This window comes from Kocuria sp. WRN011, from assembly GCF_002295155.1.
Classification (GTDB): domain Bacteria; phylum Actinomycetota; class Actinomycetes; order Actinomycetales; family Micrococcaceae; genus Kocuria; species Kocuria carniphila.
On record NZ_NSGI01000006.1, the window covers coordinates 1 to 57,671 of the forward strand.

Consider the following 57,671-nt stretch of genomic DNA (forward strand, 5'->3'; position numbering starts at 1 on the left):
GAGCCAACCCCACGTACTCAAACACCAGATCACGAACTTCATCATCGGTATACCCAGCAGAAATCGGCATCTCAACCCCCTCACCGGTCATGACCACCATGACTCACAACCAGTCTGACAATGAGGGCTACAAGGGTTTTAGAAGCGATCCTCTGCCAGAAATGTTCATCGGCGCTGAAGTTCTTGAGCGTGCCCCGTAACAGGTGGCGATGGAGCCCTCATGGACACGTCAGGTGGAGTCAGAACCTGCGCCGAAATGGTCAGGAACTCTGACGCCAGTCGGTGTTGGAAGGGGTGCGGACATTCCAGGCACGGCTTCGCGGCGGTGACATTTTTGGCAGACGTTCGCAGAGCTACAAGGGTTTTAGAAGCGATCCTCTGCCAGAAATGTCTACCCACGCCTCAGGTGCCGCCGGAACCGATGATGACATCTGACGGGCCGGTAGAGCCCTTCTGAGCCACTGGAGGGGTTCTACCGGCCCGTCAGGTGTAGCGGTGGGTTCTCCCGGCACCTGAGGCGCGTTAGAGGTGAACATGACGTGGAAACGGGAGAGGGCCTGTCTACGCTTCAGGTGCAGTGGAGGGTTCTAGCTCCGACCAAGGTGCGCGGGTGCAGCGCGGGAGCATGAGGAAGAGCGGTCCCTTAGCCCTCGGGGTCCTGGGGGAGACCGGGGAGGGCGTCTTCGGTGACGAGCAGCAGAGTTTCCTCGGTTCCGCGGACGGCGCTGCCGGGGGCGGCGCTGCCGGGGGCGGACTGGGGGGTGGCCTCGGGGTCACGGATGGCCGCGAGGGCTTCGGCCTTGGCGCTGCCGGCCACCAACAACCACACTCGTTCCGCCGAATTGATCGCGGGAAGAGTCATGGTCACTCGTGTGGGGGGTGGTTTGGGGGAGTCATGCACCGCCATCACAGGGGTGCTGGTCACGGTGACCTCTTCTCGGCCCGGGAACAAGGATGCCACGTGAGTGTCCGGACCCAGGCTGAGCAGCATGAGGTCGAAGTACGGGAGTCCGCTATCCGACCCTTCCTGCTCGGCCGCGGTGGCGAGTTCCTCGCGGTAATCGGCGGCGGCTTCCTCGGCAGTCGACATCTCGTCGGAGGCGGCGATGGGGTGAATCCGGTCCCATTCGAGATCCAACTGGCCCTGGGCGGCGTCGGCGGCCTGGACCCCGTTGCGTTCGGAGTCGGCGCCGGGCACGAACCGTTCGTCGGACCACCAGACGTTGACGCGCGACCAGTCCACCAGGGCGGAGTCCGGGTCGTTGGCTATCGCCTGGATCACCTTGTTGCCCATGCTGCCGCCGGTGAGGACCAGTGTGGCCTCGCCGCGCTCATCCTGGGCTTGCTCGAGCACGGTGATCACGCGTCGTGAGGTCTCCTGAGCGAGCTGCTCCTGACTGCCGTGAGGGACAATGCGGGCGTGGTTCACTGGGACTCTTCTCCATCCATTGCGTCTTCGACGGCCTCTTCCAACTCTGCACTGACCATGGCCTTGGTGATCACGTCTCCGTAGACCTCGTCCGGATCCAACCGACGCAGTTCTTCGGCCAAGCACACGTTGAGGTCGCGGACCGGCATGGCGATCTGCTGATCGGGCTGACCGGGCTGCTTGAGAACCGCCACCGTATTGCCGGGTCTGTGCAGTTCGATGGGGCCATCGTCCGTGACCAGGGTGACCCGGTCCATCCCGGGCCGTTCGGTCTGGGTGATGAACTTCGCTTCGCAACCCAGGGCATTGGCCAGCCACACGCCCATGAGAACGACGGACGGGGAGCGCTCGGCACCCTCGACAATGACCTCGCGGACCGGCACGGCACCGATCTGATCGAAGACCGCCGCGAGCTGGATCCGCCAGCTCGTGATGCGGGTCCACGCCAGGTCCGTGTCACCCGGGCGGTACTGCTGGGACAGCTGCTGCAGTGACTTGAACGGGTCATCCGCCCGGGCGGAATCGGTAATGCGGCGGTGGGCGATCTTACCGATGGACGAGTCGCCGGGGGAGTCCGGGAAGTCATGGGGCCACCACGCCACAATGGGCGCGTCCGGCAGCAGCAATGCCGAAATCAAGGTCTCGGTGGGCTCGGCCAGTTCACCGTAGCCGTGCAGGATGATCACTTCGGAGGCACCGGCGTCCCCGCCCATGCGCAGCTGGGCGTCCAAGCGGGTGGCCTCATTCGCGGAATGCGCCACGTGCACGATGATCCGGCAGGGGTGCTCGTGGCTCGCGAAGTTCGCGGCCTCGATCGCCATTTCCGAGTGGCCCGCGCGGGCCAGGATCACCAGCGTGAGCACGCGGCCCAGCGTAACCACACCGTTTTCGTCCCGCAGCGAGTGCAGCTTCTTCTCGATGGTCGATGTGGTGGTGTTTTCCATTTGTACGATCACGGTCGCCTCCAGACACGTCCGTCGCGAGCCATGAGCTGATCCGCGGTTTCGGGGCCCCAGGACCCCGGTGCGTAAGCGTCAGGCCTGATGTGGTGCTCGGCCCAGTAGTCCTCGAAGGGATCAAGGATCTTCCAGGACAGCTCGACCTCGGAATGGTCCGGGAACAGCGGCGGCTCGCCCAACAGGACATCCAGAATCAGCCGCTCGTATGCTTCCGGGCTGGACTCGGTGAAGGCATGGCCGTAGCCGAAGTCCATGGTCACGTCGCGGATCTCGGACTGGGTGCCGGGAACCTTGGAGCCGAAACGAATGGTCACGCCTTCATCCGGCTGAATGCGGATCACAATGGCGTTCTGACCGAAGTCGTCCTTGTCCGGGGAACGGAACAACAGGTTGGGCGATTTCTTGAATACCACGGCGATTTCCGTCACCCGGCGGCCCAGCCGCTTACCCGCGCGCAGGTAGAACGGGACGCCCGACCAGCGGCGGTTGTTGATCTCCAGCCGCAGGGCCGCATAGGTCTCGGTGCGGGAATCCGCAGGGATGTCCTGTTCCTGATGGAACCCCTTGACCTCGGCACCACCCTGCAGTCCAGCCGTGTACTGGCCCAGCGCCGAATACGCGCCGAGATCCTCGGGCAGGATCACCGACTCCAGGACCTTCGCCTTTTCGCGGCGCAAGTGGTGCGCGGAGAACGCCGGCGGCTCCTCCATCGCGGTGAACGCGAGCAATTGCAGCAGGTGATTCTGAATCACGTCGCGGGCAGCACCCACGCCGTCGTAGTAGCCAGCGCGCGACCCGATGCCGATGTCCTCGGCCATGGTGATCTGCACGTGATCCACGTAGCGGGCATCCCACAGCGGCTCGAACATCTGGTTGGCAAAGCGCAGCGCCAGAATGTTCTGCACCGTCTCCTTGCCCAGGTAGTGGTCGATGCGGAAGACGCTGTCCGCTGGGAAAACGCGCTCCACAATGGCGTTGAGTTCGCGCGCGGATTCGAGGTCGTGGCCGAACGGCTTCTCGATGACCACGCGACGCCAGCCCTCGCTGCCGTTGCTGTCGGCCAGATCGTGGTCGGCCAGCTTCTGACACACCACATCGAAGGCCTTGGGCGGAATCGATAGGTAGAACGCGTGGTTGCCCCGCGTACCACGGGACTCGTCGAGTTCGGTGAGGGTCTCGGCGAGACGTTCGTAGGCGGCGTCGTCGTCGAAATTACCGTGCACGAAACGCAAGCCGGACGCGAACTGCTCCCACATGGCCTCGTTGAACGGGGTGCGGGCGTTGTCCGCGATCGATTCCTTGACGTACTCGGCGAACTGCGCGTCGTCCCATTCGCGGCGGCCGAAACCCACCAGCGAGAACGACGGCGGCAGCAAACCGCGGTTGGCCAGGTCGTACATGGCCGGCAGCAGCTTCTTTTTGGCAAGGTCGCCGGTCACGCCGAAAAGCACCAAGGACGACGGCGCCGCGACTCGCGTCAGGCGCCGGTCCCGGGGATCCCGGAGCGGATTGCTGGTGTTGTGGTGAGGCACAATGCTCCCTGACTCATCCGGACCAACGGACCGGGGCATTACGACGATTGCGTAATGCCCCGGTCCGCGGCGACCGGAAAACTATGAATGGTAACGATCTTAGAGCTCGGCTGCGGCCTTCAGGAGCTGCTCGACGCCGGGCGAACGGTCGGTCAGACGCAAGCGCAAGACCGGGCGGTGGTGATCCGTGAGGACCTTGGCGTCACCGTCGGCCTGGGCGGAAATCAGCTCGCCGAAGGAGAACGGGATCTCGGGGATGTCCACGTCCGTGTCGGTGGCGGCCGTGATCTGCAGGTAGACGCCCTGGGCCGGTCCGCCCTTGTGGTATTGACCGGTCGAGTGCAGGAACCGGGGTCCCCAGCCGAAGGTGACGGGGCGACCGGTCTTCTCGGCCAACACCGGCCGGATCTTCTCAAGTTCCGCCCAGCCCAAACGGTCGAAGTAGGCCTGCACGCTGACGTAACCGTCCTCGGGCAACTGATCCAGAAGGGCCTTGAGAGCCTCGGGAACCGTGGTGGCGCCCTGGAGAACCTGCTCGGAACCGCGGATCTCGATGGAGCCGTCCGTCGCTTCTGCGGGGGTCGGCTCGGGGGACGAGGCCAGCAGTTCACGGGTGGCGTTCTTGGCGGATTCCACGTCCGGCTGGTTGTAGGGATCGATGCCCAACAACTGACCGGCCACGGCGGTGGCCACCTCGAAGGCCATCATCATGGCGGCCAAGGAACCGGAAATGGCCACGGCGTCGCCGTTGTCCACGGGCTCGGCGTCCTCCGAGACGAGGGATACCACAAGAATGTCGGCTGCGCCGCTGGACAGCTCCGGCGCGCCTTCGGACACGACCACGGGGAGCACGCCGGTACCGGACTTGCCGGTCGACTCGGCGATCAGCTGCTCGGCCCAATCCGCGAAACCAACTACTGGAGCGCCGTCGTTGACGATCACGATCTTGTCGCGCAACGGTTTGGTGCCGCCCAAGGCAGCGCCCAGGCGAAGGCCGATGTTGTCCTCGTCGTCATCGCTGAGGAATTCTGCGGCTTCCTCGGCGTCGTCCAGGAGCTGCTCGATGTCTGCCCCGGCCAAGCCGGAGGGAACCAGACCGAACGCGGTGAGCGCGGAGAAACGGCCACCCACGTTGGGGTCGGCATTGAAGACCTTGCGGTAGCCGGCCTCCCGTGCGGAACCGTCCATGGGCGACCCCGGATCGGTCACGACCACGATCCGCTGCCGCGCCTCAATGCCGGCCTTCTCGAAAGCGGCGACGAACGCACGCCGCGCCGAATCGGTCTCCACGGTGGAACCGGACTTGGACGACACCACCAGGGCGGTCTTGTCCAGGTCCTGCAACGCCAACTGCACCATTTCGGGATCGGTGGAGTCCAGCACGAACAGCTCAACCCCCTCGGAGCGGGTGATGACCTCGGGCGCCAGGGAGGAACCGCCCATGCCCGCCAGTACGAATCGCGTGACCCCCTCGGATGCGAAATCATCGCGCAACTGCAGGATCTCGGCCACGAGGGGACGAGACACCGTTGCGGCCTCGGTCCAGCCCAGGCGAATCTTGGCCTCCTCTTCGGCCGCGGGCCCCCACAGGGTGGGGTCCTTGTCGAAGAGCTTGGACGCAAACTGTTCCTCGACCAAGCCTGGAACCTTGGATTCGATGGCCTGACGCGCGGCGCCTGCCGCAGACAATGACAGTGAGCTCATGAAGAGCCTCCTCGTGGGTGCGATGCGTGCTGGTGGGTTGGCGGTCAGTGAATCAGCGGGCGTTGTCCAGGGCGGTACGCACCGTCTCCAGCAGCTCGTCCCAGGACTTGTCGAACTTGTCCAGGCCCTCGGTCTCGAGCTGATCCACCACGTCCTGGTAGGAGATGCCCTGTTCGGCGATCGCATCCAGGAGCTCGTTGGACTCCTGGTAGGTGCCGGTGACGGTGTCCCCTGTGACCTCACCGTGGTCGAAGGTCGCGTCCAGGGTCTTCTCCGGCATGGTGTTCACCGTGTTGGGAGCCACGAGCTCGGTCACGTACAGGGTGTCCGGCAGGGTCGGGTCCTTGACGCCGGTGGAGGCCCACAGCGGACGCTGCGCATTGGCACCCGCGGTTTCCAGACGCTTCCAACGTTCGGTGGTGAACTGCTCTTCGTAGATCTGGTAGGCGAGGCGGGCGTTGGCCAAGCCGGCCTTGCCCTTGAGCGCCTTGGCCTCGTTGGTGCCGACGGCGTCCAGTCGCTTGTCGATCTCGCTGTCCACGCGGGACACGAAGAACGAGGCCACGGAGTGGATGGTGGACAGGTCCTTGCCGTTGTCGAGGGCCTCTTCCAAGCCCAGCATGTACGCGTTGATCACCGCGCGGTAGCGTTCCAGCGAGAAGATCAGGGTCACATTCACCGAGATGCCCTCCGCGATGGTTGCCGTGATCGACGGCAGGCCTGCTTCGGTCGCGGGGATCTTGATGAGCGCGTTGGGGCGGTCGATCGTCTGGGACAGGCGCTGTGCCATGGCTGCGGTGGCGTCGGCGTCCTGGGCGAGTCGGGGATCCACCTCGATGGATACGCGGCCGTCCACGCCCTGGGTGGCTTCGGCGATCGGAGCGAAGACGTCGCACGCGTCGCGGACGTCGTCGGTGGTGATCGTGAAGACGGCCTCGTCCACGTCCGCGCCGGACTGGGCGAGCTCGGAGACCTGCTCCGCGTAGGACTCACCGTTGGCCAGAGCCGAGGCGAAAATCGTGGGGTTGGTCGTGACACCCACAACGTTCTTGGTGTCGATCAGTTCCTGCAGGTTTCCGCTGGTCAACCGCTGACGGGACAGGTCATCGAGCCAGATGGAAACGCCTGCGTCGGACAACTTCTTGGTGGGAGTGCTCACTGTGACTTCCTAACTCATTGCTGGAAATTCTGGTGGTGCCGTGCGGGCGCGGCCGGTCGTGCCAGCCGCACACGCACGGCAAGGGGGAGAATCAGCGCGCGGCGGCGATGGACTCCTGAGCCTTGCTGACCACGTCCTCGGCGGTGATGCCGAACTCGCGGTACAGGGTCTTGTAGTCGGCGGACTCACCGAAGTGCTCGAGGGACACGGCGCGTCCGGCGTCGCCCAGGATGTCGTTCCAGGACATCTTGACGCCGGCTTCCACGCTCACGCGGGCCTTGACGTCCGAGGGGATCACGGATTCGCGGTAGTCCTCGTCCTGGGCGTCGAACCATTCGCGGCACGGCATGGAGACCACGCGAGCGGCTACACCCTGTTCGGCCAGCTGCTGACGTGCGGCGACGGCCAACTCGACCTCGGAACCGGTGGCGATCAGCACAACGTCCGGGGTGGACTCGGTGTCGGCCATCACGTACGCACCGCGGGCCACGCCCTCGGCGGAGGCGAACTTCTCGCCCTCGGCGTCCGGGTGGAGATCCACACGGGCGAAGGTCGGCAGGTTCTGACGGGTCAGCGCGATACCGGCGGGGCGGTCGTGGTGCTCGAGCATGGTGCGCCACGCGACAGCGGTTTCGTTGGCATCCGCCGGGCGCACGACGTCCAGGCCCGGAATGGCACGCAGCGCGGACAACTGCTCAACCGGTTGGTGTGTGGGGCCGTCCTCGCCCAGACCGATCGAGTCGTGGGTCCACACATAGATGGACGGCACCTTCATGAGCGCGCCCAGGCGAACCGCGGGGCGCTGGTAGTCCGAGAAGATCAGGAACGTACCGGAGAACGCACGGGTCTGCGTGCTCATCACAATGCCGTTGACAATTGCTGCCGCGGCGTGCTCGCGGATACCGAAGTGCAGCACACGACCGTACGGGGATCCGTCCCACATGTCGGTGGAGCGGTTGGCCGGGATAAAGGACTTGGCGTTGTCGATCGTGGTGTTGTTGGAGCCGGCGAGGTCTGCCGAACCGCCCCACAGCTCGGGGAACGTGTCGGCAATGGCGTTGATGACCTGGCCGGAAGCCTTACGCGTGGCCACGTCCTTGCCCGCCTCGAAGGTCGGGAAGGCGGCAGCGTAATTCTCGGGCAGCTGCTCCTCACGGATGCGGTCGTACAGGGCGGCCTTGTCCGGGTTGGCCTCACGCCACGCGGCGAAGGACTTCTCCCACTCGGCGCGTTCTTCCTTGCCGCGCTCGGCCACGGAGCGCACGTGCTTGAAGATCTCGGGCTCGATCACGAAGGACTCGGCGGTGTCGAAACCGAGGATCTCCTTGACGGCCGCGACCTCCTCTTCACCCAAGGCGGAGCCGTGGATGGCGCCGGTGTTCTGCTTCTTGGGCGCGGGCCAACCGATGATGGTGTTCAGCGCGATGATGGACGGCTTGTCCTTGACCTTGGTGGCCGAGACGATGGCGTTGTATAGCGAGTCGAGGTCTTCCTTGTACTCGCCGCCGTTGCGCCAATCAACACGGGCCACGTCCCAGCCGTAGGCCTCGTAACGGCCCAGGACGTCCTCGTTGAACGCCACGTTGGTGTCGTCCTCGATGGAAATGTTGTTGTCGTCGTAGATCACGACCAGGTTGCCCAACTCCTGGGTGCCAGCCAGTGACGATGCCTCGGAGGTGATGCCCTCCTGCAAGTCACCGTCCGAGGCGATCACAAAGATGTTGTGGTCGAACGGCGAGGTGCCGGGAGCGGCGTCGGCGTCGAACAAGCCGCGCGTGTAGCGCTGGCCGTAGGCGAAGCCCACCGAGGAGGCCAGGCCCTGGCCGAGCGGGCCGGTGGTGATCTCCACGCCGGTGGTGTGGCGGTATTCGGGGTGACCGGGGACCTTGGAGCCCCAGGTGCGCAAGGACTTGATGTCGTCCATTTCCAGGCCGTAACCGGAGAAGAACAGCTGCAGGTACAGCGTCAGTGACGTGTGGCCGGGGGAGAGGATGAACCGGTCGCGGCCCGTCCAGCGGTCGTCACTGGGATCGTGACGCATGATCTTCTGGAACAGCATGTAAGCAACGGGCGCCAGGGACATGGCGGTGCCGGGGTGACCGTTGCCCACCTTCTGCACGGCGTCGGCGGCGAGTACACGCGCGGTGTCCACGGCGCGGGCGTCCTGTTCGGTCCAGTTCAGCGGTTGCTCAAGGTTCGGCACGGTGGCAAGTCCCTTTCATCGGTGCGGTACTCCACTGCGGCCTGGGGCTCGACGACGTCGCGTCGGCCAGACCACACGGGTTTCAGCGTTAACCTTAGTCCCGCAGCCGAGGCGGCGTCAGTGTCTTGTGCTATCGGTGAATCACGTGCCCGGACGTGCTGTTGATCACCCGGAAATTACGCATTATGACGGCTATACTTCTGTGTGGGTATAGGTACGCGTTCGGAAGGCGGTATCTGCCCCGTACGGCTCGAAATACCACGGCGCCGGATTCGATTAGTTGGAGCATTGATTCTGTGAACCCCCTTGATACCGCGGCACAGTCGGGTCGAAGCGCATCGCAGGCCTCTCACGGCCACGGTGCCACCGGCTCTTCCATCGGCACGGTAGCGCCGGTGGGGTACGAGGGGCCCATGACCGCGGGGCGCAAGATCAAGGCTTACGTGGCGCTCACCAAGCCCCGCATCATCGAACTTCTGCTGGTCGCCACCGTACCGACCATGATTTTCGCCCAGCAGGGCATGCCCAATTTCTGGCTGATCCTGAACACGCTGATCGGCGGCAGCCTTGCGGCCGGCGCGGCCGGAGCGTTCAACTGCTACATCGACCGCAACGAAGACCGCCTGATGAAGCGCACCGCGCGGCGTCCGCTGGTCACCGGTGAAGTGGGTGATCGTGAAGCCCTGATCTTCGCCTGGGTGCTGTCCGCGGTGGCGGTCGCGTGGCTGACCATTGGCGTCAGCGTGCTGTGTGGCGTGCTCGGTGTCATCGCCATTGCGCTGTACGCCGTGTTCTACTCCATCATCTTGAAGCGCCGCACCGCGCAGAACATTGTGTGGGGCGGCATTGCGGGTTGCATGCCGGTGCTCATCGGTTGGGCCGCTGTCCGCGACACCATTGAGTGGCCGGCCCTGGTGCTGTTCATGTTCATCTTCCTGTGGACCCCGCCGCACTACTGGCCGCTGTCCATGAAATATGCCGAGGACTACTCCCGCGCCGGTGTCCCCATGCTGGGCGCCGTGGATACCGCCCGATCGGTGGGCGCTCAGGTCGTGCTCTACGCCTGGGCCACCGTCATCTGCTCGCTGCTGCTGGTTCCCGTGGGTGGCGCCGGTTGGGTGTACGCACTCATCGCTCTGGCCTCCGGCGGCTGGTTCCTGTACCACTGCCACAAACTGCACTCCATGGCGCAGAGCGGCAAGCCGACCCTCAAGCAGGCGATGTTCGTGTTCCACGGTTCCATCGCTTACATCACCTTCGTGTTCGTGGGCGTGGCTCTCGACCCGTTCATCGGCGGCCCGATTCTCTGATCCTCGGTTCCTGACCCGCCGCCACCAACTGGCCGGGCGCGGACTGACGGTACCCGCTGCGCGGACTTCCTGACTCGCGGGCGTCGTTCCTTGTCACGGAATCCGTGTAAGGCTCACCTAAACTAGCTCCATGCAGTCCATGACTTTTTCCGGTGTCATTGCCTACCCCATCACGCCCTTCTTGCCGGGCGGCGGTTTGGACCTGGAGTCATTGGAGCTCAGCGTGGCCAAGTTGGCGCGCAGCGGCGTGGACGGCGTGGTGGTCCTGGGAACCTCCGGCAGCTTCGCGTACTTGAGCGCCGAAGAACGTGCCCAGGTCGTCAAGGTGGCCGTTGACGCGGCGTCGGGCTCGGAAACACCCGTGGGGGTCGGAATCTCCGCGATGACCACCCGCGAGGTCATGACCATGGCCTACGCGGCGGAGAACAACGGCGCGGACGGGCTGGTGCTCAACCCCCTCAGCTACATTCCGCTGGTTTCGCAGGAGATTGCGGATCAGGTCGAGACGGTTGCGTCCTCACTGTCGCTGCCGCTGTGCCTGTACAACAACCCGGAGACCACGGGCTTCAACTACCCTGTGGAGCTGGCCGCGGAATTGTCCTGGCTGGACAACGTGGTGGCCTTCAAGGACACCGTGGCCACGGGTCGGCTCTTCCACTCGCGGCAGCTGCTCTACTCCCAACGAGCGGATCCCACCACGGTCCACGGGGTGAGTGGCGACCAGATCATTGTGTCCGACTACCCGATGGCCCCGTGGCACACCGGCATGGCGGCGCTGCTGGCTCCCGAGTTCGTGGCCTTCCACCGCGCGGTCATCCACCATCGCGCCAACGAGGCCGCGTTGTGGAGCGCCACGTTGGCGCCACTCATGCAGCTCATGGGTTACGAACGCCCACTGTCCGCGCTTTACGCCCTGGCCGAAGTGTGCGGAGTCCGCACCGGCGCACCTCGTCGCCCCCTGCTGCCGATTCCCACCCGCAGCAAGCGCCTCCTCGCCGACGCCGTGGAACAACTGCGCTCCGCCGCCCCACACATCGCGGACTGACCACTTTCGATCGACGACGCCGCTCGGTCGCCTCGCGCCGCTCGGTACCGGGTACGTGGCCCGACATATGAGGGGTCCTTAGAACCCTTCATGACACCTGAGGAGCCGTTGCGACCTTTCTGCCGCCCCTGGAGGGTTCCTCTGGCACCTCAGGTGTAAGCGGCGGTTCTTCCAACACCTGAGAAATGATCCGCGGGACAGGGGTTCTGAGCATTTGATGTGTCGTTAAGACTTCGCCAAACACTAGAGGTGCCGTTATGACCTCTCTGCTTGCGCGGAAAGGCTCTAACGGCACCTCAGGTGATTGCTGGCTGAATTAGAGGACCGGCTCCGTGACGTCGCTGTCGCGGGCGAGGGCGCGATCGGCGTTGGCCTCGGTGGGATCCTTGGTGACCTGGAAACTGATGGAGCACACGCGAGTGGCTGCCCAGATCATGATGGCCGAAAGCACCATGTGGATGGCCACGGACAAAATCGGCACGTTGTTGAGGTACTGGTAGTAACCGACCAGGGCCTGCAGCACCAGGACACCGGCCAGCAGCATGTACGCGCGGACGAGGACCTTGGGCCAGTTCTGCTTCATGCCCAGGATCAGGGCGACGATCACAGCGGCGACGATCAAGTACACGGGAACCACGTGAGTGAAGGTGATCAGACGGGGTTCGAAGGCGAGACGGGCGGAGTCCTCATCGCCGGCGTGGGGGCCGGTGCCGGTGACCAGGGTGCCCACGTAGAGGATCATTGCGGACAGCACACCCACGGCCGTGGCGAGAATGCGGACGGTCTTCTCTCGTCCGGGGAGCTGACCGGGGCGTTGCGCGTAGGCCACGGTGGCCAGGCTTGCTCTGCGCGTATCGAGAACCAGGAGCGTGGCCAGCGAGATCATGATGGCCGAGACGATGTAGTGCACACCCACCACCAAGGGGTGCAGCTGTACCAGCACGGTGATGCCACCGATCAGCGCCTGCACGGGAATGCCGATGCCCAGGAGCAAGGCGAAGAGAAACATCCGGGGGAACTCGTGACGCAGGCGCAATACGGCGATGAACGTCAGGACGGCGACAACCGCCAGCACGAACGTGAGCAAGCGGTTACCGAACTCAATGAGTCCGTGGATGCCCATTTCCGGGGTATTGGTCCAAGAATCGTCGGTGCAGCGGGGCCATGTGGGGCAACCGAGCCCGGAGCCGGTGAGCCGGACCAGACCACCGGTGAGGATCAGGAGGCTGTTGGCCACCAGGGACGCGATGGCCAGCGCGCGGACCCAGGGGGTCACGGTGGAAGGCCACCAGAAGTTGTCGGTGGCGGACGGGGAGACGGTGGCAGACATGGCGGTGCTTCCAGATGCTGGTGGATGAGGTAGGGAAAGTCTAGCGGCCGAGCCGGGGAATCAGCTCAACGGATCGAGCGTCGATTCGGGTGTCAGCCTGGGCCTCGAAGCACGCAACGGAGCGCACAGCGGTTTGAACAGCAGGGTGGGCCTAGACCCACTTGAACCACTTGACGGTCGCGGCCCAGCTGAGCACAGCCCAGACGGCCAGAATCAGAGCGGGCAGTAGGGCGAATTGGCCTGCCAGGAAACAGCTGCGGAGCAACTCACCCGCAGCAGCGGAGGGCAGCAGATCGACCAGCCAGGAGATCCAACCCGGCAACGCGGAGGTGGGGAACAGCACGCCTCCACCGGCGGCAAGCGCGACCCACACAAGATTGAGGATCGCAAGGGTGGCCTCGGCGCGCAGCGTGCCCGCGATCAGCATGCCCACTCCGGTGAACGCGACGGCCACGAGGAGAAGCAACGGGATGGAGCCGAGTACGGCCATCGGATTCGGCCGCCATCCCATGAACACGGCCGTTCCGCCGATCAGCAGATACTGCAGGGCGAGCACCACGATGATTGCCAGGAGCTTCCCGGCGATCAGCCCGCCGCGGCCCAGGGGAGTGGTGGATAGATACCGCAGCACTCCGTAGCGACGGTCGAAACCGGTCTGAATGCCCTGTCCCGAGAACGCGCTGGAGATCACGCACAGCACCAGGACGCCGGGGACGGCAACGTCCAGGCGGGTGGCGCCGTCGGGCCGGAACGAATCGAGCAGGTCCGTGACCGTGAGACCGATCAGTGCCAGGATCGGCAGGATGATGAGCAGCAGGAACTGCTCCCCGTTGCGCACCATGGTGACGGTCTCGTAGCGGGCCTGTGCCGCGACCCGGGTGGGTAGGCTCGCGGCGCGAGTGGACTGTTGAGCGGCTGGGGCCAGAGTGCTCATCGGGGATCACTTCCTGAGACTTCCAAGAACACGTCCTCCAAGGAACGGGGCTGCACGCAGAGGGCTTCGGGAACGGAATCATCCAGGGTGGCCCATTCCGTGATGTCGCGAATCTGGGGTGCCGTAAGTTCACCCGTGAGTGTCACGGTGCGGTCCTTAACGGTCCATTCAATGTCGCGGAAGGACTCTGCCTGCCACGGTGGGCGCTCGCGCAAGTCCCTAGCACGGGCCTCGGGCAACGTCACGGTCATGACCACGGGCGCGTGCTGTTCCGCGCTGACCAGGTCCGCCACCGTTCCCTGCGCGGCGACCGAGCCGTGATGAACGATGTAGACGTAGTCGGCCAGCCGAGCGGCGTCGTCCATGAGGTGGGTGGTCAAAATGATGCAGGTGCCGGCATCGCGTAACTGGGTAATCAGGTCGAACACGATCTGACGCGACTGGGGATCAAGACCCGCGGAGGGCTCGTCCAGGAAGAGGACGTCGGGGCGGCCGATGAGCGCGGCGGCCAGTCCCACGCGCTGGCGCTGGCCACCGGACAGGCGCCGGATCGAGGTGGTGGCGAACGGCTCGATACCCAATAAATCGACCAATTCGTTCACCGGCCGGGGTTCCTTGTACAGCCGGCTCACATGGCGCAGTAATTCCATGGGGCGCACGGCCTGGGGGAGTCCACCGTCCTGCAGCATGACGCCCACGCGAGCACGCAGTTCTGGCGAGGCCTGCCACGGGTTTTCGTCCAGCAGCCGTACGGTGCCCGACGACGGGCGCAACAGACCCTGAGCGCACTGCAATGTGGTGGTTTTGCCGGCGCCGTTGGCTCCCAGGAGTGCAGTGACCTGCCCGCGGTGGGCCGCCATGCTGAGCCCGCGCACCGCGTGCACCTGCCGACCCCTGCGCTCGAACTTTTTGGACAGATCCGTGATGTGGAGAGCCGGAACCTGGGAACCGGCGTCGAAATCCGGTGCAGACTGTGTGGGAGCAGGGTGGTTCAGCACCACGACAGTCTATGCGGTGACACCCGAACCTCTCGTGTGAGACGGCTCCCATTCGCGGATCGGAGGGCCGTGTTGGATTGGGAATGGATTAGCGCATATCCTTGTTGTGTATTGCAGATCCGCCCAGGTGTGGATCGTGACCAGAGGCCGAGCATCGACAAGGCCCGCAACGCAATCAATCCTGAGGATGTCCCACACAGTATGAGTTCCCAAGCAACGGAACACGCCACTCCGGTGCGCGCAGACCACGACGAGACCACTCGTTCGCGGGTGCTGTCTCTGGTGCTTGCTCACGGTCCCGTCTCCGCGGCGCAGATTGCCAAGGATCTGGGGCTCACTCCGGCTGCTGTGCGCCGACACTTGGACGCCCTCGAGGCCGAACAGATCATTGAAGTGTCATTGGTCCGCACCACCCAGGGCGGTGCCGGTCGTCCCGCGCGCCGCTACGTGGTGGCCGCGGAAGGCCACGACCAACTCGGTAACGACTACCTCAGCCTGGCCCGCAAGGCCATGCACACCCTTGAGGAGACCGGCGGCGAAGAACTGGTCCACGAATTCGTGGCCGAACGCATCCAGGAGATGTCGGAAAGGTACCGTCCCGTGATCAACGCGGCCGGGCCCGACGTCGAAGATCGCCTCAACGCCTTGACCGCCGAAATGAGCCGTGATGGCTTTGCCGCCTCCCACACCGTGGTGACCCCCCGAGGTCCCAAGGGCGTGAGCATGCGCTCGGCCCAGCTGTGCCAGGGCCACTGCCCCGTGCGTGAAATCGCCACGGAATACCCCGATTTTTGCGAACTGGAAACGTCCATGATCGCCCAGTTGCTGGGCGTGGACGTGCGCAGGCTGTCGACCATGGCCGCCGGTGCGCATGTTTGCACCACACACGTACCGTTGCAGCGCCGCTCAACGGCATCGACCACCACAACTAACCAACAACCGCACGAAAAGGAGGGTTGTCATGACTGAGCGCACCGTTCCCGCAGACACCGCGGGTAACAAGCCAGAAGACACCGTGATCTCCGAGATCCTGGAAATGAACCCGGAGCTCGAGGGGATCGGCCAGTACCAGTACGGCTGGGCAGACAAGAATGACGCCGGTGCCTCGGCACGCCGCGGCGTTGACGCCGATGTGGTCCGTGATATCTCGGGCAAGAAGAGCGAACCCGAGTGGATGCTCAACCTGCGCCTGAAGGGCCTGAAGTTCTTCGACCGCAAGCCCATGCCCACGTGGGGCGCGGACCTGTCCGGCATCGATTTCGACAACATCAAGTACTTCGTGCGTTCCACCGAGCAGCAGGCCGGTTCGTGGGAAGAGTTGCCCGAGGACATCCGCAACACGTACGAGAAGCTGGGCATCCCCGAGGCCGAGCGTAACCGCTTGGTTGCCGGTGTGGCCGCTCAGTACGAGTCCGAGGTGGTCTACCACCAGATCCGTGAGGACCTGGAGCGCCAGGGCGTCATCTTCATGGACACCGACACCGCGCTGAAGGAGCACCCGGAGTTCTTCGAGGAGTACTTCGGCACCGTGATCCCGGTGGGCGACAACAAGTTCGCCGCGCTGAACACGGCCGTATGGTCCGGCGGTTCATTCGTGTATGTGCCCAAGGGTGTTCACGTGGACATCCCGCTGCAGGCTTACTTCCGTATCAACACGGAGAACATGGGCCAGTTCGAGCGCACCCTGATCATTGCCGATGAGGACTCCTACGTTCACTACATCGAGGGTTGCACCGCGCCGATCTACAAGACGGACTCCCTGCACTCCGCCGTGGTGGAGATCATCTGCAAGAAGAACGCTCGCGTTCGCTACACGACCATCCAGAACTGGTCCAACAACGTGTACAACCTGGTGACCAAGCGCGCCATTGCACACGAGGGTGCCACCATGGAGTGGGTCGACGGCAACATCGGCTCCAAGGTCACCCAGAAGTACCCGGCCGTCTACATGACCGGTGAACACGCTCGCGGTGAGACCCTGTCCATCGCGTTCGCCGGCGAGGGCCAGCACCAGGACACCGGTTCCAAGATGGTGCACATTGCTCCGAACACCTCATCCTCCATCGTCTCCAAGTCGGTGGCTCGTAACGGTGGCCGTTCCGCGTACCGCGGTCTGGTCCAGGTGCGTGAGGGTGCCAAGCACTCCAAGTCCAACGTGGTGTGTGACGCCTTGCTGGTGGACACCATTTCCCGTTCGGACACCTACCCGTACGTGGACATCCGCGAGGACGACGTCACCATGGGCCATGAGGCCACGGTCTCCCGTGTGTCCGAGGAGCAGCTGTTCTACCTCATGCAGCGCGGTATGGCCGAAGAAGAGGCCATGGCCATGATCGTGCGCGGCTTCGTGGAGCCGATCGCCCGCGAGCTGCCCATGGAGTACGCCCTTGAACTCAACCGCTTGATCGAATTGCAGATGGAAGGATCCGTTGGCTGATATGTCCACAACCGACCAGACCGTACGACACGGTAAAGAAGCCGCCGACAAGGTGGACGGTGTCCCCACGGGTGAGGATCGCGTTGCCATTCCGGGCATGAGCCAGGAAGGTGAGGTCCTCCAGGAGGGCCGCAACCAGGCCGGTGAGCCGGAGATCAAGCACACCAAGCACGGTGACATCTCCGGTGTCCCGGACTCCTCCCGCGCGGGCCGTTTCTCCTCTTACAAGGTGGAAGAATTCCCCAAGCTGACCTCCAAGCTCGAGGACTGGCGGTTCACTCCGCTCAAGCGCCTCAAGGGCCTGGACGAGACTGAGCTGACCGGTGCGGCACCCGCCGTCGAGGTCGTCTCGGGCGAGGGCCAAGTCACCGTGACCACCGTGGGGCGCGACGACGCTCGCATCGGTAAGGCAGGCATCCCGGAGGATCGTGTTTCCGCCAACGCGTGGAGCGCCTTCTCCGAGGCCACCGTCATCTCCGTCCCGGCCAACGTCGAGGCCGATCAGCCGCTGCTGGTCGACATCAACGGTTCGTCGATGGACCCGGCGGCTCAGCACATCGTGATCGAGACCGGTGCCAACTCCAGCGCCCTGGTGGTGCTGCGGCACCGCGGCCAGGCCGTGCTGTCCCAGAACGTCGAGTTCCAGGTGGGCGAGGGCTCCAAGCTGACCGTCGTGTCGATCCAGGAATGGGACGACAACTCGGTGCACGCGTCCGCTCAGCAGGCGAAGATCCAGCGTGACGGTTCCCTGAAGCACGTGCTGATCTCACTCGGTGGAGATCTGGTGCGCGTCACGCCGTCTACCCGCTTTGCCGCCCAGGGTGGCAACGTGGAAATGTACGGCCTGACCTTCGTGGACGAGGGCCAGCACCTCGAGTCGCGTTTGTTCGTGGACCACTCGCAGCCGCGCTGCCGCTCCCGCGTGACCTACAAGTCCGCGCTGCAGGGCGAGAACGCGCACGGCGTGTGGGTGGGCGACGTCCTGATCCGCGCCGAGGCCGAGGGCACCGACACCTACGAGCTCAACCGCAACCTGATCCTGAACGACGGTCCCCGCATGGATTCCGTTCCCAACCTGGAGATCGAAACCGGCCTGATCGCCGGCGCTGGTCACGCATCCACCACTGGTCAGCTGGACGATGAGCACCTCTACTACCTGATGTCTCGCGGTATCCCGGAGGAAGACGCCCGCCGCCTGGTGGTTCGTGGCTTCCTGTTCGAGATCATCCAGCAGATCGGCGTGGAGTCCATCGAGGAACAGCTGCGTAACAGCGTTGAAGAAGAGCTCGCGCGTCACGAGAACTGACTCGTAGACCGCCCACTAAAACTTTTACCCAAGGAGAATCACCGCATGTCTGTATTGGAGATCAAGGACCTCCACGCGTCCGTCATCCTGGACGACGAGACCACCAAGCCCATCCTCAAGGGCGTGAACCTCACCATCAATTCCGGTGAAGTGCACGCGATCATGGGCCCCAACGGTTCCGGTAAATCCACTCTGGCTTCCACCATTGCCGGTCACCCCAAGTTCCAGGTCGATTCCGGGTCCGTGACCCTGGACGGCCAGAACGTCCTGGAGATGTCCGTGGACGAGCGCGCCCGCGCCGGTCTGTTCCTGGCGATGCAGTACCCGGTCGAGATCCCCGGCGTGACGACCTCGAACTTCCTGCGTTCGGCCAAGACCGCCATCGACGGCGAGGCTCCCTCGCTGCGCACCTGGACCAAGGACATGAAGGCTTCCATGGAGAAGCTGAAGATCGATCCGGCCATGATCCAGCGCAACGTCAACGAAGGCTTCTCCGGCGGCGAGAAGAAGCGCCACGAGATCCTCCAGCTGGAGCTGCTGCGCCCGAAGATCGCTCTGCTGGACGAGACCGACTCCGGTCTTGACGTGGATGCTCTCAAGGTCGTCTCCGAAGGCGTGAACCGTGCGCTCACCGAGCAGAACACCGGCATCATGCTGATCACCCACTACACCCGCATCCTGCGCTACATCAAGCCGCAGTTCGTGCACGTCTTCGCGGACGGCCGCATTGTGGACGAGGGTGGCCCCGAGTTGGCCGATCGCCTTGAAGAAGAAGGCTACGACCGCTACATGAGCGTGGCCAAGTAACCAGCTTTCCACCACTTCGCTTGAGGAGGGTTCCATATGAGCGAAACCACCGAGACAGTCACCACTGAGGCCCCGGGCCCCAACGGTCAGCCGTCCCTGGCCGAGGTCAAGACCGCGTTGGAAAACGTGATCGACCCCGAGCTGGGTGTCAACATTGTTGACCTGGGCCTGCTGTACGGCCTGGTCTACCAGGACGACAATTCGTTGCGCCTGGACATGACCCTGACCACGGCAGCGTGCCCGCTGCAGGACGTGATCGAGGAACAGGTTTCGCAGAACCTGGGAACCATCATTGACGAGTGGCACGTGAACTGGGTCTGGATGCCGCCGTGGGGTCCCGAGCGGATCACCGAGGACGGGCGCGATCAGATGCGCGCCCTGGGCTTCAACATCTAGTCCGGTTCTCAGCAGCGCGAGGGCGCGGGGTCTTTGACCTCGTGCCCTTTCGCGTGCCCGGGCTTTTGGTTCTTTCGACGACGACGCCGCTCGCTTCCTTTCCTGCCTCCCGGTACCTCCGGTGTTAGGTTCGGATTCAAAGACGTGATCTACGAGAGGATGTGGCCGTGGAACGACGACTGCCCCAAATTTCCGAACTCAAGCCGCTCATGCAGTTCGGCAAGTTCAATCCTGACCGCAGGGCCGCTCGGCTCGCGAAGGCTGCCGATATCGAGGCACTCAGGGCGATTGCGCGGCGTCGTACCCCCAAGCCCGCGTTCGACTACGTGGACGGCGCGGCCGGCCTGGAACTGACGTACAAGCGCAGCCGCGAGGCCTTCGAGTCCGTGGAGCTGCTGCCCAGAATCCTGCACGGCACCGCTGAGGCGGACCTCTCGACGGAGATCGCCGGGTACCGCAGCGCCCTGCCGTTCGGGATCGCGCCCACCGGCTTCACCCGCTTCATGCACAGCGAGGGTGAGATCGGGGGAATGAAGGCGGCTGCCGAGGCCGGGATCCCGTTCTCGCTCTCGACGATGGGTACCCGTTCGATCGAAGAAGTCCGCGACGCCGCCCCCGATGCCGCCCGCTGGTTTCAGTTGTACCTGTGGCGCGATCACGAGGCCTCACGCGAACTGATCGTGCGGGCCAAGGCCGCCGGGTACACGAACCTGATCGTCACCGTGGACACTCCCGTGCCCGGAAATCGGCTGCGCGATGACCGCAACGGCATGAGCATCCCGCCCAAGCTGACACCCAAGACCGTCCTAGATGCTTCCTACCGGCCCGAGTGGTGGTTCAACTTCCTCACGACCGACTCTCTGAAGTTCGCGTCCTTGGCGGACACATCCCACATGGTGGCGGAGCTGATCGGCAAGATGTTCGATCCGAGCCTGTCTCTGGAGGACCTCGCGTGGATCCGCGAGGAGTGGGACGGGCAGTTGTTCGTCAAAGGCATCCTGACCGCCGAGGATGCTCGCCGCGCCATGAGCGTGGGCGCCGACGGGTTGATCGTGTCCAACCATGGCGGCCGCCAGCTGGATCGGGCGCCCGTGACGCTGACGAGCTTGCCGGAGATCCGCGCGGAAGTCGGTCCGGCTGTGCCGCTGATTCTGGATTCGGGCATCATGTCCGGCACCGATGTTGTGGCGGCCCTGTGTGCGGGTGCGGACTTCGTGCTGATCGGGCGGGCCTACCTCTACGGCCTGATGGCAGGTGGACAGCAGGGTGTGACCCGGGCGATCGAGCTGCTGGAGAAGCAGATCCGCACCAACATGCTGCTCATGGGCGCCGGTTCCATCGCGGACCTCGGCCCCGACTGCATGCGAGCGCCGTGGCTGAACACCTCCCGAGATGAGCGAGCCCTCCTGGACTGACCTCGGCTGACTGGTTCGACTGAGATTGCCGTCTTCTGAGCCTCCATTCTGAGGATTCAGGGCTGACAGAGTGAGGCTTGAGCAGAGGCCTTGGAGTGCGGAGTCTCAGGGGAGGAAAACGTAGCTGCGAAGCGTGAGGTGAGGAACCTGCACAGATTCGGCGAGGATTCGACGTTTGCCTCCCCTGAGACTGCTCCACTGCATTTCCCTCACATTGGATTTGTTGCATTGGCGGATCCGACAAAACAGTCGTCCGGTTTGGCCGGACCGACATGCCGACGGGGGCCCTGGGAGGCCCCCGTGCGACGTCGTAGTGAATGTCGGTTTCGAACTGGACGGGCTGTTCTCGCGCTCACGCTTGCTACTAGGCGCGAACGACGTCGCGGTCCGGACTGGCCGACAGAGTCGAGGTGGTTGCTTGGGTCACCGCCGGCCTGGTGCGGGGCCAGGTCCAGGCGTACCGCAGGACGAGGATGAGAAGGATGACTTCCAGTGCGACTCCAAGGCTGTAGAAGTACATCCAGGACCCGCCGAACTCGCCCACCGCGTTGAAAGCGGCGAAGGGGATTTGTACCGAGGCGGCAATCAAGTTGGCGATGCGACTGGCCCGGGCGGGCAGGATTGTCGACAGGACGACCATCAAGATCGGGATCGCCAAGAGAGACAGCGCCGTGATGGCCCAGGTCTGGGTGATGTCGAGTCGCCAGACGGTGCCCGCCAGGATGTCAGTGACCACTCCGGGCTTGTAGAACGCGAGAATGTCCACGTAGACGTACAGGAACATGAAGCTGGTCCACGCTGCAGCGAGCTTGAATCTGACCGGGACGCGCTGCTCGTCCAAGGCGGTGGTGGGGTGATGTGTTCTCATGACGGGCTCCGTTGTGGTGGTGTGGATCGGTAGTTCCAGAGTCGCTGAGTCCGTCGGCGGGCACATCGGCCCGGAGGTCGGAGTTGGCCCGGCCGATGGCACGGCGAGGCCCTCGTACTTTCGGCCGATCCGCCCCTGCCGCGTTGTCTCTAGACTGGATGAATGGTGACCAAGGCGCTGCACGCGTTGTGGGCCGAGCCTCGACAGGCGAACCCTCCTCAGAGGGTGTGGCGGGACTGGGCACTCTTCGCGGTGTTCGTCGCGTGGACTGTGGTGGAGGTGGTGCTCCGCCAGGACCTTCTCCCGCTCCCGCTGGTGCTCCCCGCCATGTTCGTAATCCTCACGCCCCTGTGGTGGCGCCGCACTCACCCACTGGCGACAGTTGCTATTTCTTTCGGAACGCTGATCGCCTTCGACGTCGCGAGGATCCTCACCGGCGAGGCGGCCTATCTGCCGGGGAGCATCTCGGGCGTGCTCGTCTTGGCCTACGCGTTGTTCCGCTGGGGATCCGGCCGCGAGGCGACGATCGGACTGGGGGTCATCCTGGTCTGGTTGGGTATCACCAGGGTCGCTGACGCGACCAGTACGCCGGATGCGGTGGCTGCCTTCGCCTTCTTCCTGTTCGCCGCAGCCCTGGGCGCTGCCATTCGCTACTACGCGTATACGCGTGCCCGGGACATCGACCAGGCCAAAGCTCGGGAGCGCGAACAGCTGGCGCGGGATCTCCACGACACGGTCGCCCACCACGTCTCCGGGATCGTCATCCAAGCCCAGGCCGGCCGGGCCGTCGCCACGTCCCACCCCGAGCGTGCCACCGAGGTCCTTACCGTCATCGAAGAGGCCGCCTCGCGAACCCTGACCGAGTTGCGCAGCATGGTCGGTGTCCTGCGCACCACTGAGGGCGCGGACTTGGCGCCACGCCGGGGCGTGGCGGACCTGGGGCAGCTCACGGGTGAAACTGACGGAGGGCCACAGATCGACATCGAGCTGTCCGGTGATCTCGACGATCTCAGCCCGGCGGTCGGGGCGGCGCTTTACCGCTTGACCGAGGAGTCCGTCACGAACGCGAGACGGCACGCACGCTATGCGACGCGGGTGGCCGTGCGCGTCGTCGGCGACGCCGAGCATGTGCAGTTAACGGTAGATAACGACGGCGCTCTGGGCACGGTCGGCGGCAACCCATCCGGTTACGGCCTGGTCGGCATGCGCGAACGCGTCAAGCTGCTGGGTGGCACGTTCGACGCCGGCCCCAACGCGAGCGGTGGCTGGCGAGTCGAAGCGACGCTGCCCAAGAAGGGTGTTTCCCCATGACCATTCGGGTACTCATTGCCGACGATCAGGACATCGTGCGCACCGGCCTGACCATGCTGCTCAACGCCCAGCCGGACATCGAGGTCGTGGGCGCAGCCAGCGATGGGCGACAGGCGGTTCGTCTAGCGCGTGAGCTGCGCCCGGACGTGTGCCTGTTCGACATCCGCATGCCACTCATGGACGGAATCGAAGCCACGCGCCAGCTCGCCGGACCGGAGGTCGCCGACCCCCTGCCGATTGTCGTGATCACCACTTTCGACCTGGACGAGTACGTCCATGGCGCGTTGAGGGCCGGTGCTCGAGGGTTCCTACTCAAGGATGCAGGTCCCGTGCTGCTGTCCCAGGCGATTCACGCGGCAGCAGACGGTGATGCTCTGATTGCTCCGAGCGTCACGGTCCGCCTCCTCGCCACGTTTGCACGGTCGCATCAGGAGTCGCCCGCGCAACCGATAGAGCCGCTCACCTCGCGTGAGGAGCAAGTGCTCCTCACGGTGGCGCACGGCCGAACCAACAGCGAGATCGCGGACGAGCTCCACATCAGTCCCAGCACCGTGAAGACCCATTTGGCCAGCCTCATGCGCAAGCCTGACGCACGTAATCGGGTCGAACTCGCGATGTGGGCTCATGAGACCGGCCGCACGTGAGGATCGCAACGACTAGCTCTGCAACCCCGCCGGGCGGTCCAGGTTGCGGGCGCGGAAGGTGTCGCACTGCTTGATGTCACCGGTTTGGTAGCCGGTCAGGAACCACGCCTGGCGCTGCGCGGAGGAGCCGTGGGTGAAGGACTCGGGGTTGGCGCGCCCCTGGGTGGTCTCCTGGATCCGGTCGTCGCCGATGGCCTCTGCAGCGTTGAGCGCGTCGGCCAGCTGTTCCTTGGTGATGGGTTCCAAGCTCACGCTGCCACCGGGTTGGGATGCGTGGTGGGCCCACATGCCGGCGTAGCAGTCGGCCTGCAGTTCTACGCGCACGGCTCCGGAGTCTGCACCTTGCGGGTCCTGCTGGGCGATACCCAGGTTGCCCTGCAGGTTCTGGATATGGTGGCCGACCTCGTGCGCCATCACGTACTCCTGCGCCAGGGCATTGGCACTTGCGCCAAAGCTCTCACGCATCTGGTCGAAGAATCCCACGTCCAGGTACACGGAGGTATCGGCCGGGCAGTAGAAGGGACCCACAGCAGCCGATGCCTGGCCGCAACCGGACTGCTCCACACCTTCGTAGAGCATCACGCCGGGGCGCTGGTAACGCTCCCCGGTGGCCTCGGGGTAGTAGGAGCCCCAGAATTCGTTGAGGGAATTGACGGTGGCGATCTGACGGCAGTCGTCGTAGCGATCGGCGTCCGCACCGGTCTGGCAGCGTTCGGCCAGCTCCCGGTCCTGTTCCTCCACGCTGGTGATCGAGCCCTGCTGCTGTTGCTGCTGGCCACCACCGGTCACCATGTCGATGCCGTCCTGGCCGAACAGCAAACCCGCCACGACCAGCAGGATGATGCCGCCCAGTCCACCACCGACCGCCACGCCACGGCCACCGCGCCCGCCGCCGGACCCTACCTGCGACGTATCGAGTCGCGAGTTGTCATTGAAACTCATGAGGGAAGCATAAGTCGCAGTCGTGCGTTTCCGGTCGTGTCGCGCGTTGGAAATTTACGACGCCGCTCGGTCACGGTTCCGAGCATGGGCGAGACAACGAGGCGACCACCCGCGTCTAGAACCATGTGGTCCGGTGTTCTGACGAAAATGGGCTTGATATTGGTGAGAGCACCGGATGAAATGGTGCGCCGCGCGCTCCTCGGGTTAATCCAACCCGCGGGCCGCGAGCGCCTCACCGGTCTGATGCGCGTAGTTCACGGTCGCAATGGTTGCGGGGGTGACCAGGCGGACGGGGTTGGCCCGGATGGTGCGGGCGGTGGCGGCGTCGCGCAGTTCGCCCAGGCAACCGAACAGCCAGGGGACCGAGCGGATCATGAGTGATACCGCCAAACCGATGCGCTCGGTGTTGACCCCGAACCACGACAGCGGGGTGCACAGCCACACCAGGCCGTCGATGAGTCGGGGGAGCGGCGTGGTGCTGATGAGTAATCGCGAGAGACTGACGACCGCGAGTAAAGACAGCACGATGGACGCCGCCCGAGCCGGCCCGTTGAAAATCAGGTGGTAACCGCCCAGCAGAATCACCAGGAACAGCAGCGGACGCAACGACGCCGCCCAGCGGTGCAGTCCCAGCCCGCTCACCACGGACGCAAGCCCGGTGAGCGCCAAAACCGCGAGCGAGAACTGCCAGTCACGGATCAGCATCACCGTGATACACAGCCCCAGGATCAGCACGGCCTTCAGGGCCAGGGGGCAGCGATGCAACAGGGAGCGCCCGGGGACGTAGGTTCCCAGGAGGTCGTCGCGACGCACCTTTCGTCTCATAAAGATTGCCAATCCGCGAAGCCGTTGGCGCACCAGTTCTTGTACTGGGGAATCATCTCGGCCGGCGGCCCCTGAGCAATGATCCGGCTCTCGTGCACCACGGCTACGTGTTGTGCAGTTGAGGCCAGATCCAGGTCATGGGTGCTGATCAGCTGCTGTTGCCCCAGGTTGTCGAGCAGATCGATGAGTTTGAGCTGATTCCGCAGGTCCAGCAGTGTGGTGGGTTCATCCAGGATCAACACTTGGGGTTCGGCGGCCAGCACCGCTGAGAGCGCGACGAGCTGCCGCTCACCCCCGGAGAGATCAAACACACTGTGGTGAGCACGGTGCTCCAGCCCCATCCGGACCAACCACTCGCGAGCCCTCTCGGTCCGTTCCTGGCGATCGGGCACGTGGCGGCGCAACGACAGCTCAATGTCCTCGATGGGAGTGGGCATGAGGATCTGTGACGCCGGATCCGTGAACACAAAACCCACCGCCGCACGCGCCTCCCGGGGGAATGCCACGGGGTCGATGCTGTTGACCCGAACCACCCCGGATTGCGGCACCACCAGTGCGTTGAACAGCCGCAGCAGGGTGGATTTACCGGAGCCGTTGAGACCGATCACCGCGGTGCGCGGTTCCCTGAACTCACAACTGACACGGTCGAGCACAGTGAACGGTCCCGTGGGGGAGTCCACGGTGAGGGTCACGTTGGCGCAGTAGAGCGACCCCGGGGATGCTTCGGGCACCAGGGGGTCGTAGCGAGACGATCCTGACTTGCGAGTCATGTATTAGAGAACGGCCCCGGCCATGCGCGGGAAGGCACGATGCACGGCCACGGCAATCAGCGCGGCGGCGGCAGCTTTAATCAGATCACCGGGAATGAACGCCAAGTCAGCGATCACCGCGGCGTTCAAACTCAGGCCACCCACCAGCATCATGCCGATGACACCCAGCACGTGGGACAGGATCAGTCCGGCCACACCGGCCAGGAACAGTTTGATACCCAGCCCGCGGCGCTTGTCGGGCGTGGCGGAAGTGGAGCCGGAGCGGCGTCGTACGCGTTCCTCACGAACGGAACGGTGCGCCAAGAAGCCGACCAGGGCGGCGGCCAACGGGAACGAGAGCAGATAACCGACCGAGGGACCGGCCAGCACACCCGGCCCGCCCACGAAACCGGCGAAGATCGGAACACCCAGCAGGCCAACCACCACGTACAGCACGATGGCCAGGAAAGCGCGCCAGCCACCCAGGATCATGCCGGTCAGGAACACGGCGAGGGTCTGCAACGTGATGGGTACCCCGAGAGCGCCCACGGGGATGGCCGGGGCCAACGCCAGAACACTGGTCAGCGCGGCGAAAACTGCGATGTTAGCCAGGTCGAAGGAGTTGATTTTCCGGGGGGTACCTGTGGTTTTGCTCATGTTCACGGAGTCTAGTTCAGCCTGCGGGCTACCGCCGCTAGACTGGGTCGGTGCCCCGCAGGTTCGGGGCATCTCGTTTGCCCCCTCTTGTCTTTGGAAAGGCCACTCCCTCTTGATCACCGTTACAAACCTCGAATTGCGCGCCGGGGCTCGCTTGCTCATGGACGAAGTGAATTTCCGGGTGGATCGCGGGGACAAGGTCGGCCTGGTGGGCCGTAACGGAGCGGGCAAGACCACCATGACCAAGGTCCTCGCGGGCCAGGCCCTACCGGCCGCCGGTGATGTGAGCCGTTCGGGCACCATCGGCTACCTGCCCCAGGACCCCAAGGTCGATGACATGGACCAGCTGGCCCGTGATCGTATTTTTTCCGCTCGAAACCTGGCCGGCGTGGTGTCCAAATTGCGTCAGACCGAGCAGGACATGGCCTCCGAGGACGACGCCGTGCGCTCCAAGGCCATGCGCCGTTACGATCGGCTCGAGGCCGAGTTCCTCGCCGGTGGCGGTTACGCTGCCGAGTCCGAGGCGGCCACCATCACGAGCAACTTGAACCTTCCCGAGCGAGTGCTCGGACAACCGCTGCACACGCTGTCCGGTGGTCAGCGCCGCCGTGTGGAGCTGGCGCGCATCCTGTTCTCGGACGCGGACATCATGCTCCTGGACGAGCCCACCAACCACTTGGATCACGACTCCATCGTGTGGCTGCGCGACTTCCTCAAGAACTACCAGGGCGGCGTGCTCATGATTTCCCACGACGTGGAGCTCATGAACATGGTGGTCAACAAGGTGCTGTACCTGGACGCCAACCGCTGCGTGATCGACGTGTACAACATGTCGTGGAAGAACTACCTGCAGCAGCGCGAGCAGGATGAGGCCCGCCGCAAGCGCGAACGCCAGAACGCGGAGAAGAAGGCCGGGGCCCTCATGGACCAGGCCAATAAGATGCGCGCCAAGGCCACCAAGGCCGTGGCGGCTCAGCAGATGATTCGCCGTGCCGAGCGCCTCATGGCCGGTCTCGAAGGCGAGCGCCAACAGGACAAGGTTGCCGCGATCCGCTTCCCCAAGCCCGCCGACTGCGGCAAGACCCCGCTCACCGCGGAGGGGCTGTCCAAGTCCTACGGCTCGCTGGAGATCTTCACGGACGTGGATCTGGCCATCGACCGCGGTTCACGCGTGGTGGTGCTCGGACTCAACGGTGCCGGCAAGACCACGCTGCTGCGCATGCTCGCCGGTCAGGCCGAACCGGACACCGGCGAGGTCATTGCCGGCCACGGCCTCAAGCTGGGTTACTTCGCCCAGGAGCACGACACCCTGGACACCAGCCGCACCGTGTTGGAAAACATGAAGACCGCGGCACCGGAGCTCCAGGACACCCAGGTGCGCACCATTCTGGGTTCGTTCTTGTTCCAGGGCGACGACGTGGACAAGCCCGCCGGCGTGCTCTCCGGTGGCGAGAAGACGCGACTGGCGTTGGCAACTCTGGTGGCGTCGTCGGCGAACGTGCTGCTGCTCGACGAGCCCACTAACAACCTCGACCCGGCCTCGCGCCGCGAGATCCTCAACGCGCTGCACAACTACGAGGGCGCCGTTGTTCTGGTGTCTCACGATGAGGGCGCGGTGGAAGCACTTGAGCCCGAGCGTGTGGTCATGCTGCCGGACGGCATCGAAGACCTGTGGAGCCAGGAGTACCAGGACCTGATCTCGCTGGCCTAGGGCGTCAGGTCAGTTCCGTCGCTGGGACTCGAGGGCGTCCAACAGGGCGTCCTCTTCGTCTTCGTTGGTCACGGCGTTGGTCCGGCGGTTCTTCTTGGGCCGGTACAGGGACTTGAGGTGCGCCGGCATGTCGTCGGCCATCTGGAGTTCGCGGATGATCAGTTCTTCGTCCACGTCACCGGTGTAGTTGCCCTCGGCGTCGTAGTACTGCGCGAGCTTGCGTTCGACCTCGGCAGAATAGGCGCGGTCCCATTCCTCGTTGCGCACGTGCTGGCGGGCGGCGTAACCGAACGCCACGAACACCAGGAACGCGAACGCGTACCACTGCAGTGAGTACGAGAGGTGCGGGCCGTAGTTGATCTCGGGCTTGGCCGGTGCCGCTGGGCGCTCGGCCGCAGGCGGATCCTCCGATGCGAGGAGGCCGTAACCACCGGTGGCTATCGGGTAGTCCAGCCGCTCATTGAACTGTTCGAGGTCGATCGACGCGATCTGCCCCTCGGGTGCGCCACGGTCCACGGCGTCTTCACCCGGGCGCAACCGCACCGTGGCGGTCACCTCGCCCGACGGTGGCTGGGGCACCACTCCGGGGAGGCCGTTGGCGCCGTCGCCGGTGGGGATCCACCCGCGGTTGATGACCACCGTGCGACCATCGTCTGCGCGGAAGGGAACGAGTACCTCATACCCCACGCGACCGTCCTGCGGGCGGTTGCGAACGAGCGTGGTGTCCTGGGGGAGGTACTGGCCCTCCAAGGTCACAGGCTGCCAGGTCTGCGTGTCGTCATAGTCGTCGAACAGGGGGAGGCCCTCGGCGGGACTGAGCGCGGGGGCGTCGTAGTTGTTCTCGATCTTGTCGTTCTCAACCACCAGATAATCGTTGCGGGACATCTGCCACTGCGCCAGAAACGCGCACACGATGGCGGCCACCACGCACATCATGAACCAGCCGATCCACGTGCCGGAGAAGAGGAAGGAGTACTTGCGCATCAGGCCTGATCCTCCCCGCCGTTGAAGGGCTCAATGACCTTGAGAAAGCCCCGCTGGGTCAGGAAATCACTGAGATATTCACGGTGGTCGTCGCAGGCGAGCCACACTTTACGGCGGTCGGGCGTGTGCACCTTGGGGTTGTTCCAGAGCAGTTGCCATCGGGCGTCGCGGCCACAGCCGCGGCGGGAGCACTGGGGAACTTCGGGGTGTTCCGCGGAGTCCTGGGCCGGTTTCGGGGAGCCCCCGTTGGGACTCAGGGAACCCAGCAGATCAAATTCCACGGTGCCATTACTCCTTGGTGTGACTGACGTTCGGTGCTCGGACGGTGGCCGGGGCTTAATTGCGTGATGTGCCCATTCGTTTATACGTGATGGCCTTGGGCGGCTCATGCGTGCGATATTCGCCGTCCACCACCACGGTTTCCGGGTTCTCGGGCTTAGCCTGCGTCTCGGCGGTGGTCGGTAGTTCGGTGCGCTGGGGCGGGCGGTAATACGTGCTGGTGCGTTCGGACCGGTCTGCACCGCGGTTGGCCATCATCACGGCGATCCAAGGGAGCACAGCCGCACCGATGCACAGCAGGATGCGCACCCACAGGATGTCGATCACCACCACGCCAATAATGCACACGATCCGCAAACCCTGTTGCAGGGCATACACCTTCATGCGGTGGGACATGTCCTGCGTGTGGGGGCCCGCCGCCGAAGTAATCGAGTGAACTCCGGTGGTGTCTCGCGTATGCGTGTGCGTGCGTGACATGTGAACAGATCCTTGGAAGTCAGTGGCCGGAAATCCCAGACGCAACATGGTGCCACGGGTTCCGGGGAGCGCGCTGGGCGCTTCCGTTAATTGTCTCACCGTTGTACTAACTCCCCAAGTGGCTGGGCCGAGATCTGTGGGTGTCCGGCTAGGATGGCTTGTCAGTTCGTTATTAGATTGTTATCCGGCGTTGCCCATGCCGCGCCGTCCTGTCGATGAAAGGTTCACCATGGCTGATCAGCCCAACACCGAAGGCGCCCGCACCGTTCTGGTCACGGGAGGTAACCGAGGTATCGGTCGCGCCATTGCCGAGGCGTTCGTGGCCGCGGGCGACAACGTGGTGGTCACCTCCCGTTCCGGTGATGACGGGCCCGACGGCGCTTTCACCGTCCAGGCGGACGTCACCGATTCCGCATCCGTGGACACCGCGTTCAAGCAGATCGAAGAGAAGTACGGCACCGTGGAGGTGCTGGTGGCCAACGCAGGTGTCACCAAGGACACACTGCTGCTGCGCATGAAGGAAGCAGACTTCCAGGATGTCATCGACACGAACCTCACCGGCGCGTTCCGCGTGGTGCAGCGCGCCACCAAGGGCTTCATGCGCCTGAAGAAGGGCCGCATTGTCCTGATCTCTTCCGTGGTCGGTTTCACCGGTGCGCCGGGCCAGGTCAACTACGCATCCTCCAAGGCCGGAATGGTGGGCATGGCTCGCGCCATCACTCGTGAGCTCGGTGCCCGCGGGGTGACCGCCAACGTGGTGGCCCCCGGTTACATCGACACCGCCATGACCGACGCCCTGAGTGATGAGGTCAAGGCCGAGTATCTGTCCATGATCCCGGCCAGCCGCTTCGGTAAGCCCGAGGAGATCGCCAAGGCCGTTCGTTGGATTGCCTCCGACGACGCCGCCTACATTTCCGGCGCTGTCATCCCTGTGGACGGCGGCTTGGTCATGGGACACTGACTCCCAAGACAGTGTTCAACAGCGCAGCGTGACAAAGGAGAACCGCATGAGCTCAGTGGCAGGCAAAACCGTAGTTATTACGGGGTCCTCGCGAGGGGTGGGCGCAGACACCGCCAAGATTCTGGCAGGGGAGGGTGCGAACGTCGTCGTCAACTATCGGCAGAAGGCCCCCCGCGCCAACAAGGTGGTCAAGGAAATCACCGAGGCCGGCGGCAAAGCCATTGCGGTCCAGGCCGATATGACCGATGTGGAGTCGTTGCGTGGCCTGTTGCAGGCCGGTGTGGACGAGTTCGGCGGCGTGGACATCCTGATCCTCAACGCCTCCGGCGGCATGGAATCCGACATGGGCGAGGATTACGCGCTGCGCCTGAACCGGGACGCTCAAAACGATGCCCTGACCGAGGGACTCAAAGTTCTGCCCGAGGGCGGCCGCGTGGTGTTCGTGACCAGCCACCAGGCGCACTTCATCAATGACGTGGAAACCATGCCCGAGTACGAGGCCGTGGCCAAGTCCAAGCGTGCCGGCGAGGACACACTGACCGCTCGAGTGCCCGAAATGGCCGAGCAGGGTGTGAGCTTCGTGGTCGTCTCCGCGGACATGATCGAAGGCACCGTGACCGCCACGCTGCTCAACCGTGCCCGCCCGGGTGCGCTCGAGCAGCGCCGTGAATCCGCCGGCAAGCTCTACTCGGTCAACGAGTTTGCTCAGGAGATCGCCAAGATGGTCTCCGCAGACGTCGAGACCGGCCACGTGGAACTCGTGGGTGGCGCCGAGGATTTCCTGGCCCAGGCCGGCAAGTAAATTACCTGTGCTGCAGCTGTGCCGCCTGTCCGTGAAAACGGGCGGGCGGCACACTGCTTTCCGGGGGCCTGCGATGTTTTCGAGTCTGGCTATCATCTGTGGTAAGTTACTTCTCGTTGCCAACGGCCACGTGAGGTCTTTCGAGTCCTCGATTCGTAGTCGTGACACTTGCGCGGGTGGCGGAATAGGCAGACGCGCTAGCTTGAGGTGCTAGTCCTCGTATTAGAGGGTGGGGGTTCAAGTCCCCCCTCGCGCACAGGATGAGAATCCCCGTTCGACTAGGTCGAACGGGGATTTTTCTTGCTCTGGGAGCGCCGGTGTCCCGGGTATTAAGTTACAGCCGAGTCTGAATAGCCAGGTCGCTGACCATCTCAGCGTCCTTTGACTTACGGTGGTCGCCCTCACGCTTTTGCATGTCCCATACTTAATGAGTGCCTCAGAAAACATTGACGGTTGGTCTCATGGCCGACCCAGGCCTCCCTGAAGCAGTTGCTCGGTCAGTTGTCTCACTGGTGAATCGGGATCTGAACCAGCTGACGCAGGCGGATTCCGTTGAGTGGTCGGTGGAAGTCAGCCGGGATACCTTGCCGTTGACCGAGCAGAACGAAATCCACTTGCTCGATCGGGCGCCAGGTCTCAGAGATGCCCACGGTTGGGACTACATGGTCTATCTGACCGACCTTCCGCGTTCCTTGGACAACAACTCACTGGTGTGTGAGGTCGATGTCACCGGCAATGCCACGTTGCTTTCCCTCCCTGCCCTGGGAGCGGTGCACGTGAAATCCAGGGCGCGCAGGGTGCTCACTGAACTGGTCATTGCCATGGCGGAGGAGTCGCCGGGCAAATACACCACGGGCTATCCCCGCGGATTCAGCCGTCGGAACCGGCAGAAGGTTCAGCGAGAAGGGGATGAGGAGAACTACGAAATCATCCTCCGAGGCGCTTTCAGCCGTCCTCGTCTTCTGGCGGGCATGGTTCGAAGTAATCGGCCCATGCGATTGCTGCCGGCCCTGTCCAGTTCGGTGGCGACCGCCGTGGCCACCGGTGGCTTCGGCATTTTCTACGCGTCCATCTGGAATATGTCGGATGCGCTCACCACCCCTCGGATGGCTGCAATCAGCGTGTTCGTGGTGGCCGCGTTCGCCACCTGGCTCATCGTTCACAACGGACTATGGGTCTCTTCAGAGCCGGCGGGTGGGCGAATACGCAGCGGCATGGACAACGCGGCAACAGTCCTCACCGTGGGTATCGGCGTGGCCTCGATGTACCTGGTTTTGTGGGCCATCCTGTTTGCCGTGACCCTGGCAGTGGTCGATGCTGAGTACTTGGCGGGCGACATTGGTCACCCGGTGAACCTCTTGGATTATCTGGATATTGCCTGGCTCGCCTCCGCACTGGGCACGATGGGCGGAGCGATGGGGTCCAATTTCGACAAAGAAAGCGATATCCGCGAAGCCACCTACACCCGTCGCGAATATACGCGCCGGAAAATGGCGGAGCGCGAGGAGAATCAGGATTGAATTCGACTGGTTCTGCTGAAGGGACAGAGAGGCGGAATCCGCCAACGGCCGTTCTGTGACATCCGGTCCGCGCTCTAATAGCGAGGGGCCAATTACGGCGGGACTTTGATTAGGAACCCGGCAGGCCCTTAGCGCTGCCGGGGTTCTCTCCCCGCTGAGCGTCCATCATGCGGGCGTTGTTCATGCTTTTCAGCCCCGAGGCGATGATCGTGGTCCCGACGATCGGCGCGAAGATCCACGCCGCCGGGTACCAGTGGAACAACATGACCAGCCCGACCGCCCAGAAGAGCAGGCCGGTGAACCAGCTGAACCAGAGACCGGGCTGAGCCTGGGTCACATAATCGAGATGGTCCGGCAGAGGCTCAGGATCCCCGTTCACCAACTGATCAGCGAGTTTCCGGCTGTGGACCGAGTAGATGACGTAGCAGGCCGTGCCGGTCAGCAGCCCCACAGCCAGGTTGGACAACCAGTATCCACCGATTGCCACGAGAGCCTGCATGGATGCTTTGAACTGGTCGGCGATCCAGTCATCCAGGAAAACCGATACGAAAAAGTAGGTCCCGAAGATCAGTATCCAGCGCCAGACCGGTTCGCGGTTCGGCTTGGTACCGTCCCTCATCAAGACCCACCTTTGCTCGTGATGATCGAACAGTAACGAGCGGTTCGTATCCCTGTCCACGCCCTCGAGCAGCTAGACCCGTCGGGTACACATACAAGCTCGGCTGAACCGATCAACCGAAAGGTTGATTTCGGCTGTGCAACACGGGTGATCAGCCTGGTGAGCAATTAGACTGCAAGGCGGACGCCGCATACGTGGCGCGTACGTTCACGGCGCCGGGCGCCCGATCTCCCCTGAGCTGGGGTGCCCCGTGGCATCAGATGACAGGTGAATAATGCCCTCCACTGATACCCGGTCCTCACACGCCAAGAAACGCAGCGGTTCAAAGCCCGGTGCCGTTCGATGGGTCATTCCCATCGTGTTGGTCCTGGCGTGGCTGGGTGTCATGGGTGTGGGTGGACCCACTTTCGGCAAGATCTCTGACGTGGTGACCAACTCGCAGGCAGACTTCCTGCCGGTTGACGCGCAGGCCACCGAGGTCCAGGACCGCATCGGAGACTTCAGCGATTCCGAGGGCATCCCCGCAATCATCGTCGCCGAGTCCGAGGGCGAGATTTCCTCCGCTCAACTGCGCGACATAGGTGAGACGACCCAGGGCCTCACCGACATCGACCAGGTCACCCAGGTCTCCCCGCCCATCCCTTCGGAGGACGGTCAGGCGGTCGAGGTCATTGCCCTGGTGGACGCGGAATCGGACACCGCAACGGTGGTGGAAGACATCCGCTCCCAACTCGGTGCCGAAACCTCCGACGATCTCAACGTGGCCGTCACGGGCCCCGCCGGTTTGGTGGCGGACCTCAGCGGCGCGTTCGCCGGCATCGACGGTCTGCTTCTGATCGTCGCCCTGGTCGCGGTGCTGGTGATCCTGGTTCTGGTGTACCGCTCACCGATCCTTCCGTTCCTCGTCCTGATCACCTCCATGGCCGCGTTGTGCGGTGCGATCCTCACCGTGTACTGGCTGGCCAAGGAAGAATTCATTACCCTGAGCGGCCAGACGCAGGGCATCCTCTCCATCATTGTGATCGGCGCGGCCACCGACTACGGCCTGCTGTACACCGCACGGTTCCGCGAAGCCCTGCACCAGACCGAATCCCGTTGGCATGCCACACGCGTCGCCTGGAAGGGCACGTTCCCCGCGGTCATGGCTTCCGGTACCACCGTGATCGCCGGCCTGTTGTGCCTCTTGCTGTCGGCACTTGAATCCAACCGCGCGCTCGGCCCGGTGACCGCAATCGGCGTCGTCTTCGCCATCCTCGCCGGCCTGACCCTGCTGCCGGCCCTGTTGGCGATCTTCGGCCGCGTGGCCATGTGGCCGCGCATTCCCAAGGTGGAGACCGTCCCCGAGGCCCACGAGCAGGCCGATGACCTCGAGCACAAGAAGGGCCTGTGGCCCGCCGTCGCACGCCTGGTGGACCGCAAGTCCCGCACCGTCTGGATCGTGTGCGCGATCGGTCTGGGCATTGCCGCGGTCGGCGCGTCCCAGCTGGACGCCGGTGGCGTACCCGAATCCGAATTCGTCCTGGGCGAGTCCGAGGCCCGCGACGGCCTGGCCATCATCGATCGCCACTTCCCGGGCGGCGCCGGTGACCCCACGTACGTGCTCGCCTCAGAGGAGCACGGCGAGGCGGTCGCGGAGAGGCTCGACGCGGACGACGACGTCGCTTCGGTCGCCTTCAACGCCAAGGGCTCACCGAGCGGGACCATTCCGTTCCCGGCCCCGCAGGCCGGTCCGCTGGCCAACGCCGAACCCACCGAGGACAACGGCCAGGTGCTCATCCAGGCCACGCTGACCTACAACACCGACTCCGCCGAGGCCCAGGGCGCCGTCGAGCGTCTGCGCGGCGAGTTGGCCGAGGTCGATCCGAACGTCTTGGTCGGTGGCACCACTGCGGTCCAGCTGGACACCATTTCCGCAGCCGAACGCGACCGGGCCCTGATCATCCCCATCATTCTGGTAGTGATCCTCCTGATCCTGATCGTGCTGTTGCGTAGCATCTTGATGCCCGTCCTGTTGGTGGCCACCACCGTGCTGTCGTTCCTGTCCGCACTGGGTGTCGCCTGGGCCGTGTTCGAGCTGTTCGACATCAACCAGGCTGACCCCACGGTGCCGCTGTTCAGCTTCGTGTTCCTGGTGGCACTGGGCATCGACTACAACATCTTCTTGATGAGTCGAGTCCGCGAAGAAGTGGTGCAGATCGGTCACCGCAAGGGCGTGCTGGTGGGCCTGGTGACGACCGGCGGCGTGATCACGGCCGCGGGCGTGGTGCTCGCGGCAACGTTCGCCGCGCTGGCCGTGCTCCCCATTCTGTTCCTGGTGCAACTGGCCATCATTGTGGCCATCGGCGTTCTGATGGACACCGTGATCGTGCGTTCGCTGCTGGTGCCCGCTCTGGCCTTGGACATCGGTCCCAAGTCTTGGTGGCCGTCCGGTGCAGGCTCGCCCGGTAAGCACCGTAAAGTCGAAACTTCTACGGTCGGGTAATTTTATGCCCATCCGCCACGATGACTAGACTGCACCTCATGCCTCAGAAGCTCACTGTCGTTGCGTTTGCCGTGTCTCCCGAGGAGGGGGCCACCGAATCCGTGTTGGATCTGATCGAGCGTTCCGGTGGAGACGTTGAGTCGCACAACTGGGTGCGAGTCACGGAGTCGGCCTCGGATGGTCAAGCCACGGACGTGGAAGGTTACAACGCCCTCACCGTCCATGCCGACGCTCCATCCGTCGACCACCTGCGAAATGCGCTTCAACCAAACCGGCGGGAACAGCTGCTGCCGGGTGTGGATCTCAACGTGATCGATGCGCGCTGGTTCGACAACTCGCGCCGCAAGCTTCTGGTCACGGATGTGGATTCCACGCTGATCCGCCAGGAAGTCATTGAGATGCTGGCCGCGCACGTGGGCCTTGAGGCTGAGGTTGCAGCGGTTACCGAGCGTGCGATGCGCGGTGAGATCGACTTCGAGCAGTCACTGCGTGAGCGTGTGGCGGTTCTCAAGGGTCTGCCGGCGTCGGTTATCGATGAGGTTTCGTCGTCCGTGCGGTTGTCTCCCGGTGCCACGGTCCTGGTCAAGACCCTGCTCGGCTCCGGCCACGCGGTGGCTGCGGTATCCGGCGGGTTCAACCAGATTCTGGACCCCCTCGCCGAGAAGTTGGACCTGACGCGAGCCGCGGCCAACACCCTGGACATCGAGGACGGTAAGCTGACCGGTCGCGTGACCGGCGGCGTCGTCGACCGCGAAGCCAAGGCGCGCCTGCTGAGGCAATGGACAGAGGAACTCGAGGTCGCCCCGGAGGATGTGATCGCCGTCGGCGATGGCGCCAATGACATCGACATGTGCCGCGCCGCGGGACTGTCGGTGGCGTATCGTGCGAAACCGGCCCTGCGCGACGTCGCCGATACGCAGCTGAGCATCCCCAATCTGGACGCGCTGCGCTTCTTCGTGGATCTGTGACCGCAAGTGCCCGTGTCCACGGTGTGCCCGCATGCCGGTGACCGCCCGCTCACGTTAGAGTTGCGAGCATGAGTGCTGTGCTGGAATTGGTGGACGTCAGCGTTGTCCGCGGCGAGAAGACCCTGTTGGATTCGGTGGACTGGACCGTTCAGGACGGGGAGCGTTGGGTCATTCTCGGTCCCAACGGAGCCGGTAAATCCACGTTGCTGTCGATCGCTGCCGCGCGGCTGCACCCCACGACCGGCATGGTCGACATTCTTGAAGAAATCCTGGGCGCGGTGGACGTGTTCGAACTGCGCCCGCGCATCGGCGTCAGCTCCGCGACCCTGGCCACTCAGATCCCGAACGCGGAGACCGTCCGCAACGTGATCGTCACCGCCGCCTATGGCGTCACGGGTCGCTGGCGCGAAGAGTACGACGAGTTCGACGACGCCCGCGCCGTCGAGCTGCTCGAGGGCTGGGGTCTCGCCGAGCTCGCCGAGCGGCGCTTCGGCACGCTCTCCGAAGGTGAGCGCAAGCGAGTGTTGATCGCCCGCGCGCTCATGACCGACCCCGAACTGTTGCTGCTCGATGAGCCCGCCGCCGGTCTGGACGTGGGCGGCCGCGAGAAGCTGGTCGCACGCCTGGACGAGCTCGCGAAGGATCCGTCCTCGCCGGCCATCGTGATGGTCACCCACCACCTCGAAGAGGTCCCGGACGCCTTCACCCACGCCATGCTGTTGCGCGAGGGCAAGATCGTGGCGGCCGGTCCGGTCGGGCAGGTCATGACCCAGAAGAACCTCTCCGAGACGTTCAACCTTCCGCTGAAGCTCGTGAAGGTCGGCAACCGCTACGCCGCGTTCGCCCGGTAATCGAGACTCACGTTGCTGAACCTTCCCCTGTCCGCGGCTGCCCCCATGCAGCTGTTCGGCGAATCCGGAACCATTCCGTTCGAGTGGTGGCAGGTCGCCCTGATCCTGGTCGCAGGTGTGTGGGCTGGTCTGATCAATACGATCGTGGGATCCGGCACCCTGGTGACCTTCCCCGTGCTGGTGACCATGGGCGTGCCTCCCGTGACGGCGTCCATGTCCAACGCGATGGGCCTGATCGCCGGCAACCTGACCGGTGCCTGGAGTTACCGCAGTGAACTCGGGGGAGTGAAGCACACCCTCAAGAAGCTGATTCCGTGTTCCCTGTTGGGCGGCGTGATCGGTGCCGCGTTGCTGCTGACCCTTCCGGAGGAAGTCTTCGGTGTGGCCGCGCCCATCCTCATTGTGGTGGCGCTGCTGTTCGTGATCTTTCAGCCGCGCCTGCAAGCCATGGTGCGGCGTCGTAAGGCCCAGCAAGAGGCCGCGGCAACCGCCGACACGGACATGGAAACCTCGGGTGGGGAAGTTGACCCGGATCGTTCCAAGCAGCCGCTCCCACTGTACATTTTGGTGTTCTTCGCCGGTATCTACGGCGGGTACTTCGTGGCGGCACAGGGCGTGCTGCTCATGGGCATCCTGGGCGTGTTCCTGCTCGCATCCATGCAAGCGGCCAACGCGGTGAAAAACGTGCTCGTGGCTGCCGTGAACATCGTTGCGGCGCTGTCCTACATCTTCCTGGCGTTCGATCGCATCAACTGGTGGGTCGTGCTGTTCATCGCGTTGAGCTCCACGCTCGGCTCGTGGCTGGGTGCCAAGATCGGCAAGCGCATGTCGCCCATCGTCCTGCGCACGGTGATCGTAATCCTGGGCGTCGTGGCGCTCATCAACATGGTTTCCCAGCTGTTCTAGGAGATCAGTCGTGACACTTTCATCCTTCGAAGACCGCATCGTCCGCCTGACCGACCCCAAAGATCCGCGCGTGGCCGACTACACGAGCCTCACGGACGTGGCCCTGCGCCGGAAGATCGAACCGGAGCGCGGGCTCTACCTCGCCGAATCCTCCAAGGTGCTACGCCGCGCGCTCGACGCCGGCCACCAGCCCCGCTCGTTCTTCATGGCCGAGAAGTGGCTCGAGGACATGCGCGACATCCTGGATGACTACGACGTTCCCGTGTTCATCGGTTCGGATGAGGTGCTCGAGCACATCACCGGCTTCCACTTGCACCGCGGGGCCATCGCGGCCATGCACCGCCCGGCTCCGCTTTCCTTGACCGACGTGCTGGCCTCCGCCCGCCGCGTGGCGATCCTGGAAGACATCGTGGACCACACCAACGTGGGCGCGATCTTCCGTTCCGCAGCGGCCTTGGACGTCGACGCCGTTCTGGTCACCCCACGCTGCGCCGACCCTTTGTATCGCCGGGCCGTCCGGGTGTCGATGGGCACCGTGTTCCAGGTTCCGTGGGTGCGACTCGAACACTGGACCGCGGACCTGCAGGCCGTGAAGGACGCGGGGTTCCTGACGGCGGCTCTGGCGCTTTCGGAGAATGCCGTAACCGTGGATGAACTGGCAGCGGAGCGACCCGAGAAGCTTGCGCTCATTCTCGGCACTGAGGGCCAAGGGCTCGGAGATGCCACCCTCTTCCACGCTGATCGCCACGTGATCATCCCCATGAGCCACGGGGTGGACTCCCTTAATGTCGCGGCAGCCAGCGCCGTGGCGTTCTGGGAGACCCGTCCGCGGTAGCAAGCCCTTCCGTCCTGCCATGTTCAATTGATACCCAAAGAGCACGGACCGCGAGTCCGGGCTTGGCGCTCCAACAGACGAGGCACCAAGCTCAGAACTGCCCAGTTCGTGACCGATTACTTGGTTGATAATTCGGTATGGGCGAGATTGGCGTCCGGTGATCAGCGAATCGGGGCTCGACTCCGGCACATCGAACAGGCACCGTCGGATCTCGTCGTGACCTGTGCGCCCCAGGTTCTGGAGTTTTGCCACAGTGCTCGATCGCCGGAACAATACACGCTTTATCGACAGCGAATTTCCTTCGGGTTCCCGCTCGAACATGCTCCCGATGAGTCGCTCGTCCTGTATATCCAAGGTGCCCTTTGGAACTCGGGGCTTATGCGTGCGGCCGATTCGCTCGACATCCTGATCGCGGGGTATGCGATTGTGAACAGCGCGACCGTACTTGCGGCCGACCACGATTTCGATCACATCGCCCAGGTCAGCGATCTCCACCACGAGTACGTTGCGCCATCGTTCTAGTACCGCGGAAGGTTTAAGCCTGAATCTCTTGAGCCGCGGATTAGGGTTCGTGCTACACAGGGTTCATGACTTCCGCCAATGTACGTCCCTGCACTTTGCGGCCCGCCTTGAAGATCGCTGGGGCGACACTCGCCTCGGTAGCCGGAATCGTCGGCACCGCGCTCGGACTCTACGCGTGGAACAACATCGCCTTCGCAAAACGTGATCGCCAAGCGGTGACGGCTGCGGGGTTCACCGAACAGACTCACTCGCTACCGAGTGGCACGGTCATCAATTACGCGGAGGGACCTCGGAACGGACCTGCAGTTCTGCTCATTCACGCACAGAGCAGCGCGTGGGAAAGCTACTCTCCAGTGCTGCCCAAACTTGCGCGGGACTTCCATGTCTACGCAATAGATGTGGTCGGACACGGATCTTCCGATCGGACGCCCGGGCGATACGACATCCACGCGATCGGGGCGGATGTCGTGGCATTCATGGCCGAGGTCATCGACGAACCCGTAATTCTCTCCGGACACTCATCCGGCGGGCTGATAGCTGCGTGGGTTGCTGCGGACGCTCCGGAACGGGTGTCGGCGGTCTTGTTCGAGGATCCGCCCTTCTTCTCCACCGACGCGAACCGCATGCCCCAGCAGTTCAACTTCGTGGACCTCGCTCGTCCGGCCCACGAATTCCTCGCACATGATGCCGAAGAGGACTTCGTGAGTTGGTACATCGAGCACAACGCTTGGACCCACTACTTCGGCCGTGGCAAGGACCATGTGGTGAAGTTCGCGCGGAACTACCGCCGGAAACACCCGAACCGGCCGTTGAACTTCTGGTTCCTTCCACCCTCGCTCAACAAGTCCGTCCGGTACATGCACGAGTTCGACCCGCGATTCGCGGACGCTTTCTACACCTTCGAATGGCAGGCCGACTTCGACCAGCAGAAGACGCTCGAAGCCATTCAGGCACCTTCGATCCTCATTCACGCGAACTGGAACATATCCGGGGAAGGGATCCTCGAGGGAGCCATGACGGACGATGACGCCACTCGGGTCTGCGCAGCTCTGCCGAACTCCCGCCTGGAGCGCGTTGACACCGGTCACGGGTTCCACGATGCAAAACCGCAGTTGTTCGTGGACCTCATGCATGAGCTGAAGACGAACCGGCCTCGGTAGACGGACAGCCGTGCCCGCGGAAGGTACTTTTCACGCGCACACAGTGACATCCGTGGCAGAGGTTCGTAGTTCCAGAGCCTCGCCGACATTGCTGGCTCAGGTTCGCAGCGAAACCAGCCCGAATTCGACGAACCCCATCCCGAAATGTGCACCGTTGCGAACCTCAGCCTCAGATGCCAGGACGAGGAGGGGCCTGTGAGAAATCGCCCGGGGGGAATCGTTACGAGGAGCCCGCTTTCAGCGCATCGAACCGATGTATCCATAAGTGCCCACACGACATAGGGGCCGCTCCCGTATGGGAACGGCCCCTGCGTGTTGATGGTGATCGCGTCCCCGAAGAGCCGCGGTCAGTACCCGTTATGCGTTACCGCGTGGTCCACACGCCTCGGGCGGAGGTCCAGTGGGCGGTGACGCCGTTGGAGTAGTGCTGGCGTACTTCGTTGCCGGAGCGGTACTCGCCGGAAGTGGGCCAGCCCCAGCCGCGTTCGTAGCCGGCGCGCATCCAGGCCCGGCCGATGCCGCCGTTCTCCTGCACGGCATGGGCGCCGGTGCGGGAGGTCCACAGCACCTTGTTGATCTTCGGGCCGTTCACGAACACCTGGTAGGCGCCGCCGGTTGCGCGGCGCTCGTCGGTGGACGGGTAACCGTAGCCGCGCTCACGACCGTGGTCCAAGAATGCACGGCCGATCGCGGTGGGGTTCTCCACGATGCGTGCACCGGTGCGGGAGTGCCAGTAAATGGTGGTCTTGCGACCGGACTTCACGAACTCCTGGTAGCGGCCGCCGTTAGCGGCGTTACCTTCCCGAGTGACGGGGTTACCCCACTTGGCGGCACCGCCGGTGGCGCGCCACTTGGAGCCGATTGCACCGCTAGCGGTGTAGTTGGTGGCCACCTGGCCGGTCAGTGCCACGGAGCGGACAGCAGCAGCGGGGTTGATCTGCAGCGACCCGAGTCGACCGGTGGACGTGGACTTGAGCACCTGCTCGATGCGCGCCGGGGTCAGGCCGGGGTTGGCCTGCTTCATGAGCGCCACGGTGCCTGCCACCAACGGGGCAGCCATCGAGGTGCCGTACTGGTTGTTGTACGTGCCACCAGCGGGGGTGCGAGCACCGCTGTTCACCGTGGACAACATCGGATCGCTCCACGTTCCACCGGGAGCCAGAACGTCCACCACGGCACCAATGTTCGAGTAGGACGCCGGCACGCCATTGGGGCCTGCCGCACCCACCACGATGGTGTTGCCGCAGTTCGCCGGAGCGGTGCCCGCAGCGTTCACGCCGCTGTTACCCGCTGCCACCACCACGGGAACGTTGCGGCCCACGGCAGTGTTGATCGCGGCCTGCAGGGTGTTACCGCACTGTCCCGGGTAGTTGAGGGACATGTTGATCACGGTGGAGGGGTTGGGGTTGCGGGGCTGCCCGGCCACGGTCGCTCCGGAAGCCCAGGACACGGCGTCGGCAATGTCCGAAACCCAACCGAAGGTGCATTTGCCCAGCACGCGGACGGGCTGGATCTTGGCGCCGGGGGCTGCGCCGGCAATGCCGGTGCCGTTGTTGGTCGCCGCGGCGGCCAGGCCGGCCACGTGGGACCCGTGCCAGGACGAGTTGCGGGCGGGGCTGCCCGTGCCGCAGTGTCCGGCGGGGGACCAGTCGCCCTCGTCGCGTGGGTTGGCGTCGCGGCCGTTACCGTCCACGGAGAGATCGGTGGGAGTGATGAAATCACGTCCCGCGACCACCTTGGGATTGAGATCGGGGTGCGAAGTGATGCCGGTATCCAGGATGCCGATCGTCTGACCGTTACCGCGGGCCAGATCCCACGCACCGGGGAAATCGATTCCCCGAGTCTTGGTATTGGCCCACTGAACGGGCCGGAAGTACGGGTCGTTGGGCATCCAGCTGGCGGCAGCGAGGCGGTCCGGTTCGGCGTATTCCACGGCGGGATCGGCGCGGAGCTCGTTCACGACCTTGGTTTGTTCGGCTTCGTCGAGTTCGCGATCCAGGCGGACCACGTCAGCATCGGCCACGGTCTTCTTGACATGCTCGGTGACCTCGGGAGTGGCGCCGGGTTCGGAGGCGAGGGCCTCGTCGGCGGCAGTTTCGACCACTTCGTTCTTGGTGGTCTTGTCAGCGGCCGGCTCGCGGAACTTCACGATCACGCGATCGGTTTCCTTGGGCGGCTCGGCGGCGGAGGTGGTGGCCGGTGAATCCGGGCCATCGGTGGGGGCTGCGAGTGCGGGTTGGGCAGAGAGCGCCAGAACCGCGGTGACTGCTAGGGGGAGAACGGCCTTGCGTAAGCGTGAAGAACGTACCGTCATAGGGCGGGGGACCTTTCGGGCGCCCGGGCTCGAGCGGGGGAACTCGGTGATTGACGTGCCCGGGTAGTGGAGGGGATAGGCCCCTCATAAGGAGCCTTTTGCATAATACCCAGGTATGAGTGGTACGTGGGGTTATTGACGCAATATGGCTATGACCTGCGAAAAAACTCCTGAACCCGCCCCGGACAGCACGACGCCCGGTTCGGAATGATCCGAACCGGGCGTTGCTGGCAGTTCCAAAATTAGCTGGAGGACTTGCCGAAGTTCTTGAAACGCTGGTTGAAGCGCTCCACGCGACCAGCGGAGTCCATGATGCGCTGCTTACCCGTGTAGAACGGGTGGGACTCGGAAGAGATTTCAACCTCGATGATGGGGTACTCGTTGCCGTCTTCCCAGGTCTCCGTCTTGGAGGAGGTGGCGGTGGAACGAGTCAGGATGACCTTGCCGGAAGCGAGGTCACGGAACAGCACCGGGTGGTAATCCGGGTGAATTTCAGCCTTCATGGTGTCAACCTTCTGTAGGTGCCTGGATTTTGCCAGGCACGGCGTTGCTCGGATAGTCGGTGTTTTTGGGCGCGAACGCGCAAAGCACCAATCGACCAGTGTACACCCGGGGTCCCCGCCGGGTCGACTTCCGGTGGCTAGGATAGACGCGTGGTTGCCGCCCCCGAACTTGCCCCCGCCCCCGTGTTTCCTTCTAGTCGACGACGCCGCTCGGTCGCCTTCCTGGGCACCGCGCTCCTGGTGCTCACGGCCTGTTCGGACCAGTCCGAACCGGCACCGACCCCGGAACCCGAACCTACGGGGCCCATCGCGGGCGTCGAACATAATGCCCCGCTGCACTCGGTGGATCCCGCGAAGGTGGCCCAAGCGAGAAATCTGCCCGACACTTATCCGGGCAGTTCGGCGAGCGCGGACGGATCGGAGGCCACGGTCACGCTGCGGGGAGGTGAACCGGGGGAGGACTACCGGCACGGTTCGGTCGGGCTGTCGTTGGAATCCACGGATCTGGCAGACCCGCACATGAACCGGGACAACGCGGACCTGGTGACCGTTCTGGACTCGCTCCACGAACCGACGCTGCGCTTTGGCGGTAACTCCACGGATCGCCGGTTCTTCTTCACGGCCTCGGATGAGCCCATCCCCAAGGACTGGCCCCTCAACGAGGGGGAGGAGATCACCAAGGTCACACCCGAGGACCTGAAACGCGTGGCGAAGCTCGCCCAACGCACCAACTCCTCGGTGATCATCAGCGCCAACCTGGCCCGGTACCACCCCGATCGTGCGGGGGAGCTGGCGCGTCACGCCAAGGACGCCTTCGGGGATCGTCTGGTGGGCGTCATGGTGGGCAATGAGCCCAACGGTTTCTATCAGGGCAAGACCAACGACCTCACCATTAAGAGCGAGGACTGGGATCAGGAGACGTACGCCAAGCAACTGACCGCGTACGCCAAGGCCATCCACGAACGGGTGCCGAACCTGCGCATCGTGGCACCCGGTGCCTACTCGGCCGACTGGTGGAACGCCGCAGCGGACGCTCCCGGTACCGATCCCATGGCCATGGCCGTGCATCAGTACCCGCTCTCCGAATGCGGCAGCCAGTGGGAACATCAGGAACCCACCGTGGCGAACGCCGTGGACCCCGCCACCCGGGACAACATCGACCGGCTCGTGGGTCAAGCCGCCGAGGACGCAGCTGACCACACCATGCCGCTGTGGATCACCGAGACCTCACTCTCGGCGTGTTCGGGTTCCAATGAGATCACCGAAACTCTCGTGGCCGCCGTGCACCAGGCGGAATACTCCATGCGCGTCCAGGAACACGGGGTCGAACGCGTGGCCGCCCACTCATCACTGGCCTCCTGCGAAGGCGGCGCACCCATGTCCGTGTTGTGTTCGAACGGCACCCTGGCCAACCCGGGGGAGGCGTTCTCCGTGCGCGCCAATGGTCTGGCCCTGGCGCTGATCGCGAGCATCCCGGAGGGCAACATGGTGGAGACCTCGACCTCCACGGACAACCTGACGAGCTACGCGGTCGATCACGGCAACGGCACGGTGTCCGTGGTGCTCACCGATTACCGCAATCCCGCGAGCGCCAAGGACCGCACCACGAACCTCAGACTGCCCTACGCCGTGGACTACGCCACGCAGTCCCAGCTGCGCGGACCGTCCTGGACCTCCGAGTACCCGGTGGCCAGCCTCTTCGAGGACCACTCGAGCGATAGCGACGACGAGAGCAGCAGCCCCAGCCCCAGCGCCACGGGAAGTGCGAGCGCAAGTGGCGGAGCGGCGTCGTCGGCACCCGACTATCCGGCGGATCCGAACGTGGCCCTGAGCGTGGAGCGCGCCCTGCAACCCGCGGGGAGCCAGAGCGTGAGCGTGGACGGCTACGGCCTGCCGATCACGCCCGTGGGCGAGCGCCCGCGCGTGGGCGGGGTGAAAGCCGGCAGCAAAACGGTCGACGTGACATTACCGGCCGGGTCCACCACTGTGCTTACCCTGAAGAAGACGCAGCCGTCCCCGAGCCCCAAGGAGAGCCAATGACCAGCACCCGCAGACACGGCGAATACAAGGTGATGGGCGGCAAATTGGTGGTCGCTGACCTGTCGGTCGTGGACGGTCGCCTGGCGGAGGTCTCGATCAACGGCGATTTCTTCCTGGAACCGGACGAGGCGCTCGACGACATCAACGCCGCACTGAACGGGCTGCCCGAGTCGGCCTCCCCGGGCGAGATGGCTGCCGCCATTGAGGCTGCCCTTCCCGCCGACGCCGTGCTGTTCGGTTTCGACGCGCGCGCGGTCGCGATCGCGGTGCGGCGCGCGCTGGCCAAGGCCACCGGCTGGGGCGACCACGAGTGGGAGGTCATCGCACCGCAGGTGCGCCCCACCTTGGAGAACCTCGCGTTGGACGAGGTGCTCGCGCGCGAAGTGGGCGCGGGTCGACGCAACCCCACGCTGCGGCTGTGGGACTGGGAGGAGACGGCCGTGGTGATCGGTTCGTTCCAGTCGGTGCAGAACGAGGTTGACCCGGAGGGCGCCGAACGCCACGGTATCGAGGTGGTGCGTCGCGTCTCCGGCGGCGGGGCCATGTTCATGGAGGCCGGTAACTGCATCACGTACTCGCTCTACGTACCGCAGTCGCTGGTGGACGGACTGAGCTTTGCCGACTCCTACCCGTTCCTGGACGCGTGGGTCATGCAGGCCTTCCAATCCATGGGTCTGGACGCGCACTACGTGCCGCTCAATGACATTGCGACCCAACACGGCAAGATCGGGGGAGCCGCGCAGAAGCGGTTCTCCAACGGCGGCATGGTCCACCACGTGACCATGAGCTACGACATCGACGCGGACAAGATGACCGACGTGCTGCGCATCGGCAAGGAGAAACTGTCCGACAAGGGCAACCGTTCGGCCAAGAAACGCGTGGACCCGCTGCGGCGGCAAACCGGAATGAGCCGGGCGGACGTCATTTCCACCCTGAGCAACTCCTTCACCGAACGCTATGACGCGGTGGCGGGAGACATTTCCGTTGACGAACTGGCGGCAGCACGCGAGTTGGTGCAATCCAAGTTCGCCACGCCGGAATGGATCAACCGCGTACCGTAAGATGTGCGAAAGTAACCGCCCTGACCGGGGCGGGACAGCACAACCGAATGACCCCCACACCTCGGAGCGCCTACATGTCCCTGAATGACTTCGACTACCAAGAAGAAGAGCGCCGGCCCCGTAAGAAGCACACCGGCCGCAATGTTCTTCTGGTATTCCTGGCACTGGTCCTCACGGTCGCTGTCGTGGCGGGACTGTTCGTGTGGAACCTAGGTCGAAACTTCGACCGCGGGTCCAGTCCCATTGAATCGGCGTTCCCGGCCGAATCGGATCGCCCCGAGAAAGATTCCGCGCAGGACGCCGGAACCACCGTGATGCTCCTGGGCTCGGACAAGCGCCCGGACGGCGAGGATCCCACGGTCACGGGTGCCCGCGCTGACTCCATCATGCTGCTGCACATCCCCGATGGCGGTGGCGAGATGTACATCATGTCCATCATGCGTGACACGTGGGTGGACATCCCCGGTGTGGGCGGATCCAAGATAAACGCCGCTCTGGATCACGGCGGCATGCCGCTCATGGTGCAGACGGTCGAAGAGCACTTCGGCACCCGCATCGACGAGGTCGCCCAGGTGGACTTCGCCGGTTTCGAAGGTCTCACGGACGCCCTGGGTGGCGTGACGGTCAACGTGCCCGTGGGCTTCACCAACGACCAGGGCCAGACCTTCCAGCAGGGTCCGCAGGAGATGGACGGGGAAACCGCCCTGGCCTTCGTCCGCGAGCGCTACGCGTTCCAGGACGGCGATTACCAGCGCGTGCGTAACCAGCGCGCTTACCTGCAGGCCATGATCAACAAGTTGGTCAGCTCCGAAACACTGACCAATCCGGTCCGGATCAACGAAGTGGTCAAGCAGATTTCCCCGTACCTGACCGTGAGCGACGGGTTAACAGCTAACTGGATCATCCGTCAGGCCCCTAAACTGGTGGGGTTGAGTAACAGCGACATTCACATGTTCACTGTTCCCACCCAGGGCACCGGAACCTCGCCCGACGGTCAGTCGATCGTGGTTGCTGATACCCAGGCCATGCAGGAGATCGGCACCGCCATTTCCGAAGGGACCCTGGGCGAGTACGTGTCCAACCTGCCCGCAGGAGATCAATAACCTCCACGTCCCGAACCCCCACGGTTCCGCCCCCACGGAATCAATGCCCCCGTCCCCCTTCCTCTTGACCCCGCGAGAGGCCCATGCAGCCCCCTGAAACCGATCTACGTTTGCTATTGCTGACCAGTTCCTACTGGCCGGAGCATTCCCCGCCCCAGCGCCGCTGGATGTCGCTGATCCGCAACATGCGCGATCAGGGATGGCGCGTATCCGTGGTGGCTCCGGTGGCTCATTACGGACCGGGCCCGGACTACAACTCGGAAACCAAGGGGCGTGCGTGGCGGGCGCAGCCGGGTTCCCTGGGTGAGAAGATTTACCGGGTGTCGCACCTTTTCCTGGGGGACAACAGGATCTGCAAACTGGCCAACCAGCTGATCGGGGCCGCGGGGTCGGTCGTGCGAGGCATCGCAACGGGACGTCAGGACGCCGTGGTGGTCACGGCGCCGTCGTTGCCGCTACTGGGCTCCGCGTTGCTGGTGGCTCGCATGAAGGGTCTGCCGCTCGTGGTGGAAATGCGGGATGCGTGGCCCAACCTGGCGCAGGATGCGTCCCTGGTGCGCGGCGGATCCAAGTCCGTGATCAACTCTGCCGTGGAGTACGTGCAGAACCGCGCCGACCTGGTCGTCACGGTCACCGAAGGCTTCGCCCAGACGCTGCGCGATCGCGGCGTGCGCAACGTGGTCACGGTACGCAACGGCATTCTCATGGACCGCACGCCCAAGCTGCAGGCACCCCCGTCGGATCGGGACCGGCTGGAAGTCCTCTACCTGGGCAACCACGGGGAATCCCAGGCGCTGGACGTGCTCATCCGCGCCGCGTCCCTGGTGGGCGAGGACATGCGACTCACCCTGGTGGGCCACGGCAGCCAGAAACCTGCGCTGCGGCGCCTGGCCATGGAGCTGGGCGTCAAGGTGCGCTTCCTGCCCCCGGAGTACCGCGAGGCGGTCTTCTCACGCTACGAGGAAGCCGATTCTCTGGTGATTTCACTGCGTGATGACTGGAAGTCCTTTGAGGACACCATCCCGTCCAAGACCTACGAAGTGCTGGCCATCGGCCGCCACATCACGGGCATCGTGCGTGGTGAAGCCGCCAATGTGCTCACGGAGGCCGGTGAGGGGGACATTGTCGAGTGCAATCCCCAAGGGATCGCGGAACTCTGGCGCGAACTGGCTGCCGACCGTGCCCGGCTGCAGCCCGCCGGCACCGGCCGTGAATGGGTCAAGGAGCACGCCGAGTACTCGGATCTCGCGTGCCAGTACGGTGACCTCCTACGCGAGACGATCCGCGAACACCGGTCGCAACCGCAACAGTCTCTGACGCAGCGCATCGCGCGGGTCGGCAGGGCTGCCGTCCGGGTCTCGCGGCAGCTACGACACGCACGGAGCACGGCCTGATGCCGGGACGCTCCCTCCAGCGCGCTCGTGAACTGGCCACCAACGCGTGGATCACGGCGTCAACGGTGGCCCACCACGTGACCGATGATCCCGTGGTCTTCTGTCTTCAGGTGTCGCGCCGCCTGCCCTCGCGAGTGGTGCGCCCGCTCGCTGCCAGCCTGTCCCGCTTGCCGGCAGACTCCTTCCCTGCCGCACGCGGTACGGGTCTGCACATTCTGGGCAACGACGACGCCGCTGCCGCCACCTTGCGCACGGCCTCACGGTCCGCGGGCGCTGCCGTTTGTCGGCGCTGCGCCGAGGTGGCGCTGACCATGGGGGAGGTGCCCCTGACGGAGGCTCTACTTGCCGAGCTGCCGCATGCCACGCGGGGCGCCGCAGCGACCCGCGCGCGAGTGGCCTGGCATCACGGGGACGTGGACGGCGCCGTCGGCGAACTGGAAGCTGCCCGTGCCGGCGGGACCGCTACCAACGGTGAGCGCGCGCTGCTGAAGCGGCTGTCCGCCGAGCGTGACATGTTGGGTTCCTTTGAACCAGAACTGCCGTTGATCGGAACCTATGAACCGCGCCCGGACACGGTGCTGTACGCGGTGACCAATTCGTTGCCGCACACCGCGAGCGGCTATGCCCAACGCACGCATTCACTGCTGACCGCCATCAGGGACGAGGGCTGGGACGTGCACGCCGTGACCCGCCCCGGTTACCCGGTGCAGGTCGGTAAGATCTTGGCCCGCGGCACGGACGTGGTGGACGGGATTCCGTACCACCGCATCCTGCCGCTCAACCTGGCGCCCACGGCCACCGGGCGGGTGCAGCAACATGCGGAGGCGCTGCTCAGCTTGGCTCTCGAGGTGCGGCCGTCTGTTCTGCACACCACCACGCACTACGTGAATGCTCTGGCCGTGCGTGCCGTGGCCGAGGCGCTGTGTATTCCGTGGACGTATGAGGTGCGGGGCCTGCTGGCGGATACGTGGGCGTCCACTCGGGCTCCCTCGGCGTTGACGTCTGCTCGTTATGAGCGGTTCCAGTCGCGTGAGGCCCAGGCCTTGCAGTCTGCGTCTGACGTGGTGACGCTGGGCACCCACATGGCGGACCGTGTGCGTGAGATCGCCGGAGACTCATCGCTGTCCGTGCGCCTGGCCCCGAATGGTGTGGGCGGGGCGTTCACGGACGAGCCGGGGGAGAAGGCGAGCGCGCGACGTCGTACCGGGTTACCTCCCGACAGGTTCCTGGTGGGGACCGTGACCTCGGTGGTCGACTACGAAGGTCTGGACGATCTGGCGCGTGCCGTGGACATCGCGCGCGAGAGCGTGCCGTCCATTCTCGCGGTCATCGTGGGGGACGGTGTGGCCCGCCCGGGACTGCAACAACTGGTCTCGGACCTGGGGATTCAGGACCATGTGACATTCTGTGGGCGAGTTGATCGTTCCGAAGCGGTCGAGTACTTCAGATCACTCGACGTGTTCGTGGTGCCGCGCAAGGACCGAACCGTCACGCGTGCGGTAACGCCGCTGAAACCGGTGGAGGCGTTGGCCTCCCGAACGGCCGTCGTGGCGAGTGACCTGCCGGCGTTGCGTGAGGTGATCGAGCACGGTGTGACGGGTCTGCTGACTCCGCCGGATGATCCGGCCTCACTGGCGGCGGTATTGGTCGATCTGGCGCGTGATGCTTCACTGCGCAATCGACTCGCCGAGGCGGGCCGAGAGTGGGCGCTGGAAAATCGCACGTGGGCGGTGACCGCGAAAGAGACCGTGAAGCGGTACGGTGAAATGACTGGAAATGTCCCCCAACCAGTTGACGACATAGCAATCCTTGAGGAGCCGAGTGCATGACTAACGCGCCGTTCGATGCCCCCGCATCACGCGCTCCGCAGGAGAGTTCCCCCGAACACGGGAGCACACGTGTGAGCGTGGACGGGGCGATGCCAGAGACTGTAGAGACACATGGGTCTGAGCAACGAGCCCATGTCGAAACTTTCAACCCAAGCCAATTACAGGCTGTGGGTGCCCGGCCACCGCTTGGGGAATACCTGCGAGATTTGTGGGGATCGCGGCATTTCATCATTTACGACGCCAGAGTGCGTTTGGCAGTTAGTCAGGATCACACCCTCCTTGGCAAAGTGTGGATTGTCCTCAATCCCGCGCTCTTAGGCCTCACATTTTTCGTCATCTTCGGACTGCTGCTCCGCACCGGACGAGGAATAGATAACTTCGTAGCATTCATTCTTATCGGATTGATTATGTTCGTGTACTCCATCAGATCAGTGGTGGCGGTGGCACGATCTATGCAATCGGGGAGAGCCCTCGTCAAGGGATTCATGTTTCCTCGCGCGGCACTCACACTCTCCATCGTGGTGCGGGATGCCATGACTCAAATCTGGGCAATTGTCGCGATGATTGTCATGGTGCTGCTTATTCCGCCTCTGGAACCAATCAGCTGGACATGGCTTCTAGTGATTCCAGTTTTCCTACTTCAAACCATCTTTAATTGGGGGCTTGGCATGCTGCTGGCACCCCTTGTGAACCGCATTCCGGACGTAGCAAATCTCATGTCATTCTTTATGCGGCTCTGGATGTATGCTTCTGGGATTTTCTACGATCCATCCCGGTTCGTGCAGGACGAGCGAATCCTTGCCCTCTTTCATTTCAATCCCCTGTACCAGGTCCTGTCGATAACCCGCTCGCTAATACTTCGTGCGGAACTTCCACCGCTGAGTTCATGGGCGATTCTGGTAACCGCAGCGCTAGTACTGTGCGTTTCAGGTTTCTTAGTCTTCTGGCGCAATGAGGAGAGCTACGCAGATGAGCGCTAATGGCCAGTCCAAGCATCTGGGTATTTCCGGCCGACATGGACGATCGCCGCGCAATCCGGCGGTCGTCATTGACAACGTCACCATGGTCTATAACGTGACATCTACTGGTGGTGGCGACGAAGTTCCTGTTTCTGCGCCGGTGCGTTGGGCGCGCAAGGCCCTGGGGCGCCCTCCAGTAGTGAGAAATCAGGCGTTAACGGACATTTCGTTGGCCGTACACCAGGGAGAATTTGTTGGATTTATCGGACGCAATGGATCCGGTAAGTCCACGCTCATGAACATCGTCGCAGGACAAATGAACCCCACGAAGGGTCGTGTGTACTCTGTGGACACCCCCGTCAAACTCGGTGTCAACGTTTCTTTGGTACCAGCATTATCGGGAGAGAAGAACATCAGATTGGGTTGCCTGGCGCAGGGAATGCATCCGGACGAGGTAGACAAAATATTGCCTGACCTCGTGGAAATTGCTGCGCTCGGCAAGGCTATTCACTGGCCGATGAAAGCATATTCATCCGGTATGGCGGCTCGATTGCGTTTCGCTGTTGCAACTGCCTCCGATCCCCACATCTTGATTCTGGATGAAGCACTATCCACGGGCGACGCTCAGTTTCGCGACCGTGGTCAGAAACGCATGGCCGAGATCCGAGAACAAGCCGGGTGCGTGATGTTTGTTTCTCACTCCATGTCGGAAGTCCGAGACTTGTGCACCCGAGTCGTTTGGCTGGACCAGGGTGATTTGCTGATGGATGGCGGCCCGGGCGAAGTAACCAAAGAATACGAGAACTTCATGAAGAATCTTGCGGCGGGCAACAACCTGGCCGCCCGAGATCACAAGGAAAGACTTCAGTCGGAACTTGTGCCCACTAAACTCCGCGAGGTGCAATGGTGACCCCCACACGATCGCGACGAAACCTCAGGACAGAGATCTGGCACCTCCGGAACGGGGGAGTGGCGCAGTGGCGCAAGCACCGTAGGCGCGCCTCATTGCCCACCGGACCTTCTGCTGGTGCCGTCCAAGGTCTGCGGAAGAGCATTAGTTTCGAACCACAGGTATGGCCGGAACGTGTACCGGTTCGATCTGATCTCACAGTTGCTGTGATTCTTGATGACTTTTCTGCCCGGGCTTTTCAGTACGAGTGGAATCAGATTGCGCTGTCCCGTGACAGGTGGCAGTCCGAGCTCTCGGCGCAGCACGTAGACCTCCTATTTGTGGAATCGGCCTGGCACGGCAACGGTGATGACTGGCAGTACCAGCTCACGGGTACGAGTGGGGTTAAAGATTCCATCAAGGAACTCGTCGCGTACTGCCGTGAACAAGGCATCCCCTCCGTGTTCTGGAACAAGGAAGATCCGCCGCACTACGACGACTTCCTGGAATGTGCGCGCCTGTTCGACCATATCTTCACCACCGACGTGAATAAGATCCCTGACTATCACCGGGATCTCGGCCATGATCACGTTTCGGTACTGCCCTTCGCGGCTCAGCCAGCAGTTCACAATCCATCGCGTCCCAGGAATGGGTTTCACGAGCGAGATGTGGCTTTTGGTGGCATGTACTTTGCGCACAAGTTCCCCGAGCGCCGTGAGCAGATGGATCTGCTCCTGGGTGGCGCCGACGATGTGAGCCCCAGGCTCCAGACCGGACTAGAGATCTTCTCCCGCTATCTGGGTGAGGATGAGCGTTACCAGTTCCCTGAACCACTTGATCAACGGGTAGTCGGATCTCTAACTTACGACCAGATGCTGACCGCATATAAGGCCTACAGAGTCTTCTTGAACGTGAACTCCGTTGTGGATTCACCGTCCATGTGTGCACGACGAATTTTTGAAATCACCGCGAGTGGCACGCCTGTTGTCAGCACACCGTCTCGAGCGATTCGTGAGTATTTCACCGAGGATCAGTTGGCAGTCGTGGAGGATAGAGAACACGCTGCGGACGTAGTCCGTGCGCTTGTGCGTAGTCCAGAACTTGCCGATCGTATGGTCCACCGCGCGCAGCGACAAGTGTGGAACAAGCATACGTACGGCCACCGCGTGGAGCAGATTCTCCAACGAGTTCTGCCCGAAAAGGTCCGTCCACGAACTCGGCCATCAGTCTCGATCCTGTTGTGCACCAACCGCCCCCATAGGGTCGCCTCGGCTCTCAAAGGGTTCGCCACACAGCTGGATGTTGATTTGGATGTTGTGATGGTGGCCCACGGATTCGATCCAAGTGCCGGCGAGATTCAGGACGCGATTGCAGACAGCGGCATTCACCGGGTCACGACAATCGCCGCAGATTCCGCGTTGACTCTTGGGGAATGCTTGAACCTGGCGGTCGAGGCATCCACGGGTGAAGTCCTCGCCAAGATGGACGACGACGACTTCTACGCCCCGCGGTATCTAGCGGATCTGCTGGACGCCTTGGCCTACTCGGGCGCGGACATCGTTGGTAAGCAAGGTCATTACATGTACGTCGAGTCTCAGGACGCCACACTGCATCGGTTTGGTCACCGAGAGCACCGCTACACGGACTTCGTCATGGGACCCACGATCACTGGCTACCGCAGTGTCTTTGATCAGATCCCATTCCAGCGCCGTAATACCGGAGAAGATTCATCATTCCTCGCGGCGGCAATAGAAGCAGGCTTCTCAATTTATTCGGCGGATCGTTTCAATTTTGTGCAGCATCGAGGCGCGGATGAGCACACGTGGCAGGTCTCGGACGCCAACGTATTATCCACTGGTGATGTAGTCATGTTCGGGGACAATTCGTTGCATGTGACAGTATAATTTTGGCGGACCAACTGGCGTTCGATCAAAGAAACACCTGACCGGGCATATATTGCCGTGAGGTCAGTCGTAGTCGTCTCAGTAAGGTGAGGTAATGAGCAAATCCTTGGAAGTTGTCTTTGTCGGACTCGGGTACATCGGACTTCCCACCGCTGTGGTCATGGCCAATCACGGAGTGCGGGTCCACGGCGTTGACGTCAACGCTTCCGCCGTCGAGCGGATTCAACGTGGTGAAGTCACCATCGTGGAGCCCGGCTTGGAGGAACGGCTCAAGAGGGCTGTCGACAGTGGCCAGCTCACGGCCTCCACTGAAATGCAGCAGGGCAACGCGTTCGTCATTGCAGTACCCACCCCGTTCAAGGACAACTACGAGGGGGACCTGTCGTACATCATGTCTGCGGCGGCGTCTATTGCTCCCCAGCTGCGAGGAGACGAAGTGGTCATCCTCGAATCCACCTCCCCGCCCAAGACAACGCAAAAGCTAGCGGGCAAGATTCTGGAGCTGCGTCCTGATCTGTCCGTCGACGGTGCAGACGGTAAGCCCGTGATCCACTTCGCTTACTGCCCCGAGCGCATCCTCCCGGGTAAGGCCATGGAGGAGCTGATCAGCAATGACCGCATCATCGGTGGCCGCACTCCTGAAGCCGCCCGCCGTGCCACGGAAGTTTATGCTTCCTTCTGCGAGGGCGAGTTGCTCGCGACAGACGATGTGACAGCTGAAATGGCCAAGCTCACCGAGAACTCCTTCCGCGATGTGAACATTGCGTTCGCCAACGAGCTTTCATTGATTTCCGACAACTTGGGTATTGACGTGTGGGAGCTCATCGAGCTGGCCAACCACCACCCGCGCGTCAACATCCTGCAGCCGGGCCCCGGGGTGGGCGGCCACTGCATTGCTGTGGATCCCTGGTTCATCGTTTCCTCCGATCGCGAGAACTCCAACATCATTCGTACGGCCCGTGAGGTCAACGACGGGAAACCCAAATGGGTCATCAACAAGGTTGACGAAGCCGTCAAGAACATCGATTCTCCGGTGATCGCTGCCCTGGGCCTGGCTTTCAAACCGAACATTGACGATCTTCGGGAGTCACCAGCACTCAACATCACCAAGGATTTGGCTGAACATGTGGATCACGCCACGGTGTTGGCCGTCGAGCCCAATGTCAGCGACCTGCCCAAGGCACTGCAGGGGATGCCCAATGTAGAGTTCGCCGAGTTCGGGGATGCCATTGAACGAGCGGATGTAGTTCTACTGCTCGTGGACCATGACGAGTTCAAGACCATCCCCGCCACCGCCCTCAAGGGCAAGACCGTGGTGGACACCAAGGGCCTCTGGCGGTAACGCGCTGAACGGCGGTGGGGCTCCCACCGCCGTTACCCGTTATTCTTTTCAGCCAGCACGTAGGTCGTCCCCAGCCGACGTGTCGGACACACCCTCTGCAGGAGCACCCCCGATGCATCCAGACGAACGGCGCGATCCTCGCCATCTCAAAGAACTCGTGTACGCCCAGGCAGCGAAAGATTCACGTGCCACTTTTGACGCTCTAGAACGAGCCAACGCTTCGATACGTAGTCTGCAGGTCAAAGCGAAAGCGCAAAGCGCAAAACTCGCGACAGTGTCCCGTCAGCATCGTGCCC

At 63.6% G+C, this 57,671-nt stretch carries 51 protein-coding genes and 1 tRNA gene (1 of these 52 running past the window's edge); 32 read left to right on the top strand and 20 right to left on the bottom strand.

The window, feature by feature from the left end; translation table 11 throughout:
* Window positions 1–643 precede the first annotated feature (643 nt).
* From pgl to tkt, 6 genes are all read right to left on the bottom strand, one after another.
* Window positions 644–1,429: a 6-phosphogluconolactonase gene (pgl, locus tag CKW39_RS09285; protein ID WP_095797868.1), complete on the bottom strand. Its 786-nt coding sequence runs from the start codon at window positions 1,427–1,429 to the stop codon at window positions 644–646.
* On the bottom strand, window positions 1,426–2,385 hold the full coding sequence (locus CKW39_RS09290) for a glucose-6-phosphate dehydrogenase assembly protein OpcA (RefSeq protein WP_095797869.1): 960 nt from the start codon (window positions 2,383–2,385) through the stop codon (window positions 1,426–1,428). The genes pgl and CKW39_RS09290 overlap by 4 nt, the downstream gene beginning before the upstream one ends.
* A complete protein-coding gene (zwf, locus tag CKW39_RS09295) occupies window positions 2,382–3,959 on the bottom strand; it encodes a glucose-6-phosphate dehydrogenase (protein WP_173674305.1) in 1,578 nt (525 codons plus the stop codon). Before zwf ends, CKW39_RS09290 begins: the two co-directional genes overlap by 4 nt.
* Window positions 3,960–4,019: 60 nt before the next feature.
* Entirely contained in the window at window positions 4,020–5,624 is a 1,605-nt protein-coding gene (locus CKW39_RS09300; RefSeq protein WP_095797871.1) for a hypothetical protein, read from the bottom strand.
* A gap of 52 nt (window positions 5,625–5,676) precedes the next feature.
* A complete protein-coding gene (gene tal, locus CKW39_RS09305; RefSeq protein WP_095797872.1) occupies window positions 5,677–6,783 on the bottom strand; it encodes a transaldolase in 1,107 nt (368 codons plus the stop codon).
* A gap of 91 nt (window positions 6,784–6,874) precedes the next feature.
* Entirely contained in the window at window positions 6,875–8,986 is a 2,112-nt protein-coding gene (gene tkt, locus CKW39_RS09310) for a transketolase (RefSeq protein WP_095797873.1), read from the bottom strand.
* Between the two features lie 413 nt (window positions 8,987–9,399).
* On the opposite strand from tkt, the gene CKW39_RS09315 reads away from it, so the two are divergent.
* Together CKW39_RS09315 and CKW39_RS09320 are read left to right on the top strand one after the other, a co-directional pair.
* Window positions 9,400–10,296, top strand: a complete 897-nt coding sequence (locus tag CKW39_RS09315; protein WP_095798090.1) for a heme o synthase — start codon at window positions 9,400–9,402, stop codon at window positions 10,294–10,296.
* 130 nt (window positions 10,297–10,426) lie between these two features.
* A complete protein-coding gene (locus tag CKW39_RS09320; protein ID WP_095797874.1) occupies window positions 10,427–11,341 on the top strand; it encodes a dihydrodipicolinate synthase family protein in 915 nt (304 codons plus the stop codon).
* Between the two features lie 316 nt (window positions 11,342–11,657).
* Here the strand turns inward: CKW39_RS09320 and CKW39_RS09325 are convergent, their stop codons facing one another.
* The 3 genes from CKW39_RS09325 to CKW39_RS09335 all read right to left on the bottom strand — a co-directional run bounded on the left by CKW39_RS09325 (window position 11,658) and on the right by CKW39_RS09335 (window position 14,600).
* Window positions 11,658–12,671 carry a heme A synthase gene (locus tag CKW39_RS09325; RefSeq protein ID WP_095797875.1) on the bottom strand — a complete coding sequence of 338 codons (1,014 nt, stop codon included), beginning with the start codon at window positions 12,669–12,671 and terminating at the stop codon, window positions 11,658–11,660.
* 151 nt (window positions 12,672–12,822) lie between these two features.
* Entirely contained in the window at window positions 12,823–13,605 is a 783-nt protein-coding gene (locus CKW39_RS09330) for an ABC transporter permease (RefSeq protein WP_095797876.1), read from the bottom strand.
* Window positions 13,602–14,600 carry an ABC transporter ATP-binding protein gene (locus CKW39_RS09335; RefSeq protein WP_371514730.1) on the bottom strand — a complete coding sequence of 333 codons (999 nt, stop codon included), beginning with the start codon at window positions 14,598–14,600 and terminating at the stop codon, window positions 13,602–13,604. The genes CKW39_RS09330 and CKW39_RS09335 overlap by 4 nt, the downstream gene beginning before the upstream one ends.
* 204 nt (window positions 14,601–14,804) lie before the next feature.
* Between CKW39_RS09335 and CKW39_RS09340 the strand changes: the two genes are divergently transcribed.
* The 6 genes from CKW39_RS09340 to CKW39_RS09365 all read left to right on the top strand — a co-directional run bounded on the left by CKW39_RS09340 (window position 14,805) and on the right by CKW39_RS09365 (window position 20,964).
* Window positions 14,805–15,572: a metalloregulator ArsR/SmtB family transcription factor gene (locus CKW39_RS09340; protein WP_254049352.1), complete on the top strand. Its 768-nt coding sequence runs from the start codon at window positions 14,805–14,807 to the stop codon at window positions 15,570–15,572.
* Window positions 15,565–17,040 carry a Fe-S cluster assembly protein SufB gene (sufB, locus tag CKW39_RS09345; RefSeq protein ID WP_095797877.1) on the top strand — a complete coding sequence of 492 codons (1,476 nt, stop codon included), beginning with the start codon at window positions 15,565–15,567 and terminating at the stop codon, window positions 17,038–17,040. Before CKW39_RS09340 ends, sufB begins: the two co-directional genes overlap by 8 nt.
* A gap of 1 nt (window position 17,041) precedes the next feature.
* On the top strand, window positions 17,042–18,346 hold the full coding sequence (sufD, locus tag CKW39_RS09350) for a Fe-S cluster assembly protein SufD (RefSeq protein WP_095797878.1): 1,305 nt from the start codon (window positions 17,042–17,044) through the stop codon (window positions 18,344–18,346).
* Between the two features lie 45 nt (window positions 18,347–18,391).
* Window positions 18,392–19,153, top strand: coding sequence for a Fe-S cluster assembly ATPase SufC (gene sufC, locus CKW39_RS09355; RefSeq protein ID WP_095797879.1), 762 nt, complete (start codon window positions 18,392–18,394; stop codon window positions 19,151–19,153).
* Between the two features lie 36 nt (window positions 19,154–19,189).
* On the top strand, window positions 19,190–19,549 hold the full coding sequence (locus CKW39_RS09360) for a metal-sulfur cluster assembly factor (protein ID WP_095797880.1): 360 nt from the start codon (window positions 19,190–19,192) through the stop codon (window positions 19,547–19,549).
* Window positions 19,550–19,716: 167 nt separating this feature from the next.
* The gene (locus CKW39_RS09365; protein WP_095798092.1) at window positions 19,717–20,964 is read left to right on the top strand and encodes an alpha-hydroxy acid oxidase; all 1,248 of its coding nucleotides are present in this window, start codon (window positions 19,717–19,719) and stop codon (window positions 20,962–20,964) included.
* Window positions 20,965–21,328: 364 nt separating this feature from the next.
* On the opposite strand, the gene CKW39_RS09370 is transcribed toward CKW39_RS09365, so the two are convergent.
* Window positions 21,329–21,832 (bottom strand): DUF6326 family protein, encoded by a 504-nt coding sequence (locus CKW39_RS09370; RefSeq protein ID WP_095797881.1) that lies wholly within the window; start codon window positions 21,830–21,832, stop codon window positions 21,329–21,331.
* A gap of 162 nt (window positions 21,833–21,994) precedes the next feature.
* On the opposite strand from CKW39_RS09370, the gene CKW39_RS09375 reads away from it, so the two are divergent.
* Together CKW39_RS09375 and CKW39_RS09380 are read left to right on the top strand one after the other, a co-directional pair.
* Window positions 21,995–23,143: a sensor histidine kinase gene (locus CKW39_RS09375; RefSeq protein WP_095797882.1), complete on the top strand. Its 1,149-nt coding sequence runs from the start codon at window positions 21,995–21,997 to the stop codon at window positions 23,141–23,143.
* A complete protein-coding gene (locus CKW39_RS09380) occupies window positions 23,140–23,787 on the top strand; it encodes a response regulator transcription factor (RefSeq protein ID WP_095797883.1) in 648 nt (215 codons plus the stop codon). The genes CKW39_RS09375 and CKW39_RS09380 overlap by 4 nt, the downstream gene beginning before the upstream one ends.
* A 12-nt stretch (window positions 23,788–23,799) precedes the next feature.
* Here CKW39_RS09380 and CKW39_RS09385 read toward each other — a convergent pair whose 3' ends face one another.
* From CKW39_RS09385 to CKW39_RS09400, 4 genes are all read right to left on the bottom strand, one after another.
* The gene (locus tag CKW39_RS09385; protein ID WP_095797884.1) at window positions 23,800–24,729 is read right to left on the bottom strand and encodes a neutral zinc metallopeptidase; all 930 of its coding nucleotides are present in this window, start codon (window positions 24,727–24,729) and stop codon (window positions 23,800–23,802) included.
* A gap of 204 nt (window positions 24,730–24,933) precedes the next feature.
* Window positions 24,934–25,554: an energy-coupling factor transporter transmembrane protein EcfT gene (locus CKW39_RS09390; RefSeq protein ID WP_095797885.1), complete on the bottom strand. Its 621-nt coding sequence runs from the start codon at window positions 25,552–25,554 to the stop codon at window positions 24,934–24,936.
* Window positions 25,551–26,324, bottom strand: a complete 774-nt coding sequence (locus CKW39_RS09395; protein WP_095797886.1) for an energy-coupling factor ABC transporter ATP-binding protein — start codon at window positions 26,322–26,324, stop codon at window positions 25,551–25,553. The genes CKW39_RS09390 and CKW39_RS09395 overlap by 4 nt, the downstream gene beginning before the upstream one ends.
* A gap of 3 nt (window positions 26,325–26,327) precedes the next feature.
* The gene (locus tag CKW39_RS09400) at window positions 26,328–26,960 is read right to left on the bottom strand and encodes a biotin transporter BioY (RefSeq protein WP_095798093.1); all 633 of its coding nucleotides are present in this window, start codon (window positions 26,958–26,960) and stop codon (window positions 26,328–26,330) included.
* A gap of 112 nt (window positions 26,961–27,072) precedes the next feature.
* On the opposite strand from CKW39_RS09400, the gene CKW39_RS09405 reads away from it, so the two are divergent.
* A complete protein-coding gene (locus tag CKW39_RS09405; RefSeq protein ID WP_095797887.1) occupies window positions 27,073–28,671 on the top strand; it encodes an ABC-F family ATP-binding cassette domain-containing protein in 1,599 nt (532 codons plus the stop codon).
* A 9-nt stretch (window positions 28,672–28,680) separates the two neighbouring features.
* Here CKW39_RS09405 and CKW39_RS09410 read toward each other — a convergent pair whose 3' ends face one another.
* Genes CKW39_RS09410 through CKW39_RS09420 form a run of 3 tightly spaced genes read right to left on the bottom strand, consistent with a single transcriptional unit; the run spans window position 28,681 to window position 30,411 of the window.
* Window positions 28,681–29,655 carry an SURF1 family protein gene (locus CKW39_RS09410; RefSeq protein WP_095797888.1) on the bottom strand — a complete coding sequence of 325 codons (975 nt, stop codon included), beginning with the start codon at window positions 29,653–29,655 and terminating at the stop codon, window positions 28,681–28,683.
* The gene (locus CKW39_RS09415; protein WP_095797889.1) at window positions 29,655–29,936 is read right to left on the bottom strand and encodes a hypothetical protein; all 282 of its coding nucleotides are present in this window, start codon (window positions 29,934–29,936) and stop codon (window positions 29,655–29,657) included. Before CKW39_RS09415 ends, CKW39_RS09410 begins: the two co-directional genes overlap by 1 nt.
* A gap of 55 nt (window positions 29,937–29,991) precedes the next feature.
* Entirely contained in the window at window positions 29,992–30,411 is a 420-nt protein-coding gene (locus CKW39_RS09420; RefSeq protein WP_016998127.1) for a DUF3099 domain-containing protein, read from the bottom strand.
* Window positions 30,412–30,640: 229 nt separating this feature from the next.
* Here CKW39_RS09420 and CKW39_RS09425 point away from each other — a divergent pair, with 229 nt between their 5' ends.
* From CKW39_RS09425 to CKW39_RS09440, 4 genes are all read left to right on the top strand, one after another.
* Complete coding sequence (locus CKW39_RS09425) at window positions 30,641–31,372, top strand: beta-ketoacyl-ACP reductase (protein ID WP_095797890.1); 732 nt, start codon at window positions 30,641–30,643, stop codon at window positions 31,370–31,372.
* A 46-nt stretch (window positions 31,373–31,418) separates the two neighbouring features.
* Complete coding sequence (locus tag CKW39_RS09430) at window positions 31,419–32,174, top strand: SDR family oxidoreductase (RefSeq protein ID WP_095797891.1); 756 nt, start codon at window positions 31,419–31,421, stop codon at window positions 32,172–32,174.
* Window positions 32,175–32,344: 170 nt separating this feature from the next.
* A tRNA-Leu gene (locus CKW39_RS09435) sits at window positions 32,345–32,430 on the top strand.
* Window positions 32,431–32,605: 175 nt separating this feature from the next.
* The gene (locus CKW39_RS09440) at window positions 32,606–33,694 is read left to right on the top strand and encodes a hypothetical protein (protein WP_143469971.1); all 1,089 of its coding nucleotides are present in this window, start codon (window positions 32,606–32,608) and stop codon (window positions 33,692–33,694) included.
* Between the two features lie 109 nt (window positions 33,695–33,803).
* On the opposite strand, the gene CKW39_RS09445 is transcribed toward CKW39_RS09440, so the two are convergent.
* A complete protein-coding gene (locus tag CKW39_RS09445; RefSeq protein WP_095797893.1) occupies window positions 33,804–34,313 on the bottom strand; it encodes a hypothetical protein in 510 nt (169 codons plus the stop codon).
* A gap of 274 nt (window positions 34,314–34,587) precedes the next feature.
* Between CKW39_RS09445 and CKW39_RS09450 the strand changes: the two genes are divergently transcribed.
* From CKW39_RS09450 to CKW39_RS09480, 7 genes are all read left to right on the top strand, one after another.
* Window positions 34,588–36,795 (top strand): MMPL family transporter, encoded by a 2,208-nt coding sequence (locus CKW39_RS09450; RefSeq protein WP_095797894.1) that lies wholly within the window; start codon window positions 34,588–34,590, stop codon window positions 36,793–36,795.
* 38 nt (window positions 36,796–36,833) lie between these two features.
* Entirely contained in the window at window positions 36,834–37,763 is a 930-nt protein-coding gene (gene serB / locus CKW39_RS09455) for a phosphoserine phosphatase SerB (RefSeq protein WP_095797895.1), read from the top strand.
* A gap of 68 nt (window positions 37,764–37,831) precedes the next feature.
* Window positions 37,832–38,614: an ABC transporter ATP-binding protein gene (locus tag CKW39_RS09460; RefSeq protein ID WP_095797896.1), complete on the top strand. Its 783-nt coding sequence runs from the start codon at window positions 37,832–37,834 to the stop codon at window positions 38,612–38,614.
* 45 nt (window positions 38,615–38,659) lie between these two features.
* Window positions 38,660–39,520: a sulfite exporter TauE/SafE family protein gene (locus CKW39_RS09465; RefSeq protein ID WP_095798094.1), complete on the top strand. Its 861-nt coding sequence runs from the start codon at window positions 38,660–38,662 to the stop codon at window positions 39,518–39,520.
* Window positions 39,521–39,530: 10 nt separating this feature from the next.
* On the top strand, window positions 39,531–40,355 hold the full coding sequence (locus CKW39_RS09470) for an RNA methyltransferase (RefSeq protein WP_095797897.1): 825 nt from the start codon (window positions 39,531–39,533) through the stop codon (window positions 40,353–40,355).
* A gap of 108 nt (window positions 40,356–40,463) precedes the next feature.
* Entirely contained in the window at window positions 40,464–40,877 is a 414-nt protein-coding gene (locus tag CKW39_RS09475; RefSeq protein ID WP_095797898.1) for a PIN domain-containing protein, read from the top strand.
* Between the two features lie 65 nt (window positions 40,878–40,942).
* Complete coding sequence (locus CKW39_RS09480; protein WP_095797899.1) at window positions 40,943–42,037, top strand: alpha/beta fold hydrolase; 1,095 nt, start codon at window positions 40,943–40,945, stop codon at window positions 42,035–42,037.
* A gap of 364 nt (window positions 42,038–42,401) precedes the next feature.
* Here the strand turns inward: CKW39_RS09480 and CKW39_RS09485 are convergent, their stop codons facing one another.
* Both CKW39_RS09485 and CKW39_RS09490 read right to left on the bottom strand, forming a co-directional pair.
* Window positions 42,402–44,351 (bottom strand): S8 family serine peptidase, encoded by a 1,950-nt coding sequence (locus CKW39_RS09485; protein WP_095797900.1) that lies wholly within the window; start codon window positions 44,349–44,351, stop codon window positions 42,402–42,404.
* Between the two features lie 242 nt (window positions 44,352–44,593).
* Window positions 44,594–44,854, bottom strand: a complete 261-nt coding sequence (locus CKW39_RS09490; RefSeq protein WP_016998141.1) for a type B 50S ribosomal protein L31 — start codon at window positions 44,852–44,854, stop codon at window positions 44,594–44,596.
* Window positions 44,855–45,004: 150 nt separating this feature from the next.
* On the opposite strand from CKW39_RS09490, the gene CKW39_RS09495 reads away from it, so the two are divergent.
* From CKW39_RS09495 to CKW39_RS09540, 10 genes are all read left to right on the top strand, one after another.
* Window positions 45,005–46,894 carry a cellulase family glycosylhydrolase gene (locus CKW39_RS09495; protein ID WP_095797901.1) on the top strand — a complete coding sequence of 630 codons (1,890 nt, stop codon included), beginning with the start codon at window positions 45,005–45,007 and terminating at the stop codon, window positions 46,892–46,894.
* Entirely contained in the window at window positions 46,891–47,955 is a 1,065-nt protein-coding gene (locus tag CKW39_RS09500) for a biotin/lipoate A/B protein ligase family protein (protein ID WP_095797902.1), read from the top strand. The genes CKW39_RS09495 and CKW39_RS09500 overlap by 4 nt, the downstream gene beginning before the upstream one ends.
* A 47-nt stretch (window positions 47,956–48,002) precedes the next feature.
* Window positions 48,003–49,058, top strand: a complete 1,056-nt coding sequence (locus CKW39_RS09505; RefSeq protein WP_254049353.1) for an LCP family protein — start codon at window positions 48,003–48,005, stop codon at window positions 49,056–49,058.
* Window positions 49,059–49,141: 83 nt separating this feature from the next.
* The gene (locus tag CKW39_RS09510) at window positions 49,142–50,452 is read left to right on the top strand and encodes a glycosyltransferase family 4 protein (protein ID WP_254049354.1); all 1,311 of its coding nucleotides are present in this window, start codon (window positions 49,142–49,144) and stop codon (window positions 50,450–50,452) included.
* Window positions 50,452–52,281, top strand: coding sequence for a glycosyltransferase family 4 protein (locus tag CKW39_RS09515; protein ID WP_095797905.1), 1,830 nt, complete (start codon window positions 50,452–50,454; stop codon window positions 52,279–52,281). The genes CKW39_RS09510 and CKW39_RS09515 overlap by 1 nt, the downstream gene beginning before the upstream one ends.
* Window positions 52,278–53,261 (top strand): ABC transporter permease, encoded by a 984-nt coding sequence (locus CKW39_RS09520; RefSeq protein WP_254049355.1) that lies wholly within the window; start codon window positions 52,278–52,280, stop codon window positions 53,259–53,261. The genes CKW39_RS09515 and CKW39_RS09520 overlap by 4 nt, the downstream gene beginning before the upstream one ends.
* Window positions 53,251–54,150, top strand: coding sequence for an ABC transporter ATP-binding protein (locus CKW39_RS09525; protein WP_095797906.1), 900 nt, complete (start codon window positions 53,251–53,253; stop codon window positions 54,148–54,150). The genes CKW39_RS09520 and CKW39_RS09525 overlap by 11 nt, the downstream gene beginning before the upstream one ends.
* Window positions 54,151–54,209: 59 nt before the next feature.
* Window positions 54,210–56,033, top strand: coding sequence for a glycosyltransferase (locus tag CKW39_RS09530; protein WP_371514701.1), 1,824 nt, complete (start codon window positions 54,210–54,212; stop codon window positions 56,031–56,033).
* 94 nt (window positions 56,034–56,127) lie between these two features.
* Complete coding sequence (wecC, locus tag CKW39_RS09535) at window positions 56,128–57,375, top strand: UDP-N-acetyl-D-mannosamine dehydrogenase (RefSeq protein ID WP_095797908.1); 1,248 nt, start codon at window positions 56,128–56,130, stop codon at window positions 57,373–57,375.
* Between the two features lie 112 nt (window positions 57,376–57,487).
* Window positions 57,488–57,671, top strand: partial view of a glycosyltransferase gene (locus CKW39_RS09540; protein WP_158222936.1) — the 5' end (the start) only. It continues 4,394 nt past the right edge of the window; 184 of the gene's 4,578 nt are visible here — the first part of the coding sequence; its start codon is at window positions 57,488–57,490; its stop codon lies off the right edge, out of view.

Excerpts from the sequence above, each read along its gene's own strand:
- CKW39_RS09300 (WP_095797871.1), bottom strand. The coding sequence starts at position 5,624 with ATGAGCTCACTGTCATTGTCTGCGGCAGGCGCCGCGCGTCAGGCCATC.
- CKW39_RS09460 (WP_095797896.1), top strand. The coding sequence starts at position 37,832 with ATGAGTGCTGTGCTGGAATTGGTGGACGTCAGCGTTGTCCGCGGCGAG.
- CKW39_RS09315 (WP_095798090.1), top strand. The coding sequence starts at position 9,400 with ATGACCGCGGGGCGCAAGATCAAGGCTTACGTGGCGCTCACCAAGCCC.
- CKW39_RS09370 (WP_095797881.1), bottom strand. The coding sequence starts at position 21,832 with ATGAGAACACATCACCCCACCACCGCCTTGGACGAGCAGCGCGTCCCG.
- CKW39_RS09390 (WP_095797885.1), bottom strand. The coding sequence starts at position 25,554 with ATGAGACGAAAGGTGCGTCGCGACGACCTCCTGGGAACCTACGTCCCC.
- wecC (WP_095797908.1), top strand. The coding sequence starts at position 56,128 with ATGAGCAAATCCTTGGAAGTTGTCTTTGTCGGACTCGGGTACATCGGA.
- CKW39_RS09485 (WP_095797900.1), bottom strand. The coding sequence starts at position 44,351 with ATGACGGTACGTTCTTCACGCTTACGCAAGGCCGTTCTCCCCCTAGCA.
- CKW39_RS09445 (WP_095797893.1), bottom strand. The coding sequence starts at position 34,313 with ATGAGGGACGGTACCAAGCCGAACCGCGAACCGGTCTGGCGCTGGATA.
- CKW39_RS09380 (WP_095797883.1), top strand. The coding sequence starts at position 23,140 with ATGACCATTCGGGTACTCATTGCCGACGATCAGGACATCGTGCGCACC.
- CKW39_RS09395 (WP_095797886.1), bottom strand. The coding sequence starts at position 26,324 with ATGACTCGCAAGTCAGGATCGTCTCGCTACGACCCCCTGGTGCCCGAA.
- CKW39_RS09320 (WP_095797874.1), top strand. The coding sequence starts at position 10,427 with ATGCAGTCCATGACTTTTTCCGGTGTCATTGCCTACCCCATCACGCCC.
- CKW39_RS09375 (WP_095797882.1), top strand. The coding sequence starts at position 21,995 with ATGGTGACCAAGGCGCTGCACGCGTTGTGGGCCGAGCCTCGACAGGCG.
- CKW39_RS09505 (WP_254049353.1), top strand. The coding sequence starts at position 48,003 with ATGACCCCCACACCTCGGAGCGCCTACATGTCCCTGAATGACTTCGAC.
- sufC (WP_095797879.1), top strand. The coding sequence starts at position 18,392 with ATGTCTGTATTGGAGATCAAGGACCTCCACGCGTCCGTCATCCTGGAC.
- CKW39_RS09490 (WP_016998141.1), bottom strand. The coding sequence starts at position 44,854 with ATGAAGGCTGAAATTCACCCGGATTACCACCCGGTGCTGTTCCGTGAC.
- CKW39_RS09480 (WP_095797899.1), top strand. The coding sequence starts at position 40,943 with ATGACTTCCGCCAATGTACGTCCCTGCACTTTGCGGCCCGCCTTGAAG.
- sufB (WP_095797877.1), top strand. The coding sequence starts at position 15,565 with ATGACTGAGCGCACCGTTCCCGCAGACACCGCGGGTAACAAGCCAGAA.
- CKW39_RS09340 (WP_254049352.1), top strand. The coding sequence starts at position 14,805 with ATGAGTTCCCAAGCAACGGAACACGCCACTCCGGTGCGCGCAGACCAC.
- CKW39_RS09400 (WP_095798093.1), bottom strand. The coding sequence starts at position 26,960 with ATGAGCAAAACCACAGGTACCCCCCGGAAAATCAACTCCTTCGACCTG.
- CKW39_RS09360 (WP_095797880.1), top strand. The coding sequence starts at position 19,190 with ATGAGCGAAACCACCGAGACAGTCACCACTGAGGCCCCGGGCCCCAAC.
- CKW39_RS09500 (WP_095797902.1), top strand. The coding sequence starts at position 46,891 with ATGACCAGCACCCGCAGACACGGCGAATACAAGGTGATGGGCGGCAAA.
- zwf (WP_173674305.1), bottom strand. The coding sequence starts at position 3,959 with ATGCCCCGGTCCGTTGGTCCGGATGAGTCAGGGAGCATTGTGCCTCAC.
- CKW39_RS09420 (WP_016998127.1), bottom strand. The coding sequence starts at position 30,411 with ATGTCACGCACGCACACGCATACGCGAGACACCACCGGAGTTCACTCG.
- serB (WP_095797895.1), top strand. The coding sequence starts at position 36,834 with ATGCCTCAGAAGCTCACTGTCGTTGCGTTTGCCGTGTCTCCCGAGGAG.
- CKW39_RS09525 (WP_095797906.1), top strand. The coding sequence starts at position 53,251 with ATGAGCGCTAATGGCCAGTCCAAGCATCTGGGTATTTCCGGCCGACAT.
- CKW39_RS09465 (WP_095798094.1), top strand. The coding sequence starts at position 38,660 with ATGCAGCTGTTCGGCGAATCCGGAACCATTCCGTTCGAGTGGTGGCAG.
- sufD (WP_095797878.1), top strand. The coding sequence starts at position 17,042 with ATGTCCACAACCGACCAGACCGTACGACACGGTAAAGAAGCCGCCGAC.
- CKW39_RS09425 (WP_095797890.1), top strand. The coding sequence starts at position 30,641 with ATGGCTGATCAGCCCAACACCGAAGGCGCCCGCACCGTTCTGGTCACG.
- CKW39_RS09515 (WP_095797905.1), top strand. The coding sequence starts at position 50,452 with ATGCCGGGACGCTCCCTCCAGCGCGCTCGTGAACTGGCCACCAACGCG.
- CKW39_RS09450 (WP_095797894.1), top strand. The coding sequence starts at position 34,588 with ATGCCCTCCACTGATACCCGGTCCTCACACGCCAAGAAACGCAGCGGT.
- CKW39_RS09510 (WP_254049354.1), top strand. The coding sequence starts at position 49,142 with ATGCAGCCCCCTGAAACCGATCTACGTTTGCTATTGCTGACCAGTTCC.
- CKW39_RS09325 (WP_095797875.1), bottom strand. The coding sequence starts at position 12,671 with ATGTCTGCCACCGTCTCCCCGTCCGCCACCGACAACTTCTGGTGGCCT.
- CKW39_RS09430 (WP_095797891.1), top strand. The coding sequence starts at position 31,419 with ATGAGCTCAGTGGCAGGCAAAACCGTAGTTATTACGGGGTCCTCGCGA.
- CKW39_RS09385 (WP_095797884.1), bottom strand. The coding sequence starts at position 24,729 with ATGAGTTTCAATGACAACTCGCGACTCGATACGTCGCAGGTAGGGTCC.
- CKW39_RS09330 (WP_095797876.1), bottom strand. The coding sequence starts at position 13,605 with ATGAGCACTCTGGCCCCAGCCGCTCAACAGTCCACTCGCGCCGCGAGC.
- CKW39_RS09520 (WP_254049355.1), top strand. The coding sequence starts at position 52,278 with ATGACTAACGCGCCGTTCGATGCCCCCGCATCACGCGCTCCGCAGGAG.
- CKW39_RS09410 (WP_095797888.1), bottom strand. The coding sequence starts at position 29,655 with ATGCGCAAGTACTCCTTCCTCTTCTCCGGCACGTGGATCGGCTGGTTC.